Annotated in this window: 50 protein-coding genes and 1 pseudogene (1 of these 51 running past the window's edge); 18 read left to right on the top strand and 33 right to left on the bottom strand. The window is 70.0% G+C overall.

Features of this window, described 5'->3' with window-relative positions:
• Both xth and ABD927_RS21200 read left to right on the top strand, forming a co-directional pair.
• A protein-coding gene (xth, locus tag ABD927_RS21205; protein WP_345251869.1) for an exodeoxyribonuclease III crosses the window boundary here: on the top strand, positions 1–231 show its end. The gene continues 555 nt to the left of window position 1, outside the view; 231 of the gene's 786 nt are visible here — the last part of the coding sequence; its start codon lies off the left edge, out of view; the stop codon is at positions 229–231.
• Positions 232–373: 142 nt separating this feature from the next.
• A complete protein-coding gene (locus ABD927_RS21200; RefSeq protein WP_345251858.1) occupies positions 374–1,279 on the top strand; it encodes a ZIP family metal transporter in 906 nt (301 codons plus the stop codon).
• Between the two features lie 158 nt (positions 1,280–1,437).
• On the opposite strand, the gene ntrC is transcribed toward ABD927_RS21200, so the two are convergent.
• The 7 genes from ntrC to ABD927_RS21165 form a co-directional block, all read right to left on the bottom strand.
• Positions 1,438–2,973: a nitrogen regulation protein NR(I) gene (ntrC, locus tag ABD927_RS21195; protein WP_345251857.1), complete on the bottom strand. Its 1,536-nt coding sequence runs from the start codon at positions 2,971–2,973 to the stop codon at positions 1,438–1,440.
• Positions 2,974–3,124: 151 nt separating this feature from the next.
• Entirely contained in the window at positions 3,125–4,216 is a 1,092-nt protein-coding gene (gene glnL / locus ABD927_RS21190) for a nitrogen regulation protein NR(II) (protein WP_345251856.1), read from the bottom strand.
• A gap of 61 nt (positions 4,217–4,277) precedes the next feature.
• The gene (gene glnA / locus ABD927_RS21185; RefSeq protein ID WP_345251855.1) at positions 4,278–5,690 is read right to left on the bottom strand and encodes a type I glutamate--ammonia ligase; all 1,413 of its coding nucleotides are present in this window, start codon (positions 5,688–5,690) and stop codon (positions 4,278–4,280) included.
• Between the two features lie 312 nt (positions 5,691–6,002).
• Entirely contained in the window at positions 6,003–7,241 is a 1,239-nt protein-coding gene (gene hemW / locus ABD927_RS21180; RefSeq protein WP_425570328.1) for a radical SAM family heme chaperone HemW, read from the bottom strand.
• The gene (rdgB, locus tag ABD927_RS21175) at positions 7,242–7,838 is read right to left on the bottom strand and encodes an RdgB/HAM1 family non-canonical purine NTP pyrophosphatase (protein ID WP_345251854.1); all 597 of its coding nucleotides are present in this window, start codon (positions 7,836–7,838) and stop codon (positions 7,242–7,244) included.
• Between the two features lie 9 nt (positions 7,839–7,847).
• Positions 7,848–8,594, bottom strand: a complete 747-nt coding sequence (gene rph / locus ABD927_RS21170; protein ID WP_345251853.1) for a ribonuclease PH — start codon at positions 8,592–8,594, stop codon at positions 7,848–7,850.
• A gap of 62 nt (positions 8,595–8,656) precedes the next feature.
• A complete protein-coding gene (locus tag ABD927_RS21165) occupies positions 8,657–9,499 on the bottom strand; it encodes an IclR family transcriptional regulator (RefSeq protein ID WP_345251852.1) in 843 nt (280 codons plus the stop codon).
• Positions 9,500–9,606: 107 nt separating this feature from the next.
• Here ABD927_RS21165 and ABD927_RS21160 point away from each other — a divergent pair, with 107 nt between their 5' ends.
• Positions 9,607–11,010: an FAD-dependent oxidoreductase gene (locus tag ABD927_RS21160; protein WP_345251851.1), complete on the top strand. Its 1,404-nt coding sequence runs from the start codon at positions 9,607–9,609 to the stop codon at positions 11,008–11,010.
• A 160-nt stretch (positions 11,011–11,170) separates the two neighbouring features.
• A complete protein-coding gene (locus ABD927_RS21155) occupies positions 11,171–12,151 on the top strand; it encodes a Bug family tripartite tricarboxylate transporter substrate binding protein (RefSeq protein ID WP_345251850.1) in 981 nt (326 codons plus the stop codon).
• 7 nt (positions 12,152–12,158) lie between these two features.
• Here ABD927_RS21155 and ABD927_RS21150 read toward each other — a convergent pair whose 3' ends face one another.
• From ABD927_RS21150 to ABD927_RS21140, 3 genes are all read right to left on the bottom strand, one after another.
• On the bottom strand, positions 12,159–12,410 hold the full coding sequence (locus tag ABD927_RS21150; protein WP_345251849.1) for a GlsB/YeaQ/YmgE family stress response membrane protein: 252 nt from the start codon (positions 12,408–12,410) through the stop codon (positions 12,159–12,161).
• A 97-nt stretch (positions 12,411–12,507) separates the two neighbouring features.
• Positions 12,508–13,638 carry an acyl-CoA dehydrogenase family protein gene (locus ABD927_RS21145; RefSeq protein ID WP_425570327.1) on the bottom strand — a complete coding sequence of 377 codons (1,131 nt, stop codon included), beginning with the start codon at positions 13,636–13,638 and terminating at the stop codon, positions 12,508–12,510.
• Positions 13,623–14,177 (bottom strand): carboxymuconolactone decarboxylase family protein, encoded by a 555-nt coding sequence (locus ABD927_RS21140; protein WP_345251847.1) that lies wholly within the window; start codon positions 14,175–14,177, stop codon positions 13,623–13,625. The genes ABD927_RS21145 and ABD927_RS21140 overlap by 16 nt, the downstream gene beginning before the upstream one ends.
• A gap of 133 nt (positions 14,178–14,310) precedes the next feature.
• Between ABD927_RS21140 and ABD927_RS21135 the strand changes: the two genes are divergently transcribed.
• Positions 14,311–15,267 (top strand): AraC family transcriptional regulator, encoded by a 957-nt coding sequence (locus ABD927_RS21135; RefSeq protein WP_345251846.1) that lies wholly within the window; start codon positions 14,311–14,313, stop codon positions 15,265–15,267.
• A gap of 20 nt (positions 15,268–15,287) precedes the next feature.
• On the opposite strand, the gene ABD927_RS21130 is transcribed toward ABD927_RS21135, so the two are convergent.
• The 3 genes from ABD927_RS21130 to ABD927_RS21120 are packed head-to-tail and all read right to left on the bottom strand — an operon-like array spanning position 15,288 to position 18,178.
• Positions 15,288–16,160 carry an ABC transporter permease gene (locus ABD927_RS21130; protein ID WP_425570326.1) on the bottom strand — a complete coding sequence of 291 codons (873 nt, stop codon included), beginning with the start codon at positions 16,158–16,160 and terminating at the stop codon, positions 15,288–15,290.
• Positions 16,157–17,347, bottom strand: a complete 1,191-nt coding sequence (locus ABD927_RS21125) for an ABC transporter substrate-binding protein (RefSeq protein WP_345251845.1) — start codon at positions 17,345–17,347, stop codon at positions 16,157–16,159. The genes ABD927_RS21130 and ABD927_RS21125 overlap by 4 nt, the downstream gene beginning before the upstream one ends.
• A gap of 12 nt (positions 17,348–17,359) precedes the next feature.
• A complete protein-coding gene (locus ABD927_RS21120; RefSeq protein ID WP_345251844.1) occupies positions 17,360–18,178 on the bottom strand; it encodes an ABC transporter ATP-binding protein in 819 nt (272 codons plus the stop codon).
• A 267-nt stretch (positions 18,179–18,445) separates the two neighbouring features.
• Between ABD927_RS21120 and ABD927_RS21115 the strand changes: the two genes are divergently transcribed.
• Positions 18,446–20,188: an ATP-binding cassette domain-containing protein gene (locus tag ABD927_RS21115; protein ID WP_345251843.1), complete on the top strand. Its 1,743-nt coding sequence runs from the start codon at positions 18,446–18,448 to the stop codon at positions 20,186–20,188.
• 34 nt (positions 20,189–20,222) lie between these two features.
• On the opposite strand, the gene ABD927_RS21110 is transcribed toward ABD927_RS21115, so the two are convergent.
• Complete coding sequence (locus tag ABD927_RS21110; protein ID WP_345251842.1) at positions 20,223–21,143, bottom strand: YicC/YloC family endoribonuclease; 921 nt, start codon at positions 21,141–21,143, stop codon at positions 20,223–20,225.
• Positions 21,144–21,290: 147 nt separating this feature from the next.
• On the opposite strand from ABD927_RS21110, the pseudogene ABD927_RS21105 reads away from it, so the two are divergent.
• Together ABD927_RS21105 and ABD927_RS21100 are read left to right on the top strand one after the other, a co-directional pair.
• Positions 21,291–21,473, top strand: a pseudogene (locus tag ABD927_RS21105) (hypothetical protein); the annotation flags it as partial.
• Positions 21,474–21,487: 14 nt separating this feature from the next.
• Positions 21,488–22,021, top strand: a complete 534-nt coding sequence (locus ABD927_RS21100) for a bestrophin family protein (RefSeq protein ID WP_345251841.1) — start codon at positions 21,488–21,490, stop codon at positions 22,019–22,021.
• Positions 22,022–22,060: 39 nt separating this feature from the next.
• Here ABD927_RS21100 and ABD927_RS21095 read toward each other — a convergent pair whose 3' ends face one another.
• Genes ABD927_RS21095 through ABD927_RS21075 form a run of 5 tightly spaced genes read right to left on the bottom strand, consistent with a single transcriptional unit; the run spans position 22,061 to position 27,683 of the window.
• The gene (locus ABD927_RS21095) at positions 22,061–23,251 is read right to left on the bottom strand and encodes an acetate/propionate family kinase (RefSeq protein ID WP_345251840.1); all 1,191 of its coding nucleotides are present in this window, start codon (positions 23,249–23,251) and stop codon (positions 22,061–22,063) included.
• Entirely contained in the window at positions 23,248–24,636 is a 1,389-nt protein-coding gene (locus tag ABD927_RS21090; RefSeq protein WP_345251866.1) for a bifunctional enoyl-CoA hydratase/phosphate acetyltransferase, read from the bottom strand. Before ABD927_RS21090 ends, ABD927_RS21095 begins: the two co-directional genes overlap by 4 nt.
• Positions 24,637–24,670: 34 nt before the next feature.
• Positions 24,671–25,138: a phasin family protein gene (locus ABD927_RS21085; protein ID WP_345251839.1), complete on the bottom strand. Its 468-nt coding sequence runs from the start codon at positions 25,136–25,138 to the stop codon at positions 24,671–24,673.
• Between the two features lie 32 nt (positions 25,139–25,170).
• Positions 25,171–25,941, bottom strand: a complete 771-nt coding sequence (gene fabI / locus ABD927_RS21080; RefSeq protein WP_345251838.1) for an enoyl-ACP reductase FabI — start codon at positions 25,939–25,941, stop codon at positions 25,171–25,173.
• A gap of 2 nt (positions 25,942–25,943) precedes the next feature.
• The gene (locus ABD927_RS21075) at positions 25,944–27,683 is read right to left on the bottom strand and encodes a PHA/PHB synthase family protein (protein WP_345251837.1); all 1,740 of its coding nucleotides are present in this window, start codon (positions 27,681–27,683) and stop codon (positions 25,944–25,946) included.
• 283 nt (positions 27,684–27,966) lie between these two features.
• On the opposite strand from ABD927_RS21075, the gene ABD927_RS21070 reads away from it, so the two are divergent.
• Positions 27,967–28,971 (top strand): 2-hydroxyacid dehydrogenase, encoded by a 1,005-nt coding sequence (locus ABD927_RS21070; RefSeq protein ID WP_345251836.1) that lies wholly within the window; start codon positions 27,967–27,969, stop codon positions 28,969–28,971.
• 192 nt (positions 28,972–29,163) lie between these two features.
• On the opposite strand, the gene ABD927_RS21065 is transcribed toward ABD927_RS21070, so the two are convergent.
• The 6 genes from ABD927_RS21065 to ABD927_RS21040 form a co-directional block, all read right to left on the bottom strand.
• Positions 29,164–30,855: a YadA family autotransporter adhesin gene (locus ABD927_RS21065; RefSeq protein WP_345251835.1), complete on the bottom strand. Its 1,692-nt coding sequence runs from the start codon at positions 30,853–30,855 to the stop codon at positions 29,164–29,166.
• Between the two features lie 83 nt (positions 30,856–30,938).
• Positions 30,939–33,110, bottom strand: a complete 2,172-nt coding sequence (locus tag ABD927_RS21060) for a phosphocholine-specific phospholipase C (protein WP_345251834.1) — start codon at positions 33,108–33,110, stop codon at positions 30,939–30,941.
• Between the two features lie 43 nt (positions 33,111–33,153).
• The gene (locus tag ABD927_RS21055; RefSeq protein WP_345251833.1) at positions 33,154–33,348 is read right to left on the bottom strand and encodes a hypothetical protein; all 195 of its coding nucleotides are present in this window, start codon (positions 33,346–33,348) and stop codon (positions 33,154–33,156) included.
• Positions 33,349–33,379: 31 nt separating this feature from the next.
• The gene (gene phnE / locus ABD927_RS21050; protein WP_345251832.1) at positions 33,380–34,351 is read right to left on the bottom strand and encodes a phosphonate ABC transporter, permease protein PhnE; all 972 of its coding nucleotides are present in this window, start codon (positions 34,349–34,351) and stop codon (positions 33,380–33,382) included.
• A 190-nt stretch (positions 34,352–34,541) separates the two neighbouring features.
• Positions 34,542–35,327 (bottom strand): phosphonate ABC transporter ATP-binding protein, encoded by a 786-nt coding sequence (locus ABD927_RS21045; protein ID WP_345251831.1) that lies wholly within the window; start codon positions 35,325–35,327, stop codon positions 34,542–34,544.
• Between the two features lie 147 nt (positions 35,328–35,474).
• Positions 35,475–36,395, bottom strand: coding sequence for a phosphate/phosphite/phosphonate ABC transporter substrate-binding protein (locus tag ABD927_RS21040; protein WP_345251830.1), 921 nt, complete (start codon positions 36,393–36,395; stop codon positions 35,475–35,477).
• A 180-nt stretch (positions 36,396–36,575) separates the two neighbouring features.
• Here ABD927_RS21040 and ABD927_RS21035 point away from each other — a divergent pair, with 180 nt between their 5' ends.
• Positions 36,576–37,442 (top strand): HAD-IIA family hydrolase, encoded by an 867-nt coding sequence (locus ABD927_RS21035; protein WP_345251829.1) that lies wholly within the window; start codon positions 36,576–36,578, stop codon positions 37,440–37,442.
• Positions 37,443–37,496: 54 nt separating this feature from the next.
• On the opposite strand, the gene ABD927_RS21030 is transcribed toward ABD927_RS21035, so the two are convergent.
• The 5 genes from ABD927_RS21030 to ABD927_RS21010 all read right to left on the bottom strand — a co-directional run bounded on the left by ABD927_RS21030 (position 37,497) and on the right by ABD927_RS21010 (position 42,743).
• Positions 37,497–38,405: a MurR/RpiR family transcriptional regulator gene (locus tag ABD927_RS21030; RefSeq protein ID WP_345251828.1), complete on the bottom strand. Its 909-nt coding sequence runs from the start codon at positions 38,403–38,405 to the stop codon at positions 37,497–37,499.
• Positions 38,406–38,517: 112 nt separating this feature from the next.
• Positions 38,518–39,552: a VWA domain-containing protein gene (locus ABD927_RS21025; protein ID WP_345251827.1), complete on the bottom strand. Its 1,035-nt coding sequence runs from the start codon at positions 39,550–39,552 to the stop codon at positions 38,518–38,520.
• Between the two features lie 135 nt (positions 39,553–39,687).
• The gene (locus ABD927_RS21020) at positions 39,688–40,647 is read right to left on the bottom strand and encodes a DUF58 domain-containing protein (protein ID WP_345251826.1); all 960 of its coding nucleotides are present in this window, start codon (positions 40,645–40,647) and stop codon (positions 39,688–39,690) included.
• Positions 40,622–41,638 carry an AAA family ATPase gene (locus tag ABD927_RS21015; protein WP_345251825.1) on the bottom strand — a complete coding sequence of 339 codons (1,017 nt, stop codon included), beginning with the start codon at positions 41,636–41,638 and terminating at the stop codon, positions 40,622–40,624. Before ABD927_RS21015 ends, ABD927_RS21020 begins: the two co-directional genes overlap by 26 nt.
• A 28-nt stretch (positions 41,639–41,666) precedes the next feature.
• Entirely contained in the window at positions 41,667–42,743 is a 1,077-nt protein-coding gene (locus ABD927_RS21010) for a S1C family serine protease (protein WP_345251824.1), read from the bottom strand.
• 234 nt (positions 42,744–42,977) lie between these two features.
• On the opposite strand from ABD927_RS21010, the gene ABD927_RS21005 reads away from it, so the two are divergent.
• From ABD927_RS21005 to ABD927_RS20980, 6 genes are all read left to right on the top strand, one after another.
• On the top strand, positions 42,978–44,030 hold the full coding sequence (locus ABD927_RS21005) for a VWA domain-containing protein (RefSeq protein WP_345251823.1): 1,053 nt from the start codon (positions 42,978–42,980) through the stop codon (positions 44,028–44,030).
• Positions 44,031–44,125: 95 nt separating this feature from the next.
• Positions 44,126–45,472: a UDP-glucose dehydrogenase family protein gene (locus ABD927_RS21000; RefSeq protein ID WP_345251822.1), complete on the top strand. Its 1,347-nt coding sequence runs from the start codon at positions 44,126–44,128 to the stop codon at positions 45,470–45,472.
• Between the two features lie 249 nt (positions 45,473–45,721).
• The gene (locus ABD927_RS20995; RefSeq protein WP_425570329.1) at positions 45,722–46,306 is read left to right on the top strand and encodes an MlaC/ttg2D family ABC transporter substrate-binding protein; all 585 of its coding nucleotides are present in this window, start codon (positions 45,722–45,724) and stop codon (positions 46,304–46,306) included.
• Positions 46,307–46,368: 62 nt separating this feature from the next.
• Positions 46,369–47,010: a guanylate kinase gene (gmk, locus tag ABD927_RS20990; protein WP_345251820.1), complete on the top strand. Its 642-nt coding sequence runs from the start codon at positions 46,369–46,371 to the stop codon at positions 47,008–47,010.
• Positions 47,011–47,026: 16 nt separating this feature from the next.
• A complete protein-coding gene (rpoZ, locus tag ABD927_RS20985) occupies positions 47,027–47,230 on the top strand; it encodes a DNA-directed RNA polymerase subunit omega (protein ID WP_345251819.1) in 204 nt (67 codons plus the stop codon).
• 102 nt (positions 47,231–47,332) lie between these two features.
• Complete coding sequence (locus tag ABD927_RS20980) at positions 47,333–49,579, top strand: RelA/SpoT family protein (RefSeq protein WP_425570325.1); 2,247 nt, start codon at positions 47,333–47,335, stop codon at positions 49,577–49,579.
• 115 nt (positions 49,580–49,694) lie between these two features.
• Here the strand turns inward: ABD927_RS20980 and greB are convergent, their stop codons facing one another.
• Positions 49,695–50,261, bottom strand: coding sequence for a transcription elongation factor GreB (greB, locus tag ABD927_RS20975; RefSeq protein WP_345251818.1), 567 nt, complete (start codon positions 50,259–50,261; stop codon positions 49,695–49,697).
• A 7-nt stretch (positions 50,262–50,268) separates the two neighbouring features.
• Positions 50,269–51,105: a 3',5'-nucleoside bisphosphate phosphatase gene (locus ABD927_RS20970; RefSeq protein ID WP_345251817.1), complete on the bottom strand. Its 837-nt coding sequence runs from the start codon at positions 51,103–51,105 to the stop codon at positions 50,269–50,271.
• Between the two features lie 337 nt (positions 51,106–51,442).
• On the opposite strand from ABD927_RS20970, the gene ABD927_RS20965 reads away from it, so the two are divergent.
• The gene (locus ABD927_RS20965; RefSeq protein WP_345251816.1) at positions 51,443–53,101 is read left to right on the top strand and encodes an acetate--CoA ligase; all 1,659 of its coding nucleotides are present in this window, start codon (positions 51,443–51,445) and stop codon (positions 53,099–53,101) included.
• Between the two features lie 144 nt (positions 53,102–53,245).
• Here ABD927_RS20965 and ABD927_RS20960 read toward each other — a convergent pair whose 3' ends face one another.
• Positions 53,246–54,049, bottom strand: coding sequence for a ferritin-like domain-containing protein (locus tag ABD927_RS20960; RefSeq protein ID WP_345251815.1), 804 nt, complete (start codon positions 54,047–54,049; stop codon positions 53,246–53,248).
• A gap of 140 nt (positions 54,050–54,189) precedes the next feature.
• Between ABD927_RS20960 and hslO the strand changes: the two genes are divergently transcribed.
• On the top strand, positions 54,190–55,110 hold the full coding sequence (hslO, locus tag ABD927_RS20955; RefSeq protein WP_345251814.1) for an Hsp33 family molecular chaperone HslO: 921 nt from the start codon (positions 54,190–54,192) through the stop codon (positions 55,108–55,110).
• Positions 55,111–55,349 lie beyond the last annotated feature (239 nt).

The raw sequence follows: 55,349 nt of genomic DNA, 5'->3' as shown, positions 1-55,349 counted from the left end.
GGGCTGGCCGATGCCTTCCGTTTGTTCGAACAGCCGCCCCGATCCTTCAGCTGGTGGGATTACCGCCAGCTCGGTTTCCGGCGCAACGCCGGGCTGCGCATCGATCACGTATTGCTCTCGGCGCCGCTGGCCCGGCTGTGCGCCGAATGCACCATCGACAAGACGCCGCGCGGCAACGAGCAGCCATCGGACCATGCGCCGGTGGTGGCCATGCTCGGGCTGGCGGCATAAGCCGTATCGCCGCCGGTATCGCCTCGATACGAGCCGTTGCCTGCCGGCCGGCGGGATTCGCTTATGATCGTCAACGAATCGACGCCGGCCGCTGCGCCGGGCTCCGCCTGCCAATCCCGCCGTTCCCTTGCCACGGAGGCGCATGGACCATCCTGAACCCGTCTCGCCGTCTGCCGTAGCGCCTCGCCGCCTGGCCGTGGCGAGCGCGCTGGCCCTGCTCGCCGGGGGACTCGCCTGGTGGATATGGAACGCGGCCTGGTTCGGCGATGAACGCGTCGCCCATGCGCTGGCCGGCGGCTGCGTGGCGGCGGGCGCCACCGCGCTGGGCGCGGTCCCGGTGCTGTTGTCGCAGCGCCTGTCCGATCGCGCGCAGGACGGCCTGTTCGGCTTCGGCGCCGGCGTCATGCTGGCCGCCAGTTCCTTTTCGCTGGTGATCCCCGGGCTGGAGGCCGCGCGCGGGCTGGGCGCGGGGCCTTGGCGCGCCGGCCTGACGCTCGGCGCCGCCATCCTGCTGGGCGCGCTGATGCTGCTGCTGATGGAGCGCTACCTGCCGCACGAGCATTTCATCAAGGGCGCCGAAGGCCGCACGCCGGCCGCGCTGCGCGCGATCCGCCGCACCTGGCTGTTCGTGTTCGCCATCGCGCTGCACAACCTGCCCGAGGGACTGGCGATCGGCGTAGGCTATGCCGGCAACGATCCGCTGCGCGCCTCGGCGCTGATGACGGGCATCTCGATCCAGGACATTCCCGAAGGGCTGGTGGTGGCGGTGGCGCTGATCGCGATCGGCTACGGCCGGGTCCGCGCCGTGCTGCTGGCCGCGGCCACCGGACTGGTGGAACCGCTGGGCGCGGTGGCCGGCGCCGCCGTGCTGAGCTATTCGGCCTCGCTGCTGCCGTGGGGGCTGGGCTTCGCGGCCGGCGCCATGCTGTTCGTGATCAGCAACGAAATCATCCCGGAATCGCACCGCAAGGGGCACGAAGCCTACGCCACCGGCGGCCTGATGATCGGCTTCGTGCTGATGATGCTGCTCGATACCGCGCTGGGATGATCCGCCCCCTCGGTCTCCGCCCGGCAACGGCAACGCTATGCTTGCCCTGAAGCTCCCGCCTATCCAGGGCGCCGCGGATCCGGCTCCGCCGGTCCGCCAGCGCCGCCCCTCGAGGGGCGCGCGAAGCGCGTAGGGGTGGGCCCAACCTGTGGGCCCACTCAATCGCCGTCGTCCAGCCCCAGGTCCTGGATCTTGCGGGTGATCGTATTGCGCCCGATGCCCAGTTTCAGCGCCGCCTCGATCCGACGGCCGCGGGTGGCCCGCAGCGCGGTGGTGATCAGCAGGCTTTCGAACTGCCGGGTCAGGGCCTGCATGATGTCGGGATCGCCGCGCGACAGGCGCTGTTCGACGTCGGCCTGCAGCCCGCTCAGCCAGCCTTGCGCGCGGTCCGCCGCGGTGCCCGCGCGCGCCGCTTCGGTGCCGTCGGCCGGTCCGCGCAGGGCCGGCGCGCCGGCCGTTTGCCCGGCCGAGAAAGCGCTGGTTTCGAGCGGGTCGCGCTCGGCGCGCATGCCGCCTTCGCCGTCGCCGGCCCGCTGGGCGTTCTCCAGCAGTTCGGCAGGCAGGTCCTGCACGTCGACGGTCTGGGCCGGCGCCATGACCGTCAGCCAGTGACAGACGTTCTCCAGCTGCCGGACGTTGCCGGGAAACGGAAACTTGGACAGCGCCGCCAGCGCCGCCGGGGTCAGGCGCTTGGTGTCGACGCCGAGGTCGCGCGCGCTGCGGGCCAGGAAGTGCCGCGCCAGCAGCGGGATGTCTTCCGAGCGCTCGCGCAGCGGCGGCAGCCGCAGCCGGATGACGTTCAGGCGGTGGAACAGGTCTTCGCGGAACAGCCCCTGCTTGACGCGCTCTTCCAGCGGCTGGTGGGTGGCGGCGATGACGCGCACGTTGGCGTGCACCGGGCTGTGGCCGCCCACGCGGTAGAAGCTGCCGTCCGACAGCACGCGCAGCAGGCGCGTTTGCAGTTCGGCCGGCATGTCGCCGATTTCGTCCAGGAACAGCGTGCCGCCGTCGGCCTGTTCGAAGCGGCCGCGCCGCATGCTCTGCGCCCCGGTGAAGGCGCCTCGCTCGTGGCCGAACAGTTCCGATTCCAGCAGGTCGCGCGGGATCGCCGCGGTGTTGATCGCCACGAACGGGCCCGAGGCGCGCGCGCTGTGCCGGTGCAGCGCGCGCGCCACCAGTTCCTTGCCGCTGCCCGACTCACCGGTGATCATGACCGTGACCTGCGACTGCGACAGCCGGCCGATGGCGCGGAACACTTCCTGCATCGCAGGCGCCTGGCCCAGGATCTCGGGCGTGCCCACCAGGGACTCGTCGGCCGAGGCCTCTTCGCGCAGGCTTTCCTCCACCGCGCGGCGGATCAGCTCGGTGGCGGTGTCGACGTCGAACGGCTTGGGCAGGTATTCGAAAGCCCCGCCCTGGAAGGCCGACACCGCGCTCTCCAGGTCGGAATAGGCCGTCATGACGATCACGGGCAGCGCCGGCAGCCGGCGCTTGACGGCCTGCAGCAGCTCGATGCCGCCCGCGCCGGGCATCCGGATGTCGGTCACCAGCACCTGCGGCACGTCGTCGTTGAGCGCGTCGAGGGCCTCGCGGGCGCTGCCGAAACTGCGGCTGGGCAGGTTCTCCCGCGCCAGGGCCTTCTCCAGCACCCAGCGGATCGAGCGGTCGTCGTCAACGATCCAGATCGGTTTCATCGCACGTTTCCAGAAGCCACAAGCAACTACTCCATCTAAAAATTGGGTCCCCCCGTACGCGCTTCGCGCGCCCCCCAGGGGGCGATGCGCGCGGACCGGCGGAGCCGGATCCGCCGCATCCTGGATGGGGCGGCGGCATTCGGGGGGCCTTCTACGGCAGCGGCAGCAATAGCTTGAAGTCCGTCAGGCCGGGGCGGCTGTCGCATTCGATCAGGCCCTCATGCTGCTGCACGAAGGTCTGCGCCAAGGTCAGTCCAAGACCGCTGCCCCCCTCTCGGCCGGAGACCAGCGGATGAAAGATCCGGTCCAGCAATTCCTGCGGAATGCCAGGGCCGTTGTCCACCACATGCAATTCCAATGCCAGCTTGAATCGCTGCTTGGCCAGCGTGATCTGCCGGGCCACCCGCGTGCGCAGGATGATCTCGGCGTCGCCCGCGGCGATGCGTTCGGCCAGCGCCTCGGCGGCGTTGCGCACGACGTTGAGCACCGCCTGGATCAATTGGGACTTGTCGCCGCGGAACTCCGGCACCGAGGCGTCGTAGTCGCGCACGATGTTCAGGCCGCGCGGGTATTCGGCCAGCACCAGCGAGCGGACGCGCTCGCATACCTCGTGGATGTTGACGTCGCCCACGATGCGCGGCGCGCGGTGCGGCGCCAGCAGGCGGTCGACCAGGGTCTGCAGGCGGTCGGCCTCCTGGATGATGACCTGGGTGTATTCGGTCAGCGCCGGGTCGGACAGCTCGGACTCCAGCAGCTGGGCCGCGCCGCGCAGGCCGCCCAGCGGGTTCTTGATCTCGTGCGCCAGGTTGCGCAGCAGTTCGCGGTTGGACTGGGCCTGCTCCAGCAGACGCTCCTCGCGGTCGATCTTGAGCTGCTGCTCGATCTCGCGCAGCTCGATCAGCGCCGGCCAGGCCTGGTTGTACAGCGCCACCACGGTGGCGGCCACCTGCACCGGCTCGCGGCCCAGCCGGTCGATCACCAGCATCTGCCGCTTGTCGGCGAACACGTGCTGGTTCGCCTCCTTCAGCGACATCTGCAACTGGGCGCCGTTCTGGAACAGGTCGCAAACCTGCACCGCGTAGAGCTGGCGCACCGAGACCTCGAACAGGTCTTCGGCCGGCGCGTTGGCGTAGCGGATCAGGCCGTCTTCGTCGACGACCAGGATGGCGCTGGCCAGCAGCTCGAAAGCCGCGAATTCATTGCCCGGGGAATCGGGCCTGGATGCGATGTCGGAAACGTTCATGCCAATAAAAACGGGGCGATTGCCGCCCCGTTCTCCTCGATGACGACCAGACCGGCCAGGGTCAGCTGGCGTAGTACATGTCGAATTCGACCGGATGCGTGGTCACGCGGAAACGCTGCACTTCGTCCATCTTCAGGCCGATGTAGGCGTCGATCATGGCGTTGCTGAACACGCCGCCGCGGGTCAGGAACTCGCGGTCCTTGTCGAGCGCTTCGAGCGCCTGGTCGAGCGACGAGCAGACGGTCGGGATCTTCGCGTCTTCTTCCGGCGGCAGGTCGTACAGGTTCTTGTCGGCCGGGTCGCCGGGGTGGATCTTGTTCATCACGCCGTCCAGGCCGGCCATCATCAGGGCCGAGAACGCCAGGTACGGATTGGCCAGCGGATCCGGGAAGCGGGTCTCGATGCGGCGGCCCTTCGGGTTGGCCACGTACGGGATGCGGATCGAGGCCGAGCGGTTGCGGGCCGAGTAGGCCAGCTTGACCGGGGCTTCGAAGTGCGGAACCAGGCGCTTGTACGAGTTGGTGCCGGGGTTGGTGATGGCGTTCAGCGCGCGGGCATGCTTGATGACGCCGCCGATGTAGTACAGCGCGAATTCCGACAGGCCGGCGTAGCCGTTGCCCGCGAACAGGTTCTGGCCGTCCTTCCAGATCGACTGGTGCACGTGCATGCCCGAACCGTTGTCGCCGACGACCGGCTTCGGCATGAAGGTGGCGGTCTTGCCATAGGCGGCGGCGACGTTCCAGATGGTGTACTTCAGGATCTGGTTCCAGTCGGCGCGCTGCACGAGGGTGGCGAACTTGGTGCCGATCTCGAGCTGGCCGGCGCCCGCCACTTCGTGGTGGTGCACCTCGACCGGCACGCCTTGCTGTTCGAGCAGCAGGCACATTTCGGAGCGCAGGTCCTGGAAGGAATCGACCGGCGGAACGGGGAAGTAGCCGCCCTTGACGGCCGGGCGGTGCGCCAGGTTGCCGCCTTCGAAATCGATTCCGGTCGACCAGGACGCTTCTTCCGACTTGATCTTGACGAAGCAGCCGGACATGTCGACGTTCCAGGTCACGCCGTCGAACACGAAGAATTCGGGTTCGGGACCGAAGTAGGCGGTGTCGCCCAGGCCCGACGACTTCAGGTAGGCTTCGGCGCGCTTGGCCAGCGAGCGCGGGTCGCGGTCGTAGCCCTTCATGTCGGACGGCTCGATCACGTCGCAGGTCATGATCAGCGTGGCTTCTTCGCGGAACGGGTCCATGCGGGCGCTGCCGGCATCCGGCATCAGCAGCATGTCGGAGGCTTCGATGCCCTTCCAGCCGGCGATCGAGGAGCCATCGAACGCGTGCCCAGAGTCGAACTTGTCTTCGTCCACGGTGTGCGCCGGCACCGAAACGTGTTGTTCCTTGCCGCGCGTATCGGTGAAGCGGTAATCGACGAACTTGACCTCGTTATCCGCGATCAGCTTGAGGACGTCTTTGGGCGTTGCCATTAGGGCTCCTGGTAGTCTCGGTAAAGGCTGCCGCCGGGGTCTCCACGGCGGTCAGCGTTGGATGTTGCAAGGCGCCGTGCCCGGCGCCCCGTGGTTGCCCGCAATGCTAAGCACTTTGCATGCCAGGCGCATGGAAACCGGCGCGATGGAGCCTGCACAAGGGCGGGACGAATTCTCGCATATTGCGGGCTTGCGGGTGCGTGAATGCCTGCACCATATTGGTTCAACATGGTACGGAATCGTGCACCGATAGAGTGCATTATCGGTGCACGCCCCATTATGCACCGTCGGCGTGCGAAACCATGCGCCCGTCTAGGGATTGTCGTTCAAAAACAAGCCGACCAGGTCGTTCAGGAAGCGCCACCCCAGGGGCGTGGGCTTGAGCCGGGCCGGACCGGGATCCAGCAGCCCGCGCTCGGCCGCTACGCGCAGCGGCCTAGCGATCGCCGCCAGGTTCAGTCCGGTGCGTTCGGCAAAGCTGGCAGCCGGCACGCCGTCGCGCAGGCGCAGCGCATTGAGCATGAACTCGAACGGCAGCTCGGCCGGCTGCACCACATGCGAATCGGCCACGTGCGCGCCGGCCCCCGCCTGCGCCGCCGCCATCCAGGATTCCGGATTGCGTACCCGCGCCTCGCGCACGATGCGGTCGTGGAACGACAGCTTGCCGTGGGCGCCCGGGCCGATGCCGAGGTAGTCGCCGAATTCCCAGTAGTTGAGATTGTGCCGGCTGCGCTGGCCGGGCCGGGCGTAGGCCGAGACCTCGTAGTGGTCGAAGCCGGCGGCCGCCAGCCGCGCCTCGATGGCGTCCTGCATCTGCGCGGCCGTGTCGTCGTCGGGCAGCTGCGGCGGATACTTGGCGAAGACGGTGTTGGGCTCCAGGGTCAGATGGTAGACCGACAGGTGGCCGGTGCCGAAGGCCAGCGCGGCGTCGATGTCGGCCATACAGGCGTCCACGTCCTGGCCGGGCAGCGCGAACATCAGGTCCAGGTTGACGCGCGCCACGTGGCGCTGCGCGATCTCGATCGCCGCGCGCGCGGCGGCGGCGTCGTGGATCCGGCCCAGCGCCCGCAGGCTGGCATCGTCGAAGCTCTGGATGCCAAGCGAGATGCGGTTCACGCCGCTGGCGGCGTAGTCCTTGAAACGGGCGGCTTCCACCGTGCCGGGGTTGGCTTCCAGCGTGATCTCGGCATCGGGCAGGATGGGCAGGCGCGAGCGCAGCAGCGCCAGCAGTGCGTCCAGCGCGCCGGCCGACAGCAGGCTGGGCGTGCCGCCGCCGATGAACACCGACACCACCTTGCGGCCCCACACCTGCGGCAGGCTGGCGTCGAGATCGGCCGCCAGCGCCTGCAGATAGCGTTCCTCGGGCACCTCGGCCGGCGCCGCGTGGGAGTTGAAGTCGCAGTACGGGCATTTGCGCACGCACCACGGCACGTGCACGTACACCGACAGCGGCGGCAGCGCGGTCAGCAGCGTCGCGCCGGGCGCGGCGAACGGCATGCGGGTCGCCGGGCCGCGGGCGGCTTCGGTGCGGATCGGGATGGACCGGGCCATTCAGAAGGTGTCCAGCTTTTCCATCAGGACGGCCAGCGCGCGGGCGCGGTGGCTGTGGCGGTTCTTTTCCTCGGCCGTCAGTTCGGCGGCGGTGCGGCCGAATGCCGGCAGCAGGAAATGCGGGTCGTAGCCGAAGCCGCCGGCGCCGCGCGGCTGCTCGACGATCTCGCCGTGCCAGGCGCCTTCGCCGATCAGCGGCTGCGGATCGTCGGCCGCGCGCACCAGCACCAGGGCGGCGTAGTAGTAGGCGCGGCGGTCGGCGGCGCCGCGCAGTCGCTCGATCAGCAGCGCGTTGTTGGCGGCGTCGGACTTCTCGCCGCCGTGCATGGCGGCGAAGCGGGCCGAGTACACGCCGGGCGCGCCGCCCAGCGCGACCACGCACACGCCGGAGTCGTCGGCCAGCGCCGGCAGCCCGGTCAGCAGGCTGGCATGGCGCGCCTTGGCCAGCGCGTTCTCGATGAAGGTGGGATGCGGCTCCGCGGCCTCGGGCACGCCCAGGCTGCCTTGGGTGACGAGCTCGAAGCCGCGCGGCGCCAGCAGCTGCGAGAACTCGCGCAGCTTGCCGGCGTTGTTGGAGGCCAGGACGAGTTTCTTCATGGCCCTGCTTCAGCCGGCCGCCAGCGCCTGGCGCTGCAGCCGCACCAGCTCGGCGATGCCGGATTCGGCCAGCCCGAGCAGTTCGTTCATTTCATGGCGCGCGAACGGCGCCCCTTCGGCCGTGCCCTGCACTTCCACGTAGGCGCCGCCGCCCGTCATCACCACGTTCATGTCGGTATCGCAGGCGAAGTCTTCGGCGTAGTCCAGGTCGAGCACCGGCTGGCCGCGATAGATGCCCACCGACACCGCCGCCACGTGGTCGCGGATCGGCGACCGCGCCAGTTCGCCGCGGGCCATCAGCTTGTCGATCGCGTCCTGCGCGGCGACGAAGGCGCCGGTGATGCTGGCGGTGCGGGTGCCGCCGTCGGCCTGGATGACGTCGCAGTCCAGGTGCAGCGTGCGTTCGCCCAGCAGCGCCAGGTCGAACACGGCGCGCAGGCTGCGGCCGATCAGGCGCTGGATCTCTTGCGTGCGCCCGCTCTGCTTGCCCTTGGCCGCCTCTCGCACGCCGCGCGTGTGGGTGGCGCGCGGCAGCATGCCGTACTCGGCGGTGACCCAGCCCTCGCCCTTGCCTTTCAGGAAGGGCGGCACCTTGTCTTCGACGCTGGCCGTGCAGATGACCTGGGTATCGCCGAAGCAGATCAGCACCGAACCTTCGGCGTAGCGCGTATAGCCGCGGCGAATCTCGACCGGGCGCAGTTGGTCGGCGGCGCGTCCGGACGGGCGCGTCCAGACGGATGGGAAAGCGTCGGTCATGGGAAGGCTCCGAGCCGTAAACGGTGAACCGTCGATTGTACGGCGTCGTTCCGTGGCGCGCCTCAGCGCCCGGCGAACGCCGGCGTTCCCTCGGGCAGCGTGCCGGCGGCGATGGCCTGCCCGAGCTGCCCGGCGTGCCGCCGCAGCAGTTCGACGATCTCGGTACGGCGGCTGCCGTCCAGCCTGGACGCGATGGCGGCGATGCTGAGCGCGGCCTGCGGCCAGCCGTCGGCGCCGGCGATCGCTACGCCGACGGCCCGTACGCCCGGGATGATCATCTCGCGGTTGTAGCCGTACCCGAGGCGGCGCGATTCGGTCAGCATCCGCTGCACGGCCGCGGCGCGGGGGGCATCGAAACGCTGCATGTATTTTTCGCTGGCCGCCAGCGCGGCCTGCATCTCTTCCGGCGGCAAGCGGCCCAGGATGGCCGCGCCGCCGGCCGATACGCACAATGGCCGGCGCGCGCCGATTTCGACGGTCAGCGCCTTCAGCGGATAACTGCCCTCCCGGCGGTCGATGCAGACCGATTCATGCCCGCTGCGCACATTCAGGAACACGGTATCGCCGGTGACGCGGGCGAGATCGTCGAGCGCCGGCGCACAGGCCGCGCGCCAGTCGTACTGGGGGCAAGCCGCAATGCCGAACTCGAACGCCAGCCGGCCCAGCGCGTAGCGGCGCGTGACCGCGTCGCGCGTCACCATCCCCTCTCGCATCAAGGCGGCCAGCAGACGGTGGGTGGTGGCGTGGTGCAGGCCGCAGCTCTCGGACAGCTCGGTCAATTTCCAGCCGCTGCGCGGGCGCGAAGACAAGGTCCTGAGGAGCGCGAACGCGCGCTCGAGCACCTGGGTGCCGCCGTTGCGCTCCGCTGCCGGGGCAACGGTGGCGGGCTCGGTTCGTTTTTTCATAGCTTGAACATTATGTCATCCACGGGCCGCCGTTTTTCGTTCCAAGCCATGATAATCGCCAGGCGATGAGTCATTATTTTTCCACAATCCAAACATAGGAAGCCGAAATGTCTCCACTGATCACCGCCGCCCCGCCTTCGGACGTCGTCGTGCTGGGCGCGGGCGCCGCCGGGATCGCGGCGGCGATTGCCGCGGCGCGCGAAGGCGCCCGCACGCTGCTGCTGGAGGCCGGCCCGCTGCCGGGCGGCGAGCTGCTTACCGGCATGGCGGTGGACGGCGCGCTCAACGCCCGCGGCGAGTGGGTGGTGGGCGGCGTGGCGCGGGAGTTGTTCGACGAGTGCGAGCGGCTGGGCGGCTATATCGGCCCGCTGAACGACTGGCGCCTCATCCACTACGTCTGCTACGACCCCGAGATCATGAAACTCGCGGTAGCCAGGACGCTGGCGCGGCACGGGGTGCGGCTGTGGCTGCACAGCTACGTGTACGACGCCGAGGCCGACGACGGCCTCATCCGCGCGGTCCACGTCCTCAACAAGCGGGGGCGCACGCGAATCGAGGCGCCGGTGTTCGTCGACGCTTCGGGCGACGGCGACCTGGCCGTGCGCGCGGGCGCGCGCGCCGAAAACGGAGGCGAAGGCGGCCAGTTCCAGCCGCTGTCGATCATGTTCCGCATGGCCGGCGTGGATACGCCCAGGCTGCTGGGCTTCCTGCGCGACGCCCCGCAACACTTCGCGCTGGGCGAGAGCGAAGCGATCCGCGGCGGGCGCAGCGATGGCGACATCGTGAAGGCGGTGATCGACCAGGGCCAGCCCACGGTCTTCCTGAAGGGCGACGGCCCGCTGCTGGCCGAGGCGATCGCCGCGGGCGAGATGTATCCGACGGCGCTGATCATGATCCAGCCGACCTCGGCGGCGCGCGGCGAAGTCTGCCTGAACACGACGCGGGTGGCCAATATCGACGCCACGCGCACCGAGCAGCTCAGCGCGGCCCTGGCGCCGCTGGCCGAACAGGTCGAAACCTGCATGCGCTTCATGCGCCGCCGGGTGCCGGGCTTCGAATCGGCCACGCTGTCCGGGGTGGCGCCCCGCATCGGGATCCGCGAAACCCGGCGCGTCGTATGCGACGCGACGCTGACCGAGCAGGACGTGCTGCGCGCCCGCAAGCGCGACGACGGCATCGGCAAGGGCAGCCATCACGTCGACATCCACCAGGATGGCGCGGGCCAGATCCGGATTCCGGTCGACGGCGGCGGCTCCTACGACATCCCGTGGGGTTGCCTGCTGCCGCGAGGCGTCCGCAACGTCGCGCTGGCCGGCCGCTGCCTGTCGGCGGACCGGGCCGCCCACGGTTCGGCGCGAGTGATGGGGCCGTGCCTGGCGATGGGCCAGGCGGCCGGCACCGCGGCCGCGATGCTGGCCGACAGCGGCGGCGGCGATTACCGCCGGCTGGAGGTGTCGGCGCTGCGCGAACGCCTGCGGCAGCGCGGCGCGATCCTCGATGGGACGTATTAGGCCCCCCCCTACGCGCTTCGCGCGCCCCCCCAGGGGGCGATGCGAGCGGACCGGCGGAGCCGGATCCGCCGCATCCTGGATGGGGGGGCGCGGGTTCATGCATCGTGGGAGGCGCGTGGCGCCATAGAAAACCGATATGCAATCCACAAGGAGATACCTCATGGCGATTTCGTTCTTGCGCATTCTGCCGCGCGTGGCCGCGGTGATCGCATGCGCCTCGCTCACCGCACCTGCCTCGGCGCAGCCGGCCTATCCCAGCGGGCCCATCCGCATGGTCGTGCCGTTCGGCGCCGGCGGGTTGACCGACATCCTGGCCCGCCTGATCGCCGACAAGCTGGCGGCCAACGAAGGCTGGCAGATCGTCGTCGAGAACAAGACCGGCGCCGGCGGGAATATCGGCGCAGCCGACGTGGCGCGCAGCCGCCCGGACGGCCAGACCCTGCTGATGGGCTCGATCGGCACCAATGCCACCAATCCATTTCTTTACAAGACGATGCCGTACGATCCGCGCAAGGACTTCGCGCCGATCACGATGGCCGCAAGCGGCACCCTGCTCCTGGTGTGCGATCCGAACCTGCCGTTCCGCGATACGGCCGGGCTCATCGCCTACGCCAAGGCCCATCCCGGCGCGCTGTCGTACGCCTCGGGCGGCATGGGCGCTTCGCAGCACCTGGCCGGCGAGCTGCTCAAGTCGACCGCCGGCATCGACATCCGGCACGTCCCCTACAAGGGGCTGGCGCCGGCGATCCCCGATCTGCTGGGCGGGCGGGTTTCGATGACGTTCGACATGGCCACCGCGCTGCCCTACGTCAAGCAGGGCCGGCTGCGCGCCATTGCCGTGGCCAATCCGCAGCGCTCCAGCGCGCTGCCCGACGTGCCGACGATCGGCGAAACCGTGCCCGGCTACGCAGCCAGCGCCTGGTACGGCCTGTTCGCGCCGGCCGGCACGCCGCAGCCGGTGATCGCCCGGCTGAACGCGGCCATCACGCGGATCCTGCGCACGCCCGACCTGCGCGAGCGGCTGATCGCGCTCGGCGCCGAGCCGGCCGCCAGCACGCCCGAAGAATTCGGCCGCTTCGTGCAGGCGGAATCGGACAAATGGTCCAAGGTCCTGAAAGCCATCGATATCCAGCTCGATTGACGGGCATTCAGCGCTTCCTGGCGATCGCCCCATAGATGAGGAGCAGCACGATCGCGCCGATCACCGACGCGATCCAGCCGGCGCCCTCGCCCGGCTCGTACCAGCCGACGGCCCGCCCCACGTAGCCGGCGATCAGCGCGCCGGCGATCCCCAGCACGATGGTCAACAACCAGCCCATCCGGTCGTCGCCCGGCTTGATCGCGCGCGCGATCAGGCCGACGATGAGTCCCACGATCAAGGTTCCGATGAACGACAGCATGACGTACTCCCTCCCAGGAAAAGGGGCCGGCTCCGGCCCGCAGGTATCATGCCATCGCGCCGGCCGCGGTGCGGGGCGGAATCTGTATCGGAACCTGTCAGAACGTGCCCTCGTGCCTGGCCAGTTCCGCCCGCAGCTGCACCAGGCTCGGCGTCACGATCGGCACGAACGCGAGCTCGCGCAGACGGCGGGCGAAGCCCGGCTGGCGGCCGCGCAGATACGCCGCGCCGCCCGCCGCCTGCAATTCCAGCTGCACGGCCTGGGCCGCAGCGTCCGCCAGTTCGATCCGCAGCTTGAACAGCGCCGCCGGCGTCTGGCGCAGGCGGCCGCTGCGCACGCCTTGGACCAGTTCATCGGCCAGCGCCGCGGTGCGCGCCGAGAGGTCTTCCAGGGGCGCCGCCAGAATGCCCTTCGGGGCGTTCCCCCGTCCGGCGGCCCGGCGCGCTTCGTCCAGCGACCGGCGGGCCAGGCCGATCGCCAGGCTGCACTGGATGCCGACGAACGACGGACGCAGTCCCGGTAGATAGGCCCGCGCGTCTTCATGCAGCAGGCAGTCGGCGCCCGCGGGCGTGGCCGTCAGCGAAATGGCGGCGGTATTGCTCGATTGCAGGCCGATCAGCGGCAGATCGGCGCTGCGCTCCAGCCCCGGAACGTCATGCGGCAAGGCCACGACGGCCACCCTGCCGTCGGGCGCCCGCACCGCGGCGGCGACCACGAAGCCCTGCGGCCGCAGATTGGTGACCCAGGGCATGGCGCCGTCCAGCCGCCAGCCGGCGCCGTCCTGCGTGGCCGTGATCTGCAGCGACTCGATGCCGCCCAGGAACTTCATCGCGTTCGACAGCGCGCTGGCGCCGGCGACCCGGCCCGCCATCAGCGCGGGCAGCCAGCGCTGCGCCAGTTCCCGGTTGGGGCTGTGCAGCACGTATTCGATAAAGACGCGGTGGCCCCAGGCCACGAAGGCGCAGGCCATCGAGTAGTAACCCAGCTCGGCCACCGCCTCGATCGCGTCGCCGATGTCGGTGCCATCGTGGCCGTCCCATTGCGCCGGCACGCCCCAGCGGAAGACGCCGGCCTCGACCAGCGGCGGCAGCACCGCGCCCGGATCGCATTCACCGGTGTCGATCGCGTCCGCATGGGCGTCCAGCCATTCGACCAGCTGCGGGGTCAGGTGGCCGGACGTCCGGCCGGCGGGCGCGGCGGCGCAGGCTTGCGTCATTGGCGTTCCCATTCGAACGGCTTCATTTCCGGATTGAGCGGCGTCTGGCCGAGATTGTTGGCGAAGTTGCAGATCGTGGCCAAGCCCACGCCCAGCACCACTTCCAGCGCATTGGCCTCGGTGAAGCCCGCGGCCAGGAAGGCCTGCAGCTGAGCGTCTTCCACGCGCCCGCGGGTTTCGATGACGGCGCGGGTGAAGGTAGCCAGCGCGGCCAGCCGCGGGTCGGGCAGCTGCGCCTGCGCGCGCAGCGCCTCGACGTTCTCTTCGGCGATGCGCGCCTTGTTGCGCGCCAGCGCAGTGTGCCCGGCCACGCAGAAGGTGCAGCCGTGCCGCGTGGCGGCGGCCAGCTGCACGACTTCGCGTTCGGCCAGGCTCAGGCCGGACTTGGCGTTGATCTGGGAAAGCGTCTGGTACGCTTCCAGCGCCGCCGGCGCATTGGCCAGCAGCCCGAGCAGATTGGACAGGTAGCCCGCCCCCTTGCGGGCGGCTTCCAGCGCCGGGCGGACCTGCTCCGGTGCGTTTTCGATGGTGCGGACCGGCAGACGTGCCATGAGGGGCTCCGGGAAAGGGATAATCAGGGCTTCATTGTCGATAGCGGCCGCCCCGGCGGCAATGATGCCGCATGGCATTTTCATGCTCAGGACTATCGACTTTCGGTAATTTGCTTATTCGGTCGACACTCTCATGGCGATTTCCCCGGTGCAGGGCGGCGGCCCTTCCCTTGCCCCGCCCGCCGCCGATGGCGCGGCGCCCGACAGCGTGCTGCTTTCCAGCCTGGACGTCAGCTCGACGATCTACCACGTCGGCCAGTATTGCGGCAGCTGGTCCGCCAGCACCGCGGGCACCAGCCAGGCCAGCTTCCACCTGGTGCTGAAAGGGCAATGCTGGCTGCACATCGCGCAGCAGGAACCGCAGCGGCTCGGCGCGGGCGACGGCGTGTTCTTCCTGCGCGACCTCGCGCACCGGCTCAGTCCGGATGCCGATCCGTCGGCACTGCTGGCGCCGAAGTCGGGCGAGATGATCCCGCTGTCGGCCCGGCCCGAGCAGGAAGGCACGGGGCTGGCCTGCGGCTTCTTCTCGTTCCGCAACCGGATCGGCCAGCTGGTGTCCGACGCCCTGCCCGACCACTGGCTGATACGCGTGGACGATGCGCGCTTCGATCCGGCGCGCACCGTGGTCGGCCTCATCCTGGACGAGACCACGGCCCATGCCCCGGGCAGCCAGGAGCTGCTGGACCGCCTGGCCAGCCTGCTCGTGTTCTACGTGCTGCGCCCGGTGGTGGCCGACGATCCGCAGGCGGGCAGCCTGCTGAGCCTGGCGCGCGACCCCGCCATGGCCTCGGTGGTGCAGGCCATCCTGGCCGATCCGGCGCAGCCGTGGACCCTGGAGCGGATGGCCCGGCTGGTGCACATGTCGGCCGCCACCTTCCATCGCCGTTTCACCCTGCTCAGCGCGACCACGCCCGCGCAGCTGGTGCAGCAGCTGCGCATCCGGCTGGCCGCGCATATCCTTGCGCGCGGCGCGGGCATCGCCGAAACCGCCGAGCGCGTCGGCTACCAGTCGCAGGCGGCGTTCAGCCGGCTGTTCATGCGGATCATGGGCGAGTCGCCGTCGGCCTGGCGGCGGATGCGCCAGGGCTGAGCGCCCTGCCCCGGGCGCGCCTACCCTCGCCAGAGCCGGTACAGCGAACGCGCCGCCGCATCAAGCAGGAAGCCCAGCGCCCCGATCAGCAGCACCATCGCCATCAACTCCGAGTACGCCAGCCGGTCGCGCGTGTCGAGAATGAAATACCCCATGCCCGCCGATACGCCCAGCATCTCGCACGGCACCAGCACGATCCACAGGATGCCGATGGCCAGCCGCACGCCCGTCAGCACATGGCCCAGCACGCCGGGCAGCACCACGGTGCGCAAGGTCTCCCAGCGCGTGGCCGACACGCTGCGCGCCAGCAGCAGCCAGCGCGCGTCGAGCTGCTGCACGCCGGCGGCAGTGTTCAGCAGGATGGGCCAGACGGCGGCGAAGGTCAGCAGGAAGTAGACCGGATCGTCGCCCACGCCGAACACCATCACGGCGATCGGCATCCACGATAGCGGCGAGATCATGCGCAGGAACTGCATGGCCGGCGACAGCGCGGCCTCCAGCCGGCGCCAGCTGCCCACCGCCAGGCCCAGCGGAATGCCGATCACCATCGCCAGCGCCAGACCCACCAGCACGCGCCGCAGGCTGACCAGGATGTGCAGCGGCAGGTCGGAGCCGGACAGCAGATCGTAGGCGCTGGCGAAGGTGGGCGTGGGCCCGAAGCGCCGCGCCAGGCTGTCTGGCGCAGGCAGCGCCTCGGTGCCCAGCCACCAGCAGAGCAGCACGGCGGCCAGCCCCAGCGCGCCCCAGGCGGCGCGCGCCGGCCAGGCGGGACGGGGCTGTTCGCCGCCGGGCGCGGCGGCGAGCGGCGCGGGCGCGACGGCCCGCGAGACGCGGGCGGACGCCGCCGCGGGCGGACGCCGGTTCCGCGCTTCGGGCAGGCTGCGCGCCGTCACGCCTGGACCGTTTCCGTGCGGGAATAGCCGGCCGGCAGGCCGAAACGCTGCAGGCCGCCCACGGATTCGATGGCGCGCCTGACGTAGCGGTCGTCGACCAGCTCGCGCGCGGCCTGCGCCGGATCGAGCCCGGCCAGGAAGCCGTGATCCCCTTCGATCATCGTCGCCTTCAGGCGGCGCACCAGTTCTTCGGTGTAGCTGGGGAAGGGATAGGGCTGGAAGTCGATGCGCTTCTCGTCCCACTGCCGGTGGCGGATGGCGCCCGAGGCCAGGTAGGTGTCGCGGTCGGAATCCGGGGGCGCCAGTACCTTGGTCAACGCGGGCAGCGTATGCGGCGTGTAGCGGTTGATGCCTTCCTTGGACAGCAGCCGGGCGGTCTCGGCCCGGTGCTCGCGTATCCACAGCTGGGCCTTGACCACGGCGTCGACCACGCCCTGCGACCACTGCGGCCGCTGTTCCAGGTCGCGCTCGTGCATGAACACCACGCAGCAGGCGTGGTTGCGCCAGATGTCGCCGGTGAAGCGCAGCACCTTGCCCACGCCCAGCGTCTCGGCCGCGGCGTTGAAGGGCTCGGCCACGATGTAGCCGGCGATCTGCTTCTGCGCCAGCGCCGGCGGCATGTCGGCCGGCGCCATCACCACCAGGTTGACCTCGTTGGCGCCAGCCGCCGCGCCCTTGCGGGAGACGGGCGTCAGGCCGTTCTCGCGCAGCAGGTACTGCAGCATCACGTTGTGGATCGAATACCAGAACGGGATCGCCACCGTCCTGCCGCCCAGCGCGCGCACGTCGGCGATGTCGGGCGCCACCGTCAGGCCCGAGCCGTCCACGTGGTTCCAGGCCACCACCCGGGCCGGCACCTTGCTGCCGAAGCGCGCCCATACCGTCATCGGCGACAGCAGGTGCACCACGTTGACCTGGCCCGAGATGAAGGCCTCGATCACCTGGGCCCAGCTGCGCAGCAGCGTGGGCTTCTCGGCCTTGATGCCGGCCTGCTCGAACAGGCCGTTGTTGTGGGCCACCAGTAGCGGCGCGGCGTCGGTGATGGGCAGGTAGCCGATGCGCACGGGGGCGTCAGGCTGCGCCTGCGCGCGGGCCTGCAGCGCCGTCAGCAAGGGCAATGCGCCACCGGCGGTGAACAGGGTGGCAAGCTTGAGCATGTCGCGTCGGGAGGCGTGTTCCAGGCACATGGGCGTGGCTTCCTAGACAGGGAGGGAAACGGGACCGGCGGCGGGCGCCTGCGCCTGCCGCAAGGCATCGCGCAGCCTGGTCAGCACCTCGACGCGCAAGGCGCCGAGTTCGTGCAGGCAGTTCTCGCGCGGCTGCGGCAGCGTCACCGGCCACTGCGCCGCGAGGCGGCCGGGCGAACCGCCCAGCAGCAGCACTCGGTCGGCCACGGCCAGGGCCTCGTCGATATCATGCGTGATCAACAGCGTGGCGGCGCGGAAATCGGCCACGACCTTTATCAGCAGCTGCTGCATGCCGGCACGCGTGACCTCGTCGAGCGCGCCGAAGGGCTCGTCCAGCAGCAGCACGCTGGGCTGCCGCGCCAGGCAGCGGGCCAGTGCCGCGCGCTGCGCCATGCCGCCCGACAATTGGGCCGGCCGCAAGTGGCGCGCGTGGTCGAGCCCGACCTCGGCAATGGCGCGGTCCACGCGGCGGCGCCGTTCGTCGGGACCGCTTGCCGGCTGGCGCGAGAAATTCAGGCCGTAAGCCACGTTGCGCTCCAGCGTGAGCCAGGGCAGCAGGCTGGCGTCCTGGAAGGCCACGGCCACGCGCGGATGCACGCCGGCCAGCGGCGCGCCGTCCATCTCGATCGTACCGCGCGCGAAGGGCTGCAGCCCGGCCAGCACGCGCAGCAGGCTCGATTTCCCGACGCCGCTTGCGCCCAGCACGGCAACGATTTCGCCGGCGCGCAGATCGAGGTCGATGCCTTCGAACACCGCGGCGCAGGCGCCTGGATAACCGGCCGCCAGGCCACGGGCGCGCAGAACGACGCGGCGGTCGGGCTCCTCGCTCACATTGCCTCCCGCCGGACCGGTGAATCAGCGAGCCTGTGCACGCAACCGCCTTCCAATATCATTCCATTCGAAAACATTTGCGCACACATTCTGGGCAGCCTTATCGATGGCGACAAGTCCAAGGGTACGCATTTTCATGCTCAAAGTTATCGACTTCGAGTCATTTGCTTATTCTCGGGCGAGTCATAAGCTGAGGCCGGCCCCCGCCGGCAGCTTCGGATACCCGCCGCCGAACCCTCTATTGAATCGAACCAGACAGCCTTCCTCGTGACGACATCCGCTTCCTCTCCCCGTCCGCCCGCCATCGGCCTCGGCAGCGCGGCGCGCGACCTCTATCGGGCGCTCTGGCGCCATGCCCTCGGCGTGCGGGCCCACATGCTCGGCGCTGCCGGCCTGCTGTCGGCGGCGCAACTGCTGCGGCTGACCATGCCCTGGCTGGCCGCGCAGGCGATCAACGCCTTGCAGCAGGGCAGCATGGCGACGGCCGGCCACTGGATCGTCTACCTGGTCGGCATCTACCTGCTGTCGTGGCTGCTCCACGGCCCGGGGCGGATACTGGAACGCAACGTGGGCGTGCAGGTGCGCACGCGCCTGGCCGACCAGCTCTACGCGCGCATCGCCGCGGCGCCGCTGGCCTGGCGCGACGGCAGGCATTCGGGCGAGCTGCAGCACCGCGTGGTGCAGTCCAGCCGCGCGCTGTCGGACTTCGCCCAGAACCAGTTCGGCTATCTGCAAAGCGCCTTCAACTTCGTCGGCCCCCTGGTCGCGCTGGCCTTGCTGTCGCGCACCAGCGGCGCGATCGCGATAAGCGGCTACGTGATCATTGCCCTCATCATCCTGCGCTTCGACCGCGCGCTGATGCAGCTGGCCCGCGCCGAGAACGACGCCGAGCGCCGCTATGCCGCCGCCCTGCTCGACTTCGTCGGCAACGCCGGCACGGTGATCGGCCTGCGCCTGCAGGCCGCCTCGCGCAAGGTGCTCGGCCGCCGCATGGAAGCGGTGATGGTGCCGCTGCGCCGCACGGTCATGGTCAACGAAGGCAAATGGTTCGCCGTGGACCTGCTCGGCATGGGGCTCACCTGGATCCTGGTGGTGGTCTACGTGCTGCAATCGCGCCAGCCGGGGCAGGCGGTGCTGCTGGGCACCGTCTTCATGATCTACCAGTACGCCCAGCAGGCCGCGTCGGTGGTCGGCGCGATGGCCACGAATTTCCAGAGCTTCGCGCGCATGCATACCGACTACGGCAGCGCCGAGCCGATCTGGGATGCCCCTGGCGACCCCGACGCCGCCGTGCCCGCCGTGGTGCCCGACGCGCCCTGGCAGACGCTGGAGCTGCGCGGCGCCGCCTGGCGCTACGCCGACGACGCGCGCGGCGGCCTGCATGGCGTCGACCTGCTGTTGCGACGCGGGGCGCGCGTGGCGCTGATCGGCCCGAGCGGCGGCGGCAAGAGCACGCTGCTGCGCATGCTCGCGGGCCTCTACCTGCCGCAGCAGGGCGAACTGCTGCGCGACGGCGCGCCGATGGACTGGGCCGGGCTGCGCACGCTGGCCACGCTGATCCCGCAGGAGGCCGAGGTGTTCGAGGCCAGCGTGGAAGAGAACCTTACTTTCGGCGAGCCGGCCGACGCGGCGGCGATGCAGTCCGCGGTGCATGCGGGCGTGTTCGACGAGGTGCTGCAGCGCATGCCCGAAGGCCTGGCCAGCGCCGTCAACGAACGCGGCGGCAACCTCTCCGGCGGTCAGCGGCAGCGGCTGGCGCTGGCCCGCGGCGCGCTGGCGGCGCAGGGAAGCTCGCTGGTGCTGCTGGACGAACCGACCAGCGCGCTCGACCCGCAGGCCGAAGGCCGGGTGTTCGACCGCATGTACGCGGCCTTCCCGTCGGCCTGCATCGTCGCGTCGGTGCATCGGCCGAGCCTGCTCGAACGGTTCGATACGGTCGTCGTGGTGGAGGCTGGCCGCGTGGTCGACGCCGGTCCGCGCGACGAAGTGCTTGCCAGGCGCGCGCCCTGAGCAGGCAGTCGGGGTACCAGTTGCTGTATACGCATTACTCGATATTCTGCGCCTGCTCCCGCATCTGCTCGATCAGCAGCTTCAGATCCATCGCCGCGCGCGTAACTTCCAGCCCGCCCGCCTTCGACCCCAGCGTGTTCGCTTCGCGGTTCATTTCCTGAAACAGGAAGTCCAGCCGCTTGCCTGCGCTGCCCTTGTCGCCTTGCTTGCCGGAGCGGGCGCCGGCGATGAGCTGCTTGAGCTCGGCCAGGTGCGAGTGCAGCCGCGACAGTTCCTCGGCCACGTCCACGCGCAGGCCGAACAGCGTGGTTTCGTGCGCCAGCCGTTCCGACAGTTCGGCGCCGCTGATGTTCTGGAAGCCGCCGGGAAACGCGGCCTCGACCGTGTCGCGCAGCTTGCGGGCGAGGCGTTCGCGGTATTCCTGCAGCAGCTGGGGCATGCGCTGCTCGACCTCGGTCACGACGGCGGCCACGGCGCTGGCGCGATCGGCGATCATGGCGGCCAGGCGCTGGCCTTCGCGGTCACGCGCTTCCTGCATCTGGGCCAGGGCGTCGGCGGCTGCGGCCATCACGGCGTCGCGCCAGGTGTCTTCCGATTCCTCGGCGCCCTGCACGCCGGGCCAGGCCAGCAGTTCCGCCAGCCGCGGCGGCGCGGTGTCGGGGAATACCGTGCGCACCCGTTCGTACAGGCGGGCGGCCTGCTCGAGCGCGGCGATGTTGACGGCGTCGGGGTCGGTGCGCACGCGGCGCTGCAGGCCGACCCGCACCTCGATCTTGCCGCGCGCCACCGAGCGCGTCAGCAGCTCGCGCAGCGGCGCCTCCATGTGGCGCAGCTCGTCCGGCATGCGGAAATGCAGGTCGAGGAAGCGGCTGTTGACGCTCCGGAATTCCAGGGAAACCGACCCGAAGTCGGTGTCGGCGCGGGCTGCGCCGAATGCGGTCATGCTGCGGATCATGGGACGTCGCCTTGCGGTGGGAATCGGACGGCGCGCCGACGACTGGCCGGGAACGGCGAAACGGTCGGCGCTTTGTGGCGATGATAAGCCAAACCGCCGCCCGGAATCGGGGATAATTCGCCCTCTCCTTCCCGCCCGGTTCCGCGCATGATCGTCCGCCCGAAAACCAACTGGTTCAGGATGCTGTTCGTCTGGCACGGTTCCGTGCTGCGGGCGATCCTGGCGCCGCTGGGGCTCATCCTGCTGCTATCCTTGGCCGCGCTGTGGGGCAAGCAGCAGGCCGGGGATTTCCACCTTCACCTGAATCCCGTGCCGTTCAGCCTGATCGGCGTGGCGCTGGCCAGTTGCGCAACACCGACCCGGGGCCGGCGCTGGCGCGCCTGCTGGGGCCCGAAGAGGCCGCGCAGGCCATGCGGCATGTCCACCGGCCGCAATACCTCGTGCTCGAGGCGCAGCGGCAACTGGACGGCTGGCGCCGCGCCGGCCGGTTCGGCGACATCCTGTTCGACGCCTGGCAGCGCCAGCTCGACGCGATCAGCACGATACAGGGCGGCTGCGAACGCATCGCCGGCACGCCGATTCCCTATGCCTACAGCGTGCTGCTGCACCGGACCACCTATTTCTACTGCGCACTGCTGCCTTTCGGGCTGGTCGACAGCATCGGCGGCATGACGCCGGTGATCGCGGTGTTCATCGCCTATGCCTTCATGGCGCTGGACGCCATCGCCAGCGAGCTGGAGAACCCGTTCGGCGAGGAGCCGAACGACCTGCCGCTGGAGGCGCTGGCGGTCAATATCGAGCGCATGCTGCTCGAAGGCGTCGACGCCGGCCCGCTGCCGGCGCCGACGCAGCCCGACCGGCACTACCGGCTGCGCTGAGGGCCGCGGCCTGGGCCGGCGGCGCCTTCCCCCGGCCGCTCAGCCCGCCGCGATCGCCTCCCGCGCGTGGCGCGCCGCCACCCATTCCTCGTTGGTGGGTTCCACCGCCGCCATCGGCCGGCTGCCCGGCGCGGAAATGACCGGGCCATGCGCGGCGTTGGCCGCGTCGTCGAGCACCAGGCCGAGGTAGGCCAGCGCCGCGCACACCCGGCGCCGGATTTCGTCGTTGTGCTCGCCGATGCCGGCCGTGAAGACCAGCAGGTCGACGCCGCCCAGCACGGCGGCCAGGGCGCCGATCTCGCGCACGATGCGGCGCACGTACAGGTCGAGCGCGGCGCGCACGCGCGGGTCGTCTTCGTGTTGCAGCAGCACGCGCGGGTCGGACGACAGGCCCGAGATGCCGAGCAGGCCGGACTCGTGGTACAGCGCATGCCCGACCTGCTCCAGCGTGAGGCGCTCGATTTCCATCAGGTAGATCACGGCCCCCGGATCGAGCGCGCCGCAGCGGGTGCCCATCATCAGCCCGTCCAGCGCCGAAAAGCCCATCGTGGTGGCCACGCTGCGCAGTTCGCGCATGGCGCACAGGCTGGCGCCGCTGCCCAGGTGGGCGACGATGGTGCGGCCGCGGGCCGCGTCGCCGTAGCGTTCGGCCAGCGCGACCGACATGTATTCGTACGACAGGCCGTGGAAGCCGTAGCGCCGCACGCCGCGCTCCCAGGCCGCCCACGACAGCGGCAGCATGCGTTCGACGTCCGGCAGCGTGTGGTGGAAGGCGGTGTCGAAGCACGCCACCTGCGGCAGGTCGGGCCGTTCGGCCAGCAGCACGTCCATCGCCTCGAGCGCGAACGGCTGGTGCAGCGGCGCCAGCGGGATGTAGCTGCGCAGGTCGGCCAGCACGCCGGCGTCGACCCGCACCGGCGCCGAATACTTGCTGCCGCCGTGCACCACGCGGTGGGCGACGGCGGCGATGCGGCGGCCGCCCAGGCGGGCGACGATGCGTTCGCGGATGTGGCCCAGCGCGGCGTGATAGGGCTGTCCGGCGTCGAGCGCCACCAGGCCCGGCTCGACGCCGGTTTCGCCGAAGCTGGACTGCGGGCCGCCGATGCCGTCGACCTTGCCGTTCCACGCCGGCCGGCGCGGCAGCGGCTCGGCGCCGGCGTCGTACAGCGCGAACTTGATGCTGGACGAACCGCAGTTCAGGACCAGGATCAGGTCTTCGGTACGGTTCATGGCGGCGACGTCCGGTAGCTGTGGGCCACCATCACCGCCAGCGCGCAGGAGGCGATGCGGGCCTCGCGCGAGTCGGCGCGGCTGGTCAGGATGATGGGCAGGCGGGCGCCCAGCACGATGCCGGCGCTGGCGGCGTGGCCCATGTATTCGAGCTGCTTGGCCAGGATGTTGCCGCTTTCCAGGTCGGGCACCACCAGGATGTCGGCCTGGCCGGCCACCGGCGATTCGATGCCCTTGATGCGCGCAGCCGCGGCCGACACGGCGTTGTCGAAGGCCAGCGGACCGTCGAGCACGGCGCCGGCGATCTGGCCGCGGTCGGCCATCTTGCACAGCGCGGCGGCGTCGAGCGTGGCCGGCATCGACGGGCTGACGGTCTCGACCGCGGCCAGGATCGCCACCCGCGGCCGCGCCACGCCGATCACGTGCGCGAGCTCGATCGCGTTGCGCACGATGTCGGCCTTTTCGTCCAGCGTGGGCGCGATGTTGACGGCGGCGTCGGTGACGATGAACGGCCGCGGATAGGCCGGCGTCTGCATCAGAAAGCAATGGCTCAGCCGCCGCTTGGTGCGCAGGCCGGCCGCGGCCGGCACCACCGCGTGCAGCAGTTCGTCGGTGTGCAGGCTGCCCTTCATCAACGCCTCCACCCGCCCCAGCCCGGCCAGCTCGACCGCGCGCGCCGCCGCCGCATGGCTGTGCGGCACGTCTTCGATCTCCAGGCCGGACAGGTCCAGCCCTTCCTGCGCGGCGACCGCCTCCAGCTTGGCGCGCGGCGCCACCAGCACCGGCTCGATCAGCCCGGCGGCGCGCGCGTCGAGCGCGGCCGACAGGCTGGCGGCGTCGCAAGGATGCGCCACCGCCACGCGGATCGCGCCCAGCGGCCGCACGTGCGCCAGCAGGCGCTGCAGCCCGTCGCCGCCCACGTCCAGCCTGACCTCGGGCAGCGTGGCGCGCGGCCGCTCCACCCGCTCGGTGGGCGCCACCACCTCGGCCTCGCCCTCGATGACATCGGTGCCGTCCTGGTTGACGCAGCGGCAGGCCAGCTTCAGCCGCTTGCGGGCGGGGTCGCGATCGGTGACCGTGACGCCGATGGCAAGCGTATCGCCCACCCGCACCGGCCGCAGGAAGCGCAGCGTCTGGCTGAGGTAGATGGTGCCCGGGCCCGGCAGCCGCGTGCCCAGCACCGCCGAGATCAGCGCCGCGCCCCACATGCCGTGCGCGATCACGCCGTGGAAACGCGACGAGGCGGCGAATTCCGGGTCGACGTGCTGCGGGTTGACGTCGCCCGACAGGATGGCGAACAGCTGGATGTCTTCGACGCTCAGCGTGCGTTCGATGGTGGCGCTGTCGCCGACGGCGATTTCATCGAAGACCTTGTTGCGGATCATCTGCAGCGCCGGAACCGCCGCCGGCTCGCCGCCGCTACTTGGCACGGGCGGCCCCCTTTTTCGCGCCGTCGGCGGCGTCGGCCGGCAGCATGCCGGCCTGGCGCAGGAAGTCGCCGAAGGCGGTGTTGAAGGGCGCCACCTCGCCGTTGCCGCCGAAGGCCTGCGCCGTGTCCTTCTGCCAGGCCTGGAAGGCGTCCTGCAGGCCGGAGGCGAAGGCGGCCTGGCTGGCGATGGCCACCTGCGCCGCCGCCTGGCCGTCGCCGAGCCGCTGCTGGAACACGCCGCGCGCCGATTCGCCGGACAGGGTGGCGAACGAGGGCCAGTCGTGGATCCGGGTCAGCCGCTCGGCGCACGATTTCGATTCGGCGCAGCGGGCGTCGACCACCTTGGCGCCCAGGTCGAACCATTGGCGCACGCTGTCCTGCATCAGGCCGGCGGTGCGCAGCACGAATTCCATGTTGGCCTTGTGCAGGGCCAGGGGCAGATCGCTGGGGTTGCTCATGATGTTCTCCTGATAGTGGGCGGCCGGGGGCGTCAATTGAGCACGTGATAGCCGCAGTCGACGTACAGCGTGCCGCCGGTGATGGCGCCGGCCGCATCGCTCGCCAGAAAGGCGCACAGGGGGCCGACGTCGTCGATCGACAGCGGCCGCCGCATCGGCGCCCGGCGCTGGCTGTCGGCCAGCAGCCGGTCGAAATGGGCGATGCCCGAGGCCGCCCGGGTGGCCACCGGCCCGGGCGACACCGCGTTGACGCGGATGCCGGCCGGGCCAAGCTCGGCGGCCAGGTAGCGCACCGTGGATTCGAGCGCCGCCTTGACCGGCCCCATCAGGCCGTAGTCGTCGATGACCTCTTCGGCGCCCAGGTAGCTCATCGTCATCAGGCTGCCGCCGCCCTGCATCAGCGGCTCGGCCAGCCGGGCCATGCGGATGAAGGAATGGCAGGACACATCCATCGCGCGGGCGAAGCCGGCGGCCGAGGTGTCGACCACGCGCCGCTGCAGGTCTTCCCTGGGCGCATAGGCGATCGAATGGAGCGCGAAGTCGAGCCGTCCCCACTGCCTGGCGACGGCGTCGAACACCGCCTCCAGCTGGCCTTCCCGTTCGACGTCGAGCGGCAGGCGGATCGGGGCCTGCACGGCTTCGGCCAGCGGCTCCACGTACGGCCGCGCCTTGTCGTTGAGCCAGGTGACGGCCAGTTCGGCGCCGGCCGCGCGGAAAGCCCGGGCGCAGCCCCAGGCGATGCTTTCGTCGTTGGCGATGCCGACCACCAGTCCCTTCTTGCCCTGCAGCGTCGACGCGTCCATGGTCACTTCTCCAGCACGTATCGGCCCGGCGCGTCGCCGAGCACAGGGTAGCCGCGGCGCGGCGCGCCCATGCGGGGCGGCGCGCCAGGATCGGCAGAGCGCTGCCGCAGCCATTGCACCCACTCGGGCCACCAGGAACCTTCGGCCACCGGCGCCAGGCCGAGCCATTCTTCCGGCGCCACGTAGGGCGCGCCGGCCGGGTGCGTGAGCAGGCGGTAGTGGCGGCGCGGATGGCCCGGCTCGCTGACGATGCCGGCGTTGTGGCCGCCGCTGGTCAGCACGAAGGTGATCTCGGCCAGGGTCTGGTATTGCAGCTTGAACACGGAGCGCCAGGGCGCGACGTGGTCGGTCTCGGTGCCCACCATGAACACCGGCAGCGTGAGGTCGGCCAGGGCCACCGGGCGGCCGCGCACCGGATAGCGGCCCTGCGCCAGGTCGTCGTGGAGGAACAGCCGCCGCAGGTACTGGCCGTGCATCTTCGCCGGCATGCGGGTGGCGTCGGCGTTCCAGGCCATCAGGTCGTTCATCGCCGGCCGTTCGCCCAACAGGTAGTCGCCCACCAGGCGCGACCACAGCAGGTCGTAGGAACGCAGCATCTGGAAGGCGCCCGCCATCTGGCCGGCGGTCAGGTAGCCGGTGCGCGCCATCTGGGCCTCGAGCAGCGATACTTCGCTTTCGTCGATGAACAGTCCCAGTTCGCCCGGTTCGGCGAAATCGGTCTGCGCCGCGAACAGCGTCATCGTGGCCAGCCGGTGGTCGCCGTCGCGCGCCATCGCGGCGGCGGCGATCGCCAGCAGCGTGCCGCCCAGGCAATAGCCCACCGCATGCACCGGCTGCTGCGGCACGATGGCGTTGACGGCGTCCAGCGCCGCATGGAAGCCCTCTTCCAGGTAGTCGTCCATGCCCAGGTCGCGCTCGGCCTCGCCGGGGTTCTTCCACGAAATGCAGAATACCGTGCGGCCCTGCGCCACCAGGTAGCGGATCAGCGAGTTGTGCGGCGACAGGTCGAGGATGTAGTACTTCATGATCCAGGCCGGCACGACCAGCAGCGGCTCGGGGTGCACCTGCGCGCCGGCCGCGGCCGGCGCGTACTGGATCAGTTCCATCACGCGGTTGCGCAGCACCACCTTGCCGGGCGTGACGGCCACTTCGCGGCCGGGCACGAAATTCTCGGCGCCGGCCGGCGGCTCGCCGGCCAGCAGGCGGCGGGCGTCTTCGACCAGGTTCAGGTGGCCGCGCCACAGGTTGTTGCCGGCCTCCTCCATCGTGCGCCGCAGCACCACCGGGTTGGTGGGACCGAAATTGCCGGGCGACAGCATGTCGAGCCACTGGCGGGCGAAGAAGGCGACCAGCTGTTCATGGTGCGGCTCCACCCCGCGCACGCCGTGGGTGGCGCCGTCCCACAGTCGTTCGTGCAGCAGGAAGGACTGGTGCAGCAGGTTGAACGGCCATTGGCGCCAGGCCGGATCGGCGAAGCGGCGGTCGGTTACCGGCGGCACGGCCTGCGTCGGGGCGGCCAATGCGGCCCAGCGGTAGCCGACCAGCTGGGCCGCCTGGCAGGCGGCCTGCAGGCCCACCTGCAGGCCCTTGCCCGGCGACACGGCCAGGTGCGAGGCCCAGTCGAGCCAGGCCAGCGCCAGGGCCTGGGGCGACATCGATGCGGTCAGGCGCGCCAGCAGCGCGCGCGTGCCGAGGTCTATCCTGGCCGCGAAGCCGTCGGCGGGCGAAGATTCAAGGGTCATCGAAAGGCCTCGGAGAAGACCGCGGGCGCTCCGCGGCGGGACGGCGGCGCGCCCCTGACTGCGGATATTGTCCATCGCATGGTGCGCGGCGATTTGACATGCGTCAATAACATGTTGCACCGCGCAAGAGCTCACGGCTCCACTTGGCGCCCCCCATCCAGGACGCCGCGGCTCCGGCTCCGCCGGTCCGCCAGCGTCGCCCCTTGAGGGGCGCGCGAAGCGCGTAGGGGTGGGCTAGCCTTGAGGTACATTCAGGGCATCAGCCCGGCTAGCGGAGGCCGCCATGAAAGTCGCCGTTTTCAGCGCCCAGCGCTACGACCGCTTCTTCCTCGACGAAGCCAACCGCCTGCGCGCGGCGCAGGGCTTCGAGCTCGACTACCAGGAAGCCGCGCTGTCGGCGCAAACCGTTGCGCTGGCGCGCGGCTGCGACGCCGTCTGCGTCTTCGTCAACGACCGGCTCGACGCGCCGGTGCTGGAAGCGCTGGCCGGTGCCGGCGTGCGGGCCGTGCTGCTGCGCTGCGCGGGCTTCAACAACGTCGACGTGGCCGCCGCCGCCCGCCTGGGCCTGTTCGTGGCGCGCGTGCCGGCCTATTCGCCCGAGGCCGTGGCCGAGCACGCCATCGCGCTCATCATGACGCTGAACCGCCACACCCACCGCGCCTACAACCGCGTGCGCGAGGGCAATTTCGCGCTCGACGGCCTGCTGGGCATGACGCTGCACGGCAAGTCGGTCGGGCTGATCGGCACGGGCAAGATCGGCCTGGCCACGGCGCGCATCCTGAAAGGCATCGGCTGCCGGCTGCTGGGCGCCGATCCGTTCCCGTCGGAGGAATTCAAGACCCTGGGGGATTACGTCGGGCTCGACGAATTGCTGGCGCGGGCCGACATCGTCAGCCTGCACTGCCCGCTGACCGAAGACACGCGCCACATGATCGACGCGCGGGCGCTGGCCGCGATGAAGTCGGGCGCGATGCTGGTCAACACCTCGCGCGGGGCGCTGGTCGATACCCAGGCGGTGATCGCGGCGCTGAAATCCCGCCACCTGGGCTCGCTGGCGATCGACGTCTACGAACAGGAAAGCTCGCTGTTCTTCCGCGACCGGTCCGACGACATCATCGACGACGACGTGTTCCAGCGCCTGATGACCTTCCCCAACGTGCTGGTGACCGGGCACCAGGGCTTCTTCACGGCCGAGGCGCTGCGCGAGATCGCCGCCGTGACGCTGGACAATCTCGACGCCTTCGCCACCGGCCGGCCCTGTGAGAATATTCTCCCCCCTACGCGCTGACGCGCGCCCCCAGGGGGCGATGCGCGCGGACCGGAAGGGAAGCCCACCCCCGCGCGGCCTACGGCCGCTCCCCCCTCGAGGGGGCGATGCGCGCGGACCGGAAGGGAAGCCCACCCCCACGCGGCCTACGGCCGCCCCCCTCGAGGGGGCGATGCGCGCGGACCGGCGGAGCCGGATCCGCCGCATCCTGGATCAGAACACGCCGCCGACGCCGGCGAATACGCCCAGGCCCTGGCCGCTGCCGGCCACGCCGCCTTCCACGCTCCATGCGCCGCTGCTCGAAGTGTGCCGCAGGCTGATGCCCAGCGCGCTCTCGCCGCGGTAGTTGGCCACGTTGGCGGCGTAGCTGAACTTGCCGGGCACGAACGGCGCCTGGCGCGCGGCCATGGCCGCGGCGGTGCCGGCGTAGGCCTTGCGCTCGACGCCGTGCAGGTCGCGGCGGAAGGCGTCGTTCAGCTGGTTGAAACGCTGGTCGGTGTACTGGTTGGCCTGGCCCAGCACCGCGGCCGACGAGCGCTGCACCGTGCTGTCGAGCTGGCCGACGTTGACGGCGTCGTTGACGTCGCTGCCCGCCGCCACGCCGGTGATCTGGCGGTTGCCCACGTTGACCTCGCCCGATGAGCTTTGCGGGGCGTCCACGCCGTAGGCCTGGTAATCGGCCTGCGCGCCGCGCGAGGCCGACGAGCCGGCGCCCAGCGCCACGCTGTTGCCGGCATCGGCCGTCGCGCCCGAGCCGACCGCCACCGAACCGGTGGCGTTGGCGCCGGCCTGGGTACCGATGGACACGGTGTCGTCGGCCTGCACGCCGTGGCCGGCGGTGTAGCCGATCGACACGTTGCGATCGCCCTGGACATTGGCGCCGGCGCCCGAGCCGACGGCCGCGTTGTCGTTGCCGGCCACGCCGCGGCCGGCGCCCAGGCCGCTGGCCTGGTTGCCGGTGCCCGTCACGTCGGTCCCGGCATAGGCGCCGTTGGCCATGTTGTAGTCGCCCGTCACGTTCTGGCCGGCATTCATCCCGCTCGACTGGTTGGCGTTGCCCTGCACGTTCTGGCCCGCGTTCCAGCCTTCGGACTGGTTGGCGTTGCCGGTCACGTTGCGGCCCGCTTCCTGGCCGTAGGCCTGGTTGGAGTCGCCGGTCACGTTGCGGCCGGCGTTCGACCCCATCGCCCAGTTCTGGTTGCCGGTGGTGTCGGTGCCGGCCCAGAAGCCCAGGCCGTTGTTGTAGTCGCCGGTCACGTTCTGGCCCGCGCTGCGGCCGAAGGACTGGTTCCAGCCGCCGTTGACGTTGGTGCCGGCGTAGTAGCCGATGGCCTGGTTGGCGTTCTTGCCGCCCACGTTGGAGCCGGCGCCTTCGCCGATCGACAGGTTCCAGTTGGTGGTGACGTCGTTGCCGGCGCCGTTGCCGATCGACTGGTTGTTGCTGCCGGTCACGTCGCGGCCGGCGTTGGCGCCGTAGGCGTTGTTGTACGAGCCGGTCACGCCGGTGCCGGCCCAGAAGCCGATGCCGCTGTTGTAGCTGCCGGTCACGTTGTTGCCGGCGCTGCGGCCGAACGACAGGTTCCAGCCGCCGGTGACGTTGTTGCCCGCGTAGTAGCCGAACGCCTGGTTGGCATTGTTGCCGCTGACGTTCTGCCCCGCCCCTTCGCCGATGGCCTGGTTCCACTGGGTCGAGACGTTGTTGCCCGAATTGCGGCCGATCGCCCAGTTGTTGGGCGCGGTCACGTTGGTGCCCGAATTGGCGCCCACGCCCAGGTTGTTGGTGCCGCTGTCATAGTTCATCGGCGGCGGGGTCTGCGCGTTCGCCTGTGCCCCGTACGCCGCCAGCAGCGCGCCCATCAGCGCGCCCAGGACCGGCAGGCCGGCCCTGTTTCGATTGTTCGCCATGAATGTTTTCCCCAACGTTCGTATCCGGGCCGGCGCGGCCTTCCCCTCGGAGCCGCGCCGGCCACCCTTTGCCGAAAAACCGCTCAGGCCAGCGTGGCGGCCATCGCCGGATCGCTGACGCCGTCCTTGCCCGTCTCGACGCGGCCGGCGAAGCGGCGCTCGAAGTTGGCGCCGGTCACCGTGAAGTCGTACCAGCAGCCGCTGTCGGCCAGTTCCCAGTGCTGCTCGGCCATGCCGCCGGCGGGCACGGTCATCGTCCACGGGCCGTCGCCGCGGTAGGCATTGGCCGCGACCGCAACCTGGATGTCTTCCTTGCCGCCGTTGTGCACCTTGGCGTAGACGTTGCCGTTTTCCACGTCGTAGCAGACCTGCAGTTCGGGCTGCGCGGCGGCCGCGGCGTGCGCCTGGGCGTTGCCCCGGAAGGTCCGCACGAAGCCGTTGGTGCTGTACACCCACAGGTCGTAGTCGCCGCCGTCGCCGGCGGTATTCCAGGTGTCGGACAGCGTCTTGCCGGCTTCCACCGTGTAGCGGCGCGGGATCAGATCCAGGTGCTTCTTGTCGTACACGTGGAATACCGCGCCCTGCTTGCCGGTGTTGCTGAAGATCAGCTTGACGGTGTTGGCGTCCTCGACCCGCGCGCTCGCGTGCAGCTCATAAGGCAGGGCGCGCGAGTAGCGCACGCCGGGCTCCTGGTACAGCGCCTGCGGCACGGCCGGCGGATCGGCGCGCGGCAGCGTTTTCTGCTGCGCTTCGACGGCGCTGAAGTTGCTGCTGTCGGGCAGCTCCGGGAACGCCGCGTCGTTGGGCGTGGTGAAGTCGAAGGCCGTGGTCAGGTCGCCGCAAACGGCGCGATGCCACGGGCTGATGGCGTCGATCTTGATGTCGAAGCGCTGCTCCAGGAAGCGGCCCATCGAGGTATGGTCGAAGGCCTGCGAGCAGACCCAGCCGCCGCGGCTCCACGGCGACACCACGTACATCGGCACGCGCGGGCCCAGGCCCCACGGGCGCGTCGCGCCCGAGATGGTGTCGGCGGCGTTCCGGTACGCGCCCGCCGGGTCGCTGAAATACTCGCCGTCCAGCGGCACGGTGGAGGCGCCCATCAGCTTGCCGCCGGCGTCGTACGACGGCACGGCCGGCGGCGGCAGGTGGTCGAACAGGCCGTCGTTCTCGTCGAAGGTCAGGAAGAACGCGGTCTTGCTCCAGACCTCGGGATTGGCGGTCAGCGCGTCCAGGATGGTGGAGACGAAATCGGCGCCCTGCATCGGGCTGCCGCCGCCGCCCGGGTGCTCGGAAGCCGAGGGCCACGGCAGCACCCACGACACCTGCGGCAGCGTGCCGTTGGCCACGTCGGCGCGGAATTTCTCCAGGAAGTCGGGGCCGCCCGTCATGCCGTGCGTGTAGACCGGCGTGCCCGGCTGCGCGGTGCGGAAGCTCTGGAAGGCCAGGCAGCCGTTCATGGCGCCGGTCCAGTTGTTGTTCATGTCCTGGTAGATGTGCCAGCTGATGCCGGCCTTCTGCAGCACGTCGGGCAGCGTGTCCCAGGCGAAGCTGCTGCCCACGTATTTGTAGTTCGCCTGCGGCTGCGGGTCGCCATCCACCCAGTTCGACGGGCTGGGCCAGCAGCGCTTGTTGTTCGGCTCCGAGTCGGAATCGGTGCAGTTGATGCCCAGCCGGCCCAGCACCGGGTTGAAGTTGGAGCCCGACCAGAACACGATCCGGTTCGGGTCGGTGCCGGTGGTGATCGAGCAGTGGTAGCCGTCGCAGATGGTGAAGGCTTCGGCCAGCGCGAACTGGAACGGGATGTCCTCGCGCCTGTAGTAGCCCATCGAATACTTGGTCTTGAACTTCGGCCAGTAGCCGAACTTGCCCTGGTTCCAGGCGGCCTGCGCGTCCGAATAGCTGTGCGGCGTGCCCGGCACGAACAGTGCGTTCATCGTTTCCCTGTCCAGGTGGTACGGCGGCACGTCCTGCGTGCCGTCGGACTGCTGCCAGACCGGCTTGTCGCCCTCCAGCGGAATGGTGAGGCGATCGCCGAAGCCGCGCACACCCTTCATCGTGCCGAAGTAGTGGTTGAAGCTGCGGTTTTCCTGCATCACGATGACGATGTGCTGGATGTCCTTGATGGTGCCGGTGTCGACCGCGGCGGGAATGGCGAGCGCGCGGGCGATGCTGGGCGGCAGCACCGACAGGGCGGCGGCGGCGCCGGCGCCCTTGGCGGCGTTGGCGAGGAAGGTGCGTCGAGAGAGTTTGTTCATGGCGTGACGGCGAAAAAGAGGAATCGGAACGCGCCCGTCTGACTCAGGGCGCGCAGCGCATGTTGGGATCGGGCTGGCCCGGATTGCCGGAATCGCCGTCGTCGCCGGGGTTCGGCTGGGTCGGATTGCCGTTGTCGGGCGGGCCGGCCGGATCGTCGCCGCCGCCACAGGCTGCCAGCGACAGGCAAAGCAGCGCCCCGGCCGCCGCGGCGCGGCCATACAAGAGGAACTTCGTCATGAGAACTCCTAGCGGGTGGAGAGGTGTGCGGCTAGCCGGATCGTCGTCGCATCCGTGCCGCCAATTGGTCCAGGATGAAGACCGTGATGAAGATCGCGAGCAGAATGGTTCCCACGTGGGAATAGTTGTACATGTCGTACCGGCCCTTGAGCTCCTGGCCGATGCCGCCGGCGCCCACCAGGCCCACCACGGTGGCCATGCGCACGTTGCGGTCCAGCACGTACAGCGTGTAGGCCACGTACTGGTCGAGCACCTGCGGCAGCACCGCGTAGCGCAGCACCTTCAGGCGGCCGGCGCCGATCGCCCGCAGCGCCTCCTGCGGCCGGCGGTCGGCGCCTTCGATGTCTTCGGCGTAGAACTTGCCCAGGAAGCCGGCGGAATGCAGGGCCAGCGCCAGGATCCCCGCGCTCGGCCCGAAGCCGTAGGCCAGCACCAGGAACAGCGCGCTGACCAGTTCGGGCACCGCGCGCAGCAGGCTGACCAGGGCCCGCGCGCCGTAGTACACGGGCCGGCTGGGCGTGTAGTTGCGGGCGCCCAGGATGGCCAGCGGCACGCTCCACAGCACCGCCAGCAAGGTGCCCCAGGCGGCCATCTCCAGCGTCTCGAACATCTTGTAGGCGACCTGCAGCGCGTAGCCGATCGGCTCGACCAGGAATTCGCGCGCGGTCACCGTCTGCTGCATGGTCAGCGTGTTGGGGTCGAGCCGCTGGTCGACCACGGATTGGGTCTCGATGCGCGCCAGCCACGGTAGACGGGCCGGGTCGAAGCCTTCGATGCGGGCGGTTTCGGTGCGCTCGGAAATCTGCAGCGGCCACAGCGAGGTCGCGATCTTGGCCAGCCCGGCCGACACCTGCGAACCGTCGCGCAGGCCCAGCGCCGCCAGCGCGCCCTCGCCCGTCAGCGCGGCCATGCGGCCGATCTCCAGCCGCTGGCCGGTGTAGAACAGGCACAGCAGCGCCAACATCAGCGTCAGCAGCGTCCTCCAGCCATAAGGCTGCGGCACGCGCCAAGCCGAACCCGGGGCACAGCGGATCCGGCTTTGCCGGTCCGCGGGTGCCGCCCCTTGAGGGGTGCGGCCAAGGGCCGCCAGGGGTGGGCTTTCCTCCCGGTCCGCGGGTGCCGCGCGTAGGGGCGGGTCGGTTTCCGGCGGTGCGGAAGAAGCGGGAATGGCGCTCATGGCGTCTCCTCGGTTCCTAGGCGGCCGCCGGCTGCAAGCCGGCGTCGGTTCGCGGCGCGACGCCGGACGCGTCCGGCGTGCCGAAGATCGCTTCGCAGGACTGCGCGGTCAGGTCGGCCGGCGCGCCGTCGAAAGCCACGCGGCCGTGGCGCAGCGCCACGATGCGGTCGGCATACTCGCGCGCCAGGTCCAGCTGGTGCAGGCTGCACAGCAGGGTAGCGCCGCGCAGCCGCGACTGGCGGCGCAGCAAGTCCAGGATGTCGCGGCTGACCTTGGGGTCGAGGCTGGCCACCGGCTCGTCGGCCAGCACCAGCAGCGGATCGAGCATGAAGGCGCGGGCGATGCCGACCCGCTGCATCTGGCCGCCCGACAGCTGCGACGCGCGGCGCGCCAGATGGCTTTCGTCCAGCCCCACGGCCGCCAGCAGCTCGCAGGCCTTGGCCCGGTACGTTTCCGGGAACAGGCCGGCCAGCGCGCGCCAGGCCGATATGTAAGGCAAGGCGCCGGCCAGCACATTGGTGGCCACGGTGGATTGCGGCACCAGGTCGAACTGCTGGTGGATCATGCCGATCCGCGGCCGCAGACGCGGCAGCGAGGCCGGCCCGACCGGCGTGCCGGCCACCGCCACGTTGCCCTGCGTGGGCACGACCAGCCCATTGGCCATTCGCAAGAGGGTCGACTTGCCGGCCCCCGACGGCCCCAGCAGCACACAGAACTGCCCTTTCGGGATGCGCAGCGTCACGTCCGCCAGCGCCTCCGTACCGTCGGGATAGCGCTTGCCCACGCCTTCGAACATCAGCATGTCAATTCTCCATGGCACGCCGCCCCTTCCCCCGGCGCATGGACCTGCGCCTCCCCATCCAGGATGCGGCGGATCCGGCTCCGCCAGTCCGCGCGCATCGCCCCCTTGAGGGGGGCGCGCGAAGCGCGTAGGGGGTGGGCTTTCATCCTAGCGCTCCGACGCCTTCTTCAGGATGGCCGCCTTGGTGTCGTCGTCCAGCAGCGCCATCTTGGCGGCGGCGACGTTGAATTCCTTCTCCGAGAAAGCGGTGTCGTAGCGGTCGATCTTGCCGCCGCCGTAGCCGCGGATCATGTCGGGCGTGACGCCCGGCGCCTTGTGGACTTCGGCGAAGGCGGCCTTCAGGCGGGTCTTCAGCGCCTCGGGCAGGCGCGTGTTCATTGCCAGCGGCGGATACGGGATCGGCATGCTCTTGGCGACCACCTTGTACTGCTTCGGATCGATCGCCCCTTCGCGGGCCGCCTTTTCGAACGACTCGAACGACAGCGAGGCGACGTCGACCATGCCCTGGGTCAGCGCAGCCAGGCTGCTGGCATGGCTGCCGGTCATGCGGATGGCGGCCAGGTCCTTCGCCGGATCCATGCCGGCGTCCATGATCATCGCGATCTGGAAGGTGAAGCTGGAGGCCGAATTGACGTCGCCGAACGACACCCGCTTGCCCTTCAGGTCCTTGATCGACGAAATCGGCGAATCGGCCTTGGCGAACATGCCGGCGTAGTACACCGACTGCCCCTTCTCCACGCCCACCGCCAGCAGCTGCGCGCAGCCGCGCTGGTTGGCCTGCACGTAGGAAACCGGACCGAAGAAGGCCACGTCGGCCAGCTGGCTGCACATCGCCTCGACCACGGCGCCGTAGCTCTGCCCGACTTTCAGGTCGAAGTTCAGGCCGGTTGTGCGCGTGATGGCGTTGAACACCGGCTGGTAATCGGCCTTGGTGCCGGTTTCGGTGCCGCCGTCGGCGGGAATCAGCACGACGCGCAGCGGATGCGCGCGCGATCCGTCGGCCGCCGATTGCCCGAAGACGGGAGCCGCCAGCGTCAGCATGGCGGCGAACAGCAAAGTGCGTTTCATGACTGCGAATCCCCCCAGATGATCCCGGCGCCGCCATCCGGCAACCGGGCACGAACGCAAGCGTAGAGACGGGATATGACAGCGAAATGAACATTGCTCATTTTGAAAGTGGATATAATTTGAAATAAACTCAGTTCTTTACGACCTCCTGAATGCGGCACGCGCCCTTCCCCACCGCCGATGAACGTTCCGTCCTCGCCCAGCCTTCCCGCCGCCGCCAGCCCCCCGCCGGTCCCTGTTTCGTGGCTGGATGCCCACGACGCCTTCCTGGTGGACCTGGATGGCACGCTGATCCGCGAGAGCGTGGCCACCAGCGGCGCCGCGCGCATGCTGGACCGGCTACGTGACCGTTATGTGGTGGTGTCGAATAATTCGACCGACACGGCGCGCAGCCTGGCCCGCAAGCTGGAGCTGCTCGGCCTGCCGGTGGCGCCGGAGCGGATGGTGCTGGCCGGCCAGGCCACCATCGATTTCGTCGCCCATGCCTACGGCACGGCGCGCGTGCTGCTGATCGCCGGCCCCACGCTGCGCGGCTACGCGCAGCGGCGCGGCTGCCTGCTGGTCGACGCCAACGCCGACCTGGTGGTGCTGGCGCTCGACAAGCGCTTCAGCTATGCCAAGCTCGGACTGGCCGCCAACGAACTGCGCCGCGGAGCGCGGCTGATCGTGACCAATCCCGATGCCAGCCACCCCTCCCTCGACCAGGCACTGGTGCCCGAAACCGGCGCCCTGATGGAGGCCATCGTGCGCTGCGCCGGCATCGGCCCGGCGCTGGTGGTCGGCAAGCCGGGCAATATGCTGTTCGAGGAGGGATTGCGTCGCCTGCGGGCTCAGGCGGCCGACGCATTGGTGATCGGCGATAACCCGCTCACCGACGCCCACGGCGCCGTGCGGCTGGGCATGCGCTACCTGCTGGTGGGCCGCCACGCGCTGGCCGATGCCGACACGCCGGAAGCACTGCTGGGGCTGGCGCACGGCGGCCACAGCCAGCCGCCGTCGGCGCGCGGCGGGCGCGCCGCGGTGCTGGCGCCGGTCGACAGCGCGTGAATGGCGGCGCCGGGCCGGTGACGCCGGGCCGGCCGCGTGGCCGACGACGCCGGCTCAGTAGCGCTTGATCGACAACACGTCGAAGGTACGGCGCAGCGTATCGACCGACTGGTCGTAGTCGGACAGCGCCAGGCAGGCGATCAACACGTCGATGATGGCCAGTTGCGCCAGGCGGCTGGTCATGGCCTCGGTGCGGAACAGGGTTTCGCGCGCCATCGTGAACAGCACCACGTCGGCGAAGGCCTGCAACGGCGACTTTCCGAAATTGGTGATGCAGATGGTCTTGGCGCCGGACTCCTTGGCCAGCCGGGTCGCGTCGACGGTTTCGTGGGTGCTGCCCGAATGGGAGATGGTCAGCGTGGCCACCGTGGGCCCGGCCAGCGAGGCGCTGATGGCCTGCATGTGGGAATCGACCACGGCCTTGACGTTCAGGCCGATGCGCAGCATGCGGTACTGCGCGTCTTCGGCGATCGGCGCGGCGCTGCCGATGCCGTAGACCTCGATGCGCTCGGCCGCCTTGAGCATGGCGGTGGCGCGTTCGATGGCGCGGATGTCGAGCGCGGCGCTGGTATCGTGCAGCGCCTGCACATTGCTCTGGAAGATCTTGCGGGTGACCGTTTCTACGCTGTCCTGCGGGTCGAGGTCTTCGTGGATGATCTGCACCGGCTGCACGATCTCCTGCGCCAGCAGGATCTTCAGCTGCTGGAAGCCGGTGGTGCCCAGGCCCTTGCAGAAACCGACCACGCTGCCTTCGCTGGCGCCGGTGCGCTCGGCCACCTCGCTGACCGACATGTGCACCACTTCCTCGGGATGGCGGACGATGAAGTCCGCGATGCGCCGCGCCGCCGGGCCGAGCGACGGGCCGATGCGGTCGATGCGCGCCAGCACCGCGGCGGTCGAGGTGCCGTGCGCGGGCGCTGCCGCGCCATCGCGGCCGCGGCGCGCCGGCGGAAGGACAGTCATGGTCACCTCTTGCGATCGTGTCGACGTCCCGCGGCGGCTGCCGGCGGGATGTCGATGATACATTCCCGGGCCGGATGAAACCATGACGAGGCCGAAGCGCCGGCCGCGGCCGCTACTGGACCCGGCCGAACCACCACAGCGACAGCATCGCCGACAGGCCGGCCAGCAGCGCGCCGAGCGCCGCGAACAGCGAACTGATCTCGACCTGCCGCTGCTTGTCGAAGGCGAGCCGGGTGCTCAGCGAACTGTAGATTTTCTTGAGGCCTTCGGCGTCGTCGGCCTGGAAATACTGGGCGCCGGTGGTGTCGGCGATCTTCTTCAGCGTGGCCTCGTCGAGCCTGACCCGCATCGACCAGCCATCGGCTTCCAGCGTCACGCCTTCGGGCGTGCCGATGCCCACCGTGAAGATGCGCACGCCGTACTGGGCGGCGACCTCGGCGGCCTTGAGCGGATCGGGGCCGCTGTTGCTTTCGCCGTCGGACAGCAGGATCACGGCCGACGACGGGTTGGAGCCCGGCACCACCGGCTCGCCGGCGGCATTGGGCGGCGGCGGCAGCGGCGCGCCGTCCATGAAGCGTTCGACGTCGATGTCCTGGTCGGGCAGCACGGTGGTCAGCGCGATGATGAGCCCTGCCCCCAACGCGGTGCCGCGCTGCGGCTGCAGGCGGTCGATCGCGGCCTCCACCCGTTCGCGCTGCCGGCTGGGCGACTGCACCACCGCCGCCGCGCCCGCCACCGCCACCACGCCCACGCTGACGTTCAGCGGCTGCTCGGCCACGAATTGCTTGGCCGCCGCCTGCGCGGCATAGATGCGGCTGGGCCGGATGTCGGTGGCGCGCATGCTGCCCGACATGTCCATCGCCAGCACGATGTTCTCCAGCCGCGACGGCAGGGACATCACCGCCTGCGGCCGCGCGATCGCCAGCACCATCGAAGTCAGCCCGAGCAGCAGCAGGATGGCCGGCACCCAGCGCCGCCACGCCCGCACCGGCCCCGCGCCGCCCACCAGTTCGAGCGCCGGATAGCGCACCGCGACGCGGTTGCCCCGCCGCAGCATCCGCCAGTACAGCCAGGCCAGCACCGGCACCAGCGCCAGCAGCCACAGCATCTTCGGCCAGAGGACGGTAAAACCGGGTAGTTGTCCCATATTCAAAGCTCCATGGCGCCACGCGCCTTCCACGACGCATGAACTTGCGCCGGCCTCATCCAGGATGCGGCGGATCCGGCTCCGCCGGTCCGCCCGCATCGCCCCCCTTGGGGGGCGCGCGAAGCGCGTAGGGGGTCACATCAAACTGCGGCGCTTGCGCATGCGGGTGAAGTTCAGCAAGGCTTCGTCGAGTCGCTCGTCGGTGGCCAGTTCCAGGCAATCGATGCCGGCCGTCGCCAGGGCCTCACGCAAGGCCTCCTCGCGCCGGCGGCCAGCCTCGGCAAAGCGCTGGCGAAAGCGCGGATCGGTGGTGTCGACGAACATCTGCTCGCCCGTTTCGGCATCCTGCAGCACCACCATGCCGAGATCGGGCAGCTCGAGCTCCATCGGGTCGTACAGCCGTACCGCCACCACTTCGTGCCGCCGGGCCAGCGCGCCCAGCGGCTTTTCCCAGCCCGGCCGGCTGAGGAAGTCCGACACCAGGAACACCACCGAGCGCCGCGGGATCACGGCCTGCGCCCGCAGGATCAGCGCCGACAGGTCGGTTTCCCGCTGCACCCGCTGCGTGCCCACGCGCAGCATGCGGTCGAGAATGTGCAGCACCTGCTTGCGGCCGGCGCGCGCCGGCAGCACGGACTCCGGCCCGTCGCCGTACAGCACCGCGCCGACGCGGTTGCCGTAGCGGGCCAGCATGCGCGCCAGCACCGCGAAAAAGTCGGAGGCCAGCGCGCGCTTGCGGATCCCCTGCGAGCCGAAGTCCACCGAACCGCTGAGGTCGAGCAGGAACCAGGCCGAAATCTCGCGGTCCTCCTGGAACTCGCGCACGTGCGGCGTCTGCAGCCGCGCCGTCACGTTCCAGTCGATGTGGCGCACGTCGTCGTGTGGCTGGTATTCGCGCAGGTCGGCCAGGTCGAGCCCGAAGCCGCGGAACAGCGTGCGATAGTCCCCCTGCAGCACGCCGTCGAGGCGGCGCAGCGTCGTCCATTCCAGGCGCCGCAACAGGGCGTCGGGATCGACCAGGGGGCCCTCGGCGCGCCCTGGCGCCGCGGCCGGCGGCGGCGCCGCCCCCTTACGCGCCCGCCGCAACCCGAACATGGGCATCCATCGGACGTTCAGGGGCGCGCACCGATTGCAGAATGCGCAGGATCAGCTTGTCGGCGGTCTGGTCGTCGGACAGCGCCTCGTAGGTCAGCACGATGCGATGGCGCAGCACGTCGGGCACGAGGTCGACCACGTCGGCCGGCAGCGCGTATTTGCGGCCGCGCAGGAAGGCCAGCGCGCGCGCCCCTTCGATCAGGCCGATGGTGGCGCGCGGGCTGGCGCCGAAGGCGATGTAGGGCGCCAGGTCGGCCAGCCCGTACTGGTCGGGCCGGCGGGTGGCCGCCACGATCTTGACCGCGTACTGCACCAGTTCCGGATCGACATAGACGCGGCGGCATTCGGCCTGCAGCGCGACCAGCTGCTCCGTGGTGGCGACCGAGGCCACCTGCACCGACGGGCCGGTCACGCGGTCGACGATGACGTATTCCTCTTCCTCGCTCGGGTAGCCGATCAGCACCTTCATCATGAAGCGGTCGACCTGCGCCTCGGGCAGCGGATAGGTGCCTTCGGTCTCGATCGGGTTCTGCGTGGCCATCACCAGGAAGGGCGTGGGTACCTTGTGCGTTTCGCCCGCGATGGTGACCTGGCGTTCCTGCATGACTTCGAGCAGCGCGCTCTGCACCTTGGCCGGCGCGCGATTGATTTCGTCGGCCAGCAGCAGGTTGGCGAACACCGGGCCGAGCACGGTGCTGAAGTCGCCGGTGCGCTGGTTGTACATGCGCGTGCCCACCAGGTCGGCCGGCAGCAGGTCGGGCGTGAACTGGATGCGCTTGAACGATCCGCGCAGCGTCTTGGCCAGCGTGTTCACGGTCAGGGTCTTGGCCAGCCCGGGCACGCCCTCCACCAGCAGGTGGCCCTGCGCCAGGATGGCCACCAGAACCCGTTCCAGGAAGTGGTCCTGCCCCACCACGACGCGCTTGACCTCGTACAGCACGCGTTCCATTAGGCTCGCGCTGCCCTCGTTCTCTCTGGCCTTTTCATCCATGGATGCTGTTTCCTGATCGGGTTGAAATTCAGAATGGCGGCATGCCGACCGCGGAGCCCGCGCTTTCGATCGTGGTGGCGAAGGCGATGCCCATGAAGGTGCCGGTATTGGCGGGATTGAGGATGGCGGTGACGATGCCCACCACCTCGCCGTCCATCGTGACCAGCGGGCCGCCGGAATTGCCCGGATTGGCGGCGGCGTCGAACTGGATCAGCCGCGTCAATACCTGCTTGCCTTCGGGCGACACGAACTCGCGGTTCAGCCCCGACACCACGCCGGCCGACACCGACGGCCCGATGCCGAACGGGAAGCCGACCGCGACCACGCGGTCGCCCGGCCGCAGGTTGCGGGTGGAGCCGAGCGTGGCCGCCGGCAGGTCGTCGGGAATGGCGCGCGCCTTGATCACGGCCAGGTCCTTGTCGGGCTGGGTGGCGACGACGTCGGCGTCGGCCTCGAAGCCGTCGTAGAAAGTTACCTTGAGCCGCTGGGAACCCGCCACCACGTGTAGGTTGGTGAGGATGGTGCCGTTGTCGACAATGACCACGCCGGAGCCGACGCTGCTTTCCTCGTCGTCGGCCTCTGGCTTGGCCGGCGAGCCGGGCTTGCCGGGATCCGGCCTGGCCGCGTCGGGCTTGCCGCCGCGGCCGGCGGGGGCCTTGCCCTCGGGCCGCGGGGCCGCGCCCGGCTTGCCTTTCCCGCCCTTGGGCGCGGGGCCGGCATCGGCCACGTGGTCGGTAAAGCCGCGCACCCGCACCACCGACTGCCGCACGGCCTCTGCCGCGCGCATGGTGGGCGACGGCAGGGTCTTGGTCTGCACGGTATGCAGGACGGCCGAATCGATGTCGTCCTGCGTGAGCCGCTGCATGTGGGGAGGACGCAACAACAGCGCGGTGCCCACCGCGGCCAGCGCCGCCGCGCAGACGACCGCCAGCAGCCGCTCGTGCCGCGCCAGCATGCGCCGCAGCCGTCCCTGCCTGGGAGCCTGCCCGGCCGCGGGGCCCTCGTGCGCAGGGGATGCCGCCTGCTCCGGCCGGGCGGCGGGGTTCGAAGAGGCCTCCGGCGCGCGCCGCCGGGAGGAACTGCTGTAGAGGGCTGCTCGTTTCATACCGCTGTTCCGACAATGCCGGCGGGCCGCGGCCCGGCGACGTGAGCGACGACGTGAGCGAGCTCTTAAGGTACCACCGAACAGGAGGTTGCGCGCATAACCGGCGGATACCTTTGTAGCGCTTTACGGCGCCCGGGGTCATGGGCATACTGGATACACGCCCTGCAAATCCCATTCTCCTTTCCGCTGCGCCGGCCAGACGCTGCGTCCCGTTTTCTGTGCCAAGGAGCACACATGCGGTTTCTGTGGCCAGATCTGCTTTGGTTCCTGCTGTTGCTGCCTCTCCTCACCGCGGCGTACTTCTATGTGCTCGCGCGCCGCAAGAAGGCTGCGATCCGGTTCGCCAGCCTGGCGATCGCCAAGGAAGCCGTACGGCCCGGCCACCGCCTGCGGCGCCACCTTCCTCCCCTGTTGATGCTGCTGTCGCTGGGCGCAGCCATCGTGGCCTGCGCCCGCCCCACCGCCACCGTCGTTCTGCCCTCCGAAACCATGACGGTGATATTGGCAATGGACGTCTCGCGCAGCATGCTGGCGGCCGACGTCGAGCCCACGCGGATGGCCGCGGCGCAGGCGGCGGCGCGCAATTTCATCAAAGACCTGCCGCGCAGCGTGCGGCTGGGCATCGTCACTTTCGCCGGCACCGCGGCAGTGGTCCAGACGCCCACCGACAACAAACAGGACATGCTCGACGCCATCGACCGCTTCCAGCTGCAGCGGGCCACCGCCACCGGCAGCGGCCTGATCCTGGCGCTGTCGCAACTGTTCCCTGAAGACGGCATCGACCTCGAATCGATCATCTTCAATAACCCGTCGATCCGCTACGGCCGCGCGCTGCGCGACGCCAACAAGCCCGCGCCCGACAAGAAAAAGGAACGGCCGCCGGTGGCGCCGGGCTCGTACACCCAGGGCACCATCATCCTGCTGAGCGACGGCCGCCGCACCACCGGCCCCGATCCGATCGAAGCCGCCCGCATGGCGGCCGACCGCGGCGTGCGCGTCTACACGGTCGGCTTCGGCACCAACCGCGGCGCGCCGATCGGCGACGAAGGCTGGTCTTACTTCGCGCGCATCGACGAAGCCACCCTCAAGGCCGTGGCGAAGATGACGGGCGGCCAGTACTTCCAGGCCGGCAACGCCGCCGAGCTGCGCCAGGTCTACGACAAGCTCAACGTGAAATTCACGATGGAGCGCCAGGAAACCGAAATCAGCGCGCTGCTCAGCGCGCTGGCCGCCGCGCTGCTGCTGGCCGCGGCACTGCTGTCCCTGGTCTGGTATCACCGGCGATAGCCTCTGCGCTTCGGGGCGGGCATTCCACTTGCTGCAACTCGGCCGGCGCCGTCCGGTGTCAGCAGACTGCAACAAGCGGAAGGTAAAAAAACGGTATGAATATCGTCATCATCGGTGCCGGCTATGTCGGCCTCGTCACTGGCGCGTGTCTGGCCGACGTCGGCAACCGCGTCACCTGTGTCGATCACGACCCGGCCAAGCTCGACGCGCTCCAGCGCGGCCAGGTGCCCTTCTACGAACCCGATCTCGACGCGGTCATCGTGCGCAACGTCGCCGCCGAGCGGCTGAGCTTCGCCGCCAGCCTGGAACCGGCCATGCGGCATGCCGACATCGCCTTCATCGCCGTCGGCACGCCGGCAACGGAAGACGGCTCGGCCGACCTCAGCCATGTGCTGGCCGCCAGCGCCGAGCTGGGCCGCGCCGTCGAGCGCGACACCGTGATCGTGGTCAAGTCCACCGTGCCGGTCGGCACCTGCGAACGCGTCCAGCGCACCATCGACGCCGAGCTGCGCATGCGCGGCGTGCCGTGGCGCGCGACGGTGGCCTCCAATCCCGAGTTCCTGAAAGAAGGCAGCGCGGTCGACGACTTCCAGCGGCCCGACCGCATCATCGTCGGCACCGACGACCCGCAGGCCCAGCGGCTGCTGGCGGCGCTGTACGCGCCGTACAACCGCAACCGCGACCGGCTGATCGTGACCGACGTGCGCTCGGCCGAGTTCACCAAGTACGCCTCCAACGTCATGCTGGCGACCCGCATTTCGCTGATGAACGAACTGGCCCGGCTGGCCGAGAAGGTGGGCGTCGACATCGAGGCGGTGCGCCACGGCACCGGCGCCGACCCGCGCATCGGCCATCACTTCCTGTATGCCGGCGTCGGCTACGGCGGATCGTGCCTGCCGAAAGACGTGCGGGCGCTGGCCCGGCTGGCCGCCGAGCACGACCAGTCCACGCCGCTGCTCGACAGCGTGCAGGCCATCAACGACGCCCAGAAGCGCCTGCTGTCCGCCAAGATCCGCGAGCACCTGCACGGCCGCCTGGAAGGCGCCACGGTGGCGCTGTGGGGCCTGGCGTTCAAGCCCAACACCGACGACATCCGCGAAGCGCCGAGCCTGGTCCTGATCGACGAGCTGCTGCGGGCCGGCGCCACCATCCGCGCCTACGACCCGGTGGCCGCCGAACGCGTGCGGCAGGCCGTGCCCGACGCCCGGCTGCAGCTGTGCCGCAACGCGCGCGCCGCCTGCGAAGGCGCCGACGTGCTGGCCGTGGTGACCGAATGGCGCGAATTCAAATCGCCCGACTTCCGCTGGCTGGCGCAGACGCTGGCGCAGCGCGCGGTGTTCGACGGCCGCAATCTGTACGACCCGCAATACGTGGAAGACTGCGGCCTGCGCTACTACGGCATCGGCCGCGGCCGGCGCGAAACGGCGCTGGCGCCGGCCTGACGGCGGCGGCGAGACCGCCGCACACAAATGGATTACATGTCGGTCTTCCAGGGAGCCCTGCCTGTTGCTAGGATGTCGCGCAGGCCGGCGGCTCGCGCCCGGCCCGAACGGGCCCCCGGGCCGCGAAACAGGAGCAAAGACATGGAATTCCCGATCGCCCGCGCCATCCGGCGCCCCGCCCACGCTGTCGCGGCCCGGCGCCTTTCATGGCTGTCGGCCTGGCTGCTGCTGGCGGCGTGGCTGCTGGCGATGGGCATCGCCCGGGCCGCCGCGCCCGACCCCATGGCGCCGCCGAACGAACTGATCCAGCAGGCGGCCAACAACGTGCTGGAGGCGATCCGCAAAGACCAGGAACTCAAGTCCGGCTCGCTGGACCGCGTCAACCAGGCGGTCGACGAATTGATCCTGCCCTACGTCGATTTCGAGACCACCACCCGGCTGGCGGCCGGCCGCGCCTGGCGCAGCGCCACGCCGGAGCAGCGCCAGCGCCTGGTGCAGGAATTCCGCAACATGCTGGTCCGCACCTACGGCGGCGCGGTGTCGAATATCACGCCGCAGGCGCGCGTCGACATGAAGCCGTTCCGCGCCGAGCCCGGCGCCACCGACGTGGTGGTGCGCACCATGGTCAGCGACGGCCAGCGCGAACCGGTACAGGTGGACTACCGGCTGGAAAAAACGCCCAACGGCTGGAAAATCTACGACCTGAACGTGCTCGGCGTCTGGTTCATCCAGAACTACCGCAACCAGTTCTCGTCCATCGTCGCGCGCGACGGGGTCGAGGGCCTGATCCGCGCGTTGTCCGACCGCAACCAGCAGATGAAGATGAACCGCTAGGCCGGCCGGCGGCGGGCCACGGCGCCTTTATTGGTATCCTTTCGTTTTTGCCCGCTCCTGCCATGCCTCCACGCGCCGGTAACGTATTCATGGTCGTCGCCCCCAGCGGCGCCGGCAAATCCAGCCTGGTCAACGCGCTGCTCAGGCAGCGCCCCGACATCCGCCTGTCCATTTCCTGCACCACGCGCCCTCCGCGGCCGGGCGAAAGCGACGGCCAGCACTACCATTTCGTGACGGTGGAAGAATTCGAGCGGCTGCGCGACGAAGACGCGCTGCTGGAATGGGCCGAGGTGCACGGCAATTTCTATGGCACGCCGCGGGCCGGCATCCTGGAAGCCACCCAGGCCGGCAGCGACGTGCTGCTGGAAATCGACTGGCAGGGCGCGCGCCAGGTAAAGGCGCGCTTCCCGGAAGCCATCGGCGTGTTCATCCTGCCGCCGTCGATCGAAGCGCTGGAAGCGCGGCTGAACCAGCGTGGCCAGGACGAGCCCCACGTGATCGCGCGCCGGCTGCTGGCCGCCGGCGGGGAGTTCGCCCATGCCCCCGAGTGCGAATATGTTATTATTAATCAACACTTTAGCGCAGCCCTGGCGGATCTCGACTGCATCGTATCCGCTGCCCGGCTGCGTTTTCGTTCACAGGCGGCGCGTCATGCCGGGCTGTTCTCGCAGCTCGGCATCCCGCCCGTATCGGCGCCCCGCTAAACGTTAGAGGTCCCGCATGGCACGCATCACCGTCGAAGACTGCTTGAAACAGATCCCCAACCGGTTCAAACTGACCCTAGCGGCCACCTATCGGGCGCGTCAGCTGGCGCAGGGCCACGCCCCCAAGATCGACAGCAAAGACAAACCCACCGTAACGGCGCTGCGCGAAATCGCCGCCGGCCAGACCGGGCTGGAAATGCTGAAGAAAGTCCCTACCTGATAGTCAAGGCTACTGGTCGAGCAGCCCTGGCCCGTCTCCGGTAACCCCCGGCGGCCGACGGGATCGTCTACCCACGGTTCCGTTTTTCCAGACTTGACGACAATGGGCTTATCCGTCCCTTCGCTACGTTCCGTGCTGCCGGCAGAAGCGTCGCCCGCCTCTGCCGCCGGCGAGGTCGTACCCATGGCCCCGCCGGTGGCCCAGCCGCTGTCCGCCGGCGTCTCGGCGGCCATGCTGGCCGAGACCATCTCGCAATACCTGAGCGCCGAAGACGTGCGCCGCGTGCGCGACGCCTACCGCTTTTCCGACGAGGCCCACCTGGGCCAGTTCCGCGCCAGCGGCGAACCGTATATCTCGCATCCGATCGCCGTCACCGAGATCTGCGCCGGCTGGAAGCTCGACGCGCCGGCGCTGATGGCCGCCCTGCTGCACGACGTCATGGAAGACCAGGGCGTCACCAAGCAGGAGCTGATCGAACGCTTCGGCAGCGAGGTGGCCGACCTGGTCGACGGCCTGTCCAAGCTCGACCGCCTGGAATTCGCCAGCAAGGCCGAGCAGCAGGCGGAAAGCTTCCGCAAGATGCTGCTGGCAATGGCGCGCGACGTACGCGTCATCCTAATCAAGCTGGCCGACCGCCTGCACAACATGCGCACGCTGGGCGCCGTCGGCCCCGACAAGCGCCGCCGCATCGCCCACGAAACGCTCGACATCTACTCGCCCATCGCCCACCGGCTGGGCCTGAACATCATCTACCGCGAGCTGCAGGAGCTCTGCTTCCAGGCCATCTACCCGCACCGCTTCGAGGTGCTGCAGCGCGCGGTGCTGGCGGCGCGCGGCAACCGGCGCGAGCTGGTCAACAAAATCCAGGAAGCCGTGCGCGCCGCGCTGCCGGCGGCCGGCATCGAGGCCGAGGTCAACGGCCGCGAGAAAAACCTGTACGGCATCTACACCAAGATGGCCGAGCAGAAGAAGTCCTTTTCCGAAGTGCTCGACATCTACGGCTTCCGGGTCGTGGTCAATTCCCAGCCCGAGTGTTACCTGACCCTCGGCGCCCTGCACCAGCTGTACCGGCCCGTCCCCGGCAAGTTCAAGGACTACATCGCGATCCCGAAGGTCAACGGCTACCAGTCGCTGCATACCACGCTGGTGGGCCCCTACGGCACGCCGATCGAATTCCAGATCCGCACGCGCGACATGAACCAGGTGGCCGAGAGCGGCGTCGCCGCCCACTGGCTGTACAAGTCGCCCGGCGTCACGCTCAACGACCTGCAGAAGCGCACCCACCAGTGGCTGCAGTCGCTGCTCGACATCCAGCGGCAGACCGGCGACAGCAGCGAATTCCTCGAACACGTCAAGGTCGACCTGTTCCCCGACGCCGTCTACGTGTTCACCCCGCGCGGCAAGATCATCTCGCTGCCGCGCGGCGCCACTCCCATCGATTTCGCCTATTCGATCCATACCGACGTCGGCAACCAGGCGGTGGCGGCCAAGGTCAATGCCGAGTTCGTGCCGCTGCGCACCGAGCTCAAGAGCGGCGACGCGGTCGAGATCATCACCTCCGAATCCTCGCGGCCCAATGCGCAGTGGCTGAATTTCGTGCGTACCGGCAAGGCGCGCTCGGAAATCCGCCACTACCTGCGCACGGTCAAGTACGAGGAGTCGGTGGCCTTCGGCGGCCGCCTGCTGGGCCAGGCGCTCAAGTCGGTCGGCCTGCCGATGCCCGACCCGGAGGACCCGGTCTGGGACAAGCTCGCGCGCGGCACCGGCGCCCGTTCGCGCGACGAGATCCTGGCCGACATCGGGCTCGGCAAGCGGCTGGCGGCGGTGGTGGCGCGGCGCTTCATGCCCGACAGCGACCCGATCGCCACCACGGCCCAGGCCGACGACGAGCACGACTCCGGCAACCCGATCCGCATCCAGGGCAACGAAGGGCTGGCCGTGCAGCTGGCGCCGTGCTGCACGCCGATCCCGGGCGACGCCATCGTCGCCTACGTGCGGCTCGGCCACGGGCTGGTGGTGCATACCGAAGACTGCCCGGTCGCCCGCCGCCAGCGCGCGCGCGAACCCGAACGCTGGCTCGACGTGGCCTGGGACGACCAGACAGCCAAGCACTTCCCGGTACGCATCGACGCCGTGGTGCGCCAGGAGCGCGGCGTGCTGGGCCGCATCGCGGCCGAGATCTCGGCCGCCGACGCCAACATCACCCACGTGTCGATGCAGGACGAGGCCTCGTCCACCGTGGTGGTGCACTTCACCATCCAGGTGGAAAGCCGCCAGCACCTCGCGCAGGTCATCCGCTACCTGCGGCGGGTGCCGCAGGTGCAACGCATCATCCGCGTGAAAGGGTGACCACCCCCTGGCAGCCTACGGCTGCTCCCCCTCAAGGGGGCGATGCGGGTGGACCGGCGGAGCCGGATCCACCGCATCCTGGGTCTCTGGGTTCTTGCGAGTGGATTTGGAAGAATCAGCGCCGGGGGCCTGGTTCCGGATAGCTCACTTCCAGGATTTCGAGTTCGTCCACGCCGGCGGGCGTGCGCAGCGTTACCGTGTCGCCTTCGCGGGCCTTGGTGAGCGCCCTTGCGACGGGCGAGATCCAGCTGATGCGGCCGGCCAGCGGCTCGGCCTCGTCGACGCCGACGATGGTGACCGTGTGTTCCTCGCCGGCCTTGTCGGCATAGGTGACGGTGGCGCCGAAGAAGATCTGGTCGCGGTTCGGCTGGGCCGACGCGTCGACCACCTCGGCGATGTCGAGCCGCCGCGTGAGAAAGCGCATGCGGCGGTCGATCTCGCGCAGCCGCTTCTTGCCGTACAGGTAATCGCCGTTTTCCGAGCGGTCGCCGTTGGAGGCCGCCCACGACACCACCTGCACCACGGCCGGCCGCTCCACGTTCATCAGATGGGTCAGTTCGTCGCGCAGTCGCGCATACCCCTCCGGGGTGATGTAGTTGCGAACGCCGGCCGGCAACGCGGCGGCTTCCGGAAGCTCGTCGTCCTCCGGCGCTTCGGATTCCTTGACAAACGCCTTGTTCATGGAAGTTTCAGTGCCAGTCGTGCCAGACCGGCTTGAGATGGGACGGCAGCGGCGGCAACTGGCCGAGATCGACGCGGCTTTCGCCCGGGCCGTGGAAATCGGAGCCGCGCGAGGCCAGCAGGCCGTAGCGCTGCGCCACCGCGGCGTATTCGCGGTATTGCTCCGGCGTGTGGCTGCCGGTCACGACCTCGATGCCCTCGCCGCCCAGGCCGATGAACTCGTCGTACAGCGCATCGAACTGCAGCGGGGTGTAGTCGTAGCGGCCCGGATGGGCGATCACCGCGCGGCCGCCGGCGGCGCGGATCCAGCCGACGGCGTCGGCCAATGCCGCCCAGCGCATCGGCGCGTAGCCGGGCTTGCCTTCGACCATGTAATTGTCGAAGACCTCCTGCACGTTGGCGCAGACGCCGCTTTCCACCAGGAAGCGGGCGAAATGCGTGCGGCTGATGAGGCGCGGGTTGCCGACGTGCTTGAGCGCCCCTTCGAAGGCGCCGGGAATGCCGACCGCCGCCAGTTGCGCGGCCATGTCGCGGCCGCGCCGCTCGCGCCCGGAACGGGTGTCTTCCAGGCCCTGCACCAGCGCCGGGCATCCGGGGTCGACCTGCAGGCCAACGATGTGGACGGTTTCGCCGGCCCAGGTGACCGAGATCTCGACCCCAGGCACGAAGCGCAGGCCCAGCTCCGCCGCCGTCGAGGCGGCAGCCGCCAGGCCGCCGATCTCGTCGTGGTCCGTCAGCGCCAGCACGTCGACGCCATTGGCGCGGGCGCGCGCCACCAGCGCGGCCGGCGACAGCATGCCGTCGGACACGGAAGAATGGCAGTGAAGGTCGATGTTGCCGGTCATGGATCGATTGTAAGCGCGCCGTTCCCGCCGTGGATCCGGGGCGCGGCGAAATCTGCTACGAGTTGCGCTTCGGATGCGGTCGCCAAGCGTGGTTCAAAGACGACACGACCATGGCGCGGTCGACGAACGGGCAACAATCGGCGCGGTCCCGCAACGCATGGAATATACATAGTTGCTTACCACAAAGTCCGCGGCAAACCTCGGCCCCGCCAGGGAAAGTTATTGCGGATGTCGATCAGGTCAGTGATTATTGCTAATTTACAAATCAACGATGCGGGGCGTCGAGGCGGCCAACTGGTCCGGTCATCCGAGTGACGCGAACGGCGAGCGGAGGGTTATGAACGACCAGTACGAGGCACTCTACACCACGTTCCGGTGGTGGGTGCCGCAACGCTTCAATCTGGCCGAGGTCTGTTGCCGGCGCTGGACCCATACCAGCAGCGATGCGCGGCGCATCGCCGTCTATGCCGAAGACCCGCAAGGCCAGCGCGAAGTCTGGACGTTCGCCCGTCTGCAGGAATACGCCAACCGGCTTTCCAACGGCCTGCGCCGCACCGGCGTGCAGCGCGGCGACCGCGTCGCCATCGCGCTGCCGCAGCGGCCCGAAGCCCTGGTGGCCCACCTGGCGGTCTACCAGATGGGCGCCATCGCCGTGCCGCTGTCGGCCGGCCTGGATGCCGCCGTATTCGAACAGCGCCTGCGCGACAGCGAGGCCCGCATCGCGCTGGTCGACGCCGCCGGCGCCGACGCTCTGCTGCGCGCGGTGGACCGCTGCCCGCTGCTGCGCCAGTCGATCGGGATCGATCTCGACGATGAACGGGTACTGCCCTGGCGCAGCCTGATCGCCCGCCAGGAAAGCGCCTTCGACATGCAGCCCACGGCCGCTTCCGATCCGGCGCTGCTGCTGTACACGCCCGGCACCGGCGGCGCGCCGAAGGGCATCCTGTTGCCGCACGCGGCGCTGATCGGCAATCTGCCGGGCTTCGTCAGCGCGCAAGACTGGTTTCCCCAGCGGACCGACATCCTGTGGACGGCATTCGACTGGGCCGGCGCCCAAGGGCTGTTCGGCGCCGTGCTGCCCTGCCTCTACTTCGGCCAGCCGCTGGTGGCCAGCCGCCAGCCCCATACGGCGGCCGAAACGCTGGCGCTGCTGGAACGCTATCAGGTCAGCAACGCTGCGCTGGCGCCGGCCGACCTGCGCGCGCTGCTGCAGGCGGCCGAAGGCGGCGGCCATGAGCTGGCCCTGCGGGCGCTGGCGGTGACCGGGGCGCCGCTGGGCGCCGGCCTGTTCGAACGCTGCGTGCGGACGCTGGACGTGATCCCCAACGAAACCTACGGCCAGGCCGAGGTCGGCATCGTGGCCGGCCAGAGCCGCGACAAATGGCCGGCCCGGCCCGGCAGCATGGGGCGCCCCTACCCCGGCCACCAGGTCGTCGTGGCCGACCCGTCGGGGCGCGTGCTGCCGGCCGGGGCGGTCGGCGAAATCCTGGTCAACCGCTACGACCTCACCGGCCATCCCGACCCGGCCTTCTTCCTGGGCTACTGGCGCGGCGAAGAGGCCGGCCGGCCCTCCGGCGGCATCTGGCACCGCACGGGCGACCTGGCCCATGCCGACGAGGACGGCTATCTGTGGTTCGCCGGCCGTGCCGAAGACGCCATCGTCATCGACGGACACCGTTTCGCGCCCGAGGCGATCGAAGACTGCCTGCTGCAGCTGCCCGAGCTGGCCGACGCTGCCGTGGTCGCCGTGACGGGCGCCGAGGGACGGCCGATGGTCAAGGCCTTCGTGGTACGCGCCGGCGAGGCCGGCACAGGGGAAGAAGACCTCTTGCCCGCGGCCGTGGCGGACCATGCCCGCCGCCACCTGCCGCCCGGGCAGGCGCCGGCGGCCATCGAATTCGTGGCCCGCCTGCCGCGCACGGCCGACGGCCGGCTGCGTCGCCATGTGCTGCGCCAGCAGGAAGAAGAGCGCGCAGCGCGGCAACCCGTGGGTTAGGCCCACCCCGCGCGGCCTGCGGCCGCCCCTCAAGGGGCGACGCCGGCGGACCGGAAGGGAAGGCCCACCCCGTGCGGCCTATGGCCGCCCCTCAAGGGGCGACGCCGGCGGACCGGCGTAGCCGGATCCGCGGCGTCCTGGGGATCAGGGTTGGTCCAAGAGGGTCAGCTCTTCCTGGTCGAAGCCGGCGGCGCGGCGGGCTTCGAGGTTGAAGGGGCCGCGCAGGCGGGGGGCGCCGTGGGCGGCGGCCAGGGGCGCGTAGGCGGCAACGGGGTCGAGCCCGCGCTGCGCGCACAGCCAGCGGTACCAGCGGTTGCCGATGGCCACGTGGCCGATCTCGTCGCGCAGGATGATGTCGATGATGGCGGCGCCGTCGGCATCGCCAGCCGCCAGCAGTTTCTGCCGCACCGCCGGCGAGGCGTCCAGCCCGCGCGCCTCCAGCGTGCGCGGCACCAGCGCCATCCGCGCCAGCACGTCGTGCCGGGTGCGGCGGGCCATGTCCCACAGCCCGCTGTGCGCGGGAAAATCGCCGTAGTCGTGGCCGAGGGTGGCCAGGTGGTCGCGCAGCAGGCAGAAATGCAGCGCCTCTTCGGCCGCCACGCGGGCCCAGTCTCGATAGAAATCGTCCGGCATGCCGGCAAAACGCCAGACGGCGTCGGCCGCCAGGTCGATCGCGTTCAGTTCGATGTGCGCCAGCGCATGGATCAAGGCCGCGCGGCCTTCCGGCGTGCGCACCGAACGCTGGCGGATCGCCAGGTGCGGCACCAGCGGCGGCGCGGCGCCCCGGCCCGGCACGCCGGGCGGTTCGGCCAGCGGCGGCGCCGCGTCCACGGCGAAGCTGCCGGCGTCGAGCGTCCGCGCCAGTCCGGCCTTGAGGCCGTAGTCGGATTCGAGCACGACGGCCAGCGCCGCATGGCGCAAAGACGGCGTCGGAGAAGTCGGCTTCATGGTCCGGATTGTAGCCGGCCGCTACAATGTCACGAGGGCGCGCCCACCGCGCGCCGCCGCCGCGGCCGGGGCGACCGCCCTGCCCGCCACGCCGCCGCGCGGGCGCCATCCGCGCCCGCCGCATGCGCACAGGAGCCGTTTTGCCAGATCTGCTGAAGAAATACCTGTTCGAAGACAATACCGTACGCGTCGAAGTCGCCAACATCCGCGACACCTGGCGCGAAATCCAGGCGCGCCACGATTACCCGCCCGCGGTCCGGCGCCTGCTGGGCCAGTTGGTCGCCGCCGGCGCCCTGCTGGCCGCCAACCTCAAATTCGACGGCACCGTGGTGCTGCAATTGCAAGGCGACGGCCCCATCGGCCTGATCGTGGTGGAATGCCGCTCCGACCTCGGCATGCGCGCCATCGTCAAGATCCGCGAAGGCCATCCGGTGCCTGCCGACGGCACGCTGCAGACCCTGCTCAACCCGGGCGGCGGCGGCCGCTTCTCGGTCATGCTCGATCCCCAGGACCGCCAGCCCGGCCAGCAGCCCTACCAGGGCATCGTCGCGCTGCAAGGCGATTCGGTGGCGCAGGTGCTGGAACACTACATGGCCACGTCGGAACAGTTGCAGACCCGGCTATGGCTGGCCGCCGACGAACACTGCGCGGCCGGGCTGCTGCTGCAGCAATTGCCGGTGCAGGGCGGCAAAGGCGCGCCGGCCGGCGAATCCGCCGAAACCTGGAACCGCGCGCAGACGCTGGCGGACACCCTGCGCGACGACGAACTGCTGGCCGAAACGCCCGACACCATCGTGCGCCGCCTGTACTGGCAGGAATCGCTGCGCGTGTTCGAACCGCAGCAGGTCCGCTACCGCTGCACCTGCTCGCGCGAAAAAGTGGCCGACGTGCTGCTGCGGCTGGGCAAGGCCGAGATCGACGACATCCTGGCCGAACAGGGCCGGGTACAGATCAACTGCGACTACTGCGTCAAGAGCTTCGACTTCGACGCCGTGGACTGCGGCGAACTGTTCGCCAACGCCTCGTCGACGGTGCGCCACCACAGCGGCGCGCGTCACTGAAGCCCGCCGGCCGGCGCAGCGCCGCGGCGAAAAATCCACATGAGATTCCGGACCACGCAAGCCCCGCCGCATGCCCCTGCCCATGCACGGCTATACGGATCGACGATCCGCGCATAAAAGCAGCACACTGCCCCGATGCGCCCTACCCCCACGGCCCCACACCCCGCAAGCACCCCACCATCCTGGATGCGGCGGATCCGGCTCCGCCGGTCCGCCCGCATCGCCCCCTGGGGGGCGCG

The organism is Pigmentiphaga soli (assembly GCF_039541095.1).
Classification (GTDB): domain Bacteria; phylum Pseudomonadota; class Gammaproteobacteria; order Burkholderiales; family Burkholderiaceae_B; genus Pigmentiphaga; species Pigmentiphaga soli.
This window is presented reverse-complemented; position numbering and strand designations above follow the sequence as displayed.

Bases quoted from the DNA above. Each gene is read 5' to 3' on its own strand.
- ABD927_RS21200 (WP_345251858.1), top strand. From the start codon at position 374: ATGGACCATCCTGAACCCGTCTCGCCGTCTGCCGTAGCGCCTCGCCGC.
- ntrC (WP_345251857.1), bottom strand. From the start codon at position 2,973: ATGAAACCGATCTGGATCGTTGACGACGACCGCTCGATCCGCTGGGTG.
- glnL (WP_345251856.1), bottom strand. From the start codon at position 4,216: ATGAACGTTTCCGACATCGCATCCAGGCCCGATTCCCCGGGCAATGAA.
- glnA (WP_345251855.1), bottom strand. From the start codon at position 5,690: ATGGCAACGCCCAAAGACGTCCTCAAGCTGATCGCGGATAACGAGGTC.
- hemW (WP_425570328.1), bottom strand. From the start codon at position 7,241: ATGGCCCGGTCCATCCCGATCCGCACCGAAGCCGCCCGCGGCCCGGCG.
- rdgB (WP_345251854.1), bottom strand. From the start codon at position 7,838: ATGAAGAAACTCGTCCTGGCCTCCAACAACGCCGGCAAGCTGCGCGAG.
- rph (WP_345251853.1), bottom strand. From the start codon at position 8,594: ATGACCGACGCTTTCCCATCCGTCTGGACGCGCCCGTCCGGACGCGCC.
- ABD927_RS21165 (WP_345251852.1), bottom strand. From the start codon at position 9,499: ATGAAAAAACGAACCGAGCCCGCCACCGTTGCCCCGGCAGCGGAGCGC.
- ABD927_RS21160 (WP_345251851.1), top strand. From the start codon at position 9,607: ATGTCTCCACTGATCACCGCCGCCCCGCCTTCGGACGTCGTCGTGCTG.
- ABD927_RS21155 (WP_345251850.1), top strand. From the start codon at position 11,171: ATGGCGATTTCGTTCTTGCGCATTCTGCCGCGCGTGGCCGCGGTGATC.
- ABD927_RS21150 (WP_345251849.1), bottom strand. From the start codon at position 12,410: ATGCTGTCGTTCATCGGAACCTTGATCGTGGGACTCATCGTCGGCCTG.
- ABD927_RS21145 (WP_425570327.1), bottom strand. From the start codon at position 13,638: ATGGGAACGCCAATGACGCAAGCCTGCGCCGCCGCGCCCGCCGGCCGG.
- ABD927_RS21140 (WP_345251847.1), bottom strand. From the start codon at position 14,177: ATGGCACGTCTGCCGGTCCGCACCATCGAAAACGCACCGGAGCAGGTC.
- ABD927_RS21135 (WP_345251846.1), top strand. From the start codon at position 14,311: ATGGCGATTTCCCCGGTGCAGGGCGGCGGCCCTTCCCTTGCCCCGCCC.
- ABD927_RS21125 (WP_345251845.1), bottom strand. From the start codon at position 17,347: ATGTGCCTGGAACACGCCTCCCGACGCGACATGCTCAAGCTTGCCACC.
- ABD927_RS21110 (WP_345251842.1), bottom strand. From the start codon at position 21,143: ATGATCCGCAGCATGACCGCATTCGGCGCAGCCCGCGCCGACACCGAC.
- ABD927_RS21095 (WP_345251840.1), bottom strand. From the start codon at position 23,251: ATGAACCGTACCGAAGACCTGATCCTGGTCCTGAACTGCGGTTCGTCC.
- ABD927_RS21090 (WP_345251866.1), bottom strand. From the start codon at position 24,636: ATGATCCGCAACAAGGTCTTCGATGAAATCGCCGTCGGCGACAGCGCC.
- ABD927_RS21085 (WP_345251839.1), bottom strand. From the start codon at position 25,138: ATGAGCAACCCCAGCGATCTGCCCCTGGCCCTGCACAAGGCCAACATG.
- fabI (WP_345251838.1), bottom strand. From the start codon at position 25,941: ATGGACGCGTCGACGCTGCAGGGCAAGAAGGGACTGGTGGTCGGCATC.
- ABD927_RS21075 (WP_345251837.1), bottom strand. From the start codon at position 27,683: ATGACCCTTGAATCTTCGCCCGCCGACGGCTTCGCGGCCAGGATAGAC.
- ABD927_RS21070 (WP_345251836.1), top strand. From the start codon at position 27,967: ATGAAAGTCGCCGTTTTCAGCGCCCAGCGCTACGACCGCTTCTTCCTC.
- ABD927_RS21065 (WP_345251835.1), bottom strand. From the start codon at position 30,855: ATGGCGAACAATCGAAACAGGGCCGGCCTGCCGGTCCTGGGCGCGCTG.
- ABD927_RS21060 (WP_345251834.1), bottom strand. From the start codon at position 33,110: ATGAACAAACTCTCTCGACGCACCTTCCTCGCCAACGCCGCCAAGGGC.
- ABD927_RS21055 (WP_345251833.1), bottom strand. From the start codon at position 33,348: ATGACGAAGTTCCTCTTGTATGGCCGCGCCGCGGCGGCCGGGGCGCTG.
- ABD927_RS21045 (WP_345251831.1), bottom strand. From the start codon at position 35,327: ATGCTGATGTTCGAAGGCGTGGGCAAGCGCTATCCCGACGGTACGGAG.
- ABD927_RS21040 (WP_345251830.1), bottom strand. From the start codon at position 36,395: ATGAAACGCACTTTGCTGTTCGCCGCCATGCTGACGCTGGCGGCTCCC.
- ABD927_RS21035 (WP_345251829.1), top strand. From the start codon at position 36,576: ATGAACGTTCCGTCCTCGCCCAGCCTTCCCGCCGCCGCCAGCCCCCCG.
- ABD927_RS21030 (WP_345251828.1), bottom strand. From the start codon at position 38,405: ATGACTGTCCTTCCGCCGGCGCGCCGCGGCCGCGATGGCGCGGCAGCG.
- ABD927_RS21025 (WP_345251827.1), bottom strand. From the start codon at position 39,552: ATGGGACAACTACCCGGTTTTACCGTCCTCTGGCCGAAGATGCTGTGG.
- ABD927_RS21020 (WP_345251826.1), bottom strand. From the start codon at position 40,647: ATGTTCGGGTTGCGGCGGGCGCGTAAGGGGGCGGCGCCGCCGCCGGCC.
- ABD927_RS21015 (WP_345251825.1), bottom strand. From the start codon at position 41,638: ATGGATGAAAAGGCCAGAGAGAACGAGGGCAGCGCGAGCCTAATGGAA.
- ABD927_RS21010 (WP_345251824.1), bottom strand. From the start codon at position 42,743: ATGAAACGAGCAGCCCTCTACAGCAGTTCCTCCCGGCGGCGCGCGCCG.
- ABD927_RS21005 (WP_345251823.1), top strand. From the start codon at position 42,978: ATGCGGTTTCTGTGGCCAGATCTGCTTTGGTTCCTGCTGTTGCTGCCT.
- ABD927_RS21000 (WP_345251822.1), top strand. From the start codon at position 44,126: ATGAATATCGTCATCATCGGTGCCGGCTATGTCGGCCTCGTCACTGGC.
- ABD927_RS20995 (WP_425570329.1), top strand. From the start codon at position 45,722: ATGGGCATCGCCCGGGCCGCCGCGCCCGACCCCATGGCGCCGCCGAAC.
- gmk (WP_345251820.1), top strand. From the start codon at position 46,369: ATGCCTCCACGCGCCGGTAACGTATTCATGGTCGTCGCCCCCAGCGGC.
- rpoZ (WP_345251819.1), top strand. From the start codon at position 47,027: ATGGCACGCATCACCGTCGAAGACTGCTTGAAACAGATCCCCAACCGG.
- ABD927_RS20980 (WP_425570325.1), top strand. From the start codon at position 47,333: ATGGGCTTATCCGTCCCTTCGCTACGTTCCGTGCTGCCGGCAGAAGCG.
- greB (WP_345251818.1), bottom strand. From the start codon at position 50,261: ATGAACAAGGCGTTTGTCAAGGAATCCGAAGCGCCGGAGGACGACGAG.
- ABD927_RS20970 (WP_345251817.1), bottom strand. From the start codon at position 51,105: ATGACCGGCAACATCGACCTTCACTGCCATTCTTCCGTGTCCGACGGC.
- ABD927_RS20965 (WP_345251816.1), top strand. From the start codon at position 51,443: ATGAACGACCAGTACGAGGCACTCTACACCACGTTCCGGTGGTGGGTG.
- ABD927_RS20960 (WP_345251815.1), bottom strand. From the start codon at position 54,049: ATGAAGCCGACTTCTCCGACGCCGTCTTTGCGCCATGCGGCGCTGGCC.